Origin of the sequence: Novosphingobium aerophilum (assembly GCF_014230305.1) — a bacterium.
In the GTDB taxonomy this organism is placed as follows: Bacteria; Pseudomonadota; Alphaproteobacteria; order Sphingomonadales; family Sphingomonadaceae; genus Novosphingobium; species Novosphingobium aerophilum.
This window is the reverse complement of sequence record NZ_JACLAU010000001.1, coordinates 1-55,654: the sequence shown is the minus strand read 5'-3', so window position 1 is coordinate 55,654 and position 55,654 is coordinate 1. Positions and strand designations below refer to the sequence as shown.

53 protein-coding genes (1 of these 53 cut by a window edge) are annotated in these 55,654 nt (G+C 68.5%); 32 read left to right on the top strand and 21 right to left on the bottom strand.

Going from position 1 to position 55,654, the window contains the following annotated elements; translation table 11 throughout:
- Positions 1–1,210, bottom strand: partial view of a replication protein RepA gene (locus tag H7F49_RS00265; protein WP_185681559.1) — the 5' portion only. The gene continues 95 nt to the left of window position 1, outside the view; only the first 1,210 of its 1,305 coding nucleotides appear in the window; it begins with the start codon at positions 1,208–1,210; its stop codon lies beyond the left edge, outside the window.
- 539 nt (positions 1,211–1,749) lie between these two features.
- Here H7F49_RS00265 and H7F49_RS00260 point away from each other — a divergent pair.
- Complete coding sequence (locus H7F49_RS00260) at positions 1,750–2,955, top strand: AAA family ATPase (protein WP_185681558.1); 1,206 nt, start codon at positions 1,750–1,752, stop codon at positions 2,953–2,955.
- Positions 2,956–3,183: 228 nt separating this feature from the next.
- On the top strand, positions 3,184–4,167 hold the full coding sequence (locus H7F49_RS00255; protein ID WP_185681557.1) for a ParB/RepB/Spo0J family partition protein: 984 nt from the start codon (positions 3,184–3,186) through the stop codon (positions 4,165–4,167).
- 18 nt (positions 4,168–4,185) lie between these two features.
- Here H7F49_RS00255 and H7F49_RS00250 read toward each other — a convergent pair whose 3' ends face one another.
- The 6 genes from H7F49_RS00250 to H7F49_RS00225 form a co-directional block, all read right to left on the bottom strand.
- Positions 4,186–5,130, bottom strand: coding sequence for a hypothetical protein (locus H7F49_RS00250; RefSeq protein WP_185681556.1), 945 nt, complete (start codon positions 5,128–5,130; stop codon positions 4,186–4,188).
- A 106-nt stretch (positions 5,131–5,236) separates the two neighbouring features.
- Positions 5,237–5,749: an Lrp/AsnC family transcriptional regulator gene (locus H7F49_RS00245; RefSeq protein WP_185681555.1), complete on the bottom strand. Its 513-nt coding sequence runs from the start codon at positions 5,747–5,749 to the stop codon at positions 5,237–5,239.
- Positions 5,750–5,893: 144 nt separating this feature from the next.
- Positions 5,894–6,382, bottom strand: a complete 489-nt coding sequence (locus tag H7F49_RS00240) for an Lrp/AsnC family transcriptional regulator (protein WP_185681554.1) — start codon at positions 6,380–6,382, stop codon at positions 5,894–5,896.
- A gap of 4 nt (positions 6,383–6,386) precedes the next feature.
- On the bottom strand, positions 6,387–6,860 hold the full coding sequence (locus H7F49_RS00235) for an Lrp/AsnC family transcriptional regulator (RefSeq protein ID WP_185681553.1): 474 nt from the start codon (positions 6,858–6,860) through the stop codon (positions 6,387–6,389).
- Positions 6,861–7,001: 141 nt separating this feature from the next.
- Positions 7,002–8,138, bottom strand: coding sequence for a helix-turn-helix transcriptional regulator (locus H7F49_RS00230; RefSeq protein WP_185681552.1), 1,137 nt, complete (start codon positions 8,136–8,138; stop codon positions 7,002–7,004).
- Between the two features lie 36 nt (positions 8,139–8,174).
- A complete protein-coding gene (locus H7F49_RS00225) occupies positions 8,175–9,800 on the bottom strand; it encodes a flavin-containing monooxygenase (RefSeq protein ID WP_185681551.1) in 1,626 nt (541 codons plus the stop codon).
- Between the two features lie 279 nt (positions 9,801–10,079).
- Between H7F49_RS00225 and H7F49_RS00220 the strand changes: the two genes are divergently transcribed.
- Together H7F49_RS00220 and H7F49_RS00215 are read left to right on the top strand one after the other, a co-directional pair.
- A complete protein-coding gene (locus tag H7F49_RS00220; RefSeq protein ID WP_185681550.1) occupies positions 10,080–10,850 on the top strand; it encodes an SDR family NAD(P)-dependent oxidoreductase in 771 nt (256 codons plus the stop codon).
- Positions 10,851–10,854: 4 nt separating this feature from the next.
- Positions 10,855–11,424 (top strand): nuclear transport factor 2 family protein, encoded by a 570-nt coding sequence (locus H7F49_RS00215; protein ID WP_235981484.1) that lies wholly within the window; start codon positions 10,855–10,857, stop codon positions 11,422–11,424.
- Positions 11,425–11,431: 7 nt separating this feature from the next.
- Here H7F49_RS00215 and H7F49_RS00210 read toward each other — a convergent pair whose 3' ends face one another.
- Positions 11,432–12,739: an MFS transporter gene (locus H7F49_RS00210; RefSeq protein ID WP_185681549.1), complete on the bottom strand. Its 1,308-nt coding sequence runs from the start codon at positions 12,737–12,739 to the stop codon at positions 11,432–11,434.
- Between the two features lie 5 nt (positions 12,740–12,744).
- Positions 12,745–13,503 carry an SDR family NAD(P)-dependent oxidoreductase gene (locus H7F49_RS00205; RefSeq protein WP_185681548.1) on the bottom strand — a complete coding sequence of 253 codons (759 nt, stop codon included), beginning with the start codon at positions 13,501–13,503 and terminating at the stop codon, positions 12,745–12,747.
- 403 nt (positions 13,504–13,906) lie between these two features.
- Between H7F49_RS00205 and H7F49_RS00200 the strand changes: the two genes are divergently transcribed.
- From H7F49_RS00200 to H7F49_RS00140, 13 genes are all read left to right on the top strand, one after another.
- On the top strand, positions 13,907–14,140 hold the full coding sequence (locus H7F49_RS00200) for a hypothetical protein (protein WP_185681547.1): 234 nt from the start codon (positions 13,907–13,909) through the stop codon (positions 14,138–14,140).
- Positions 14,137–15,198: an alcohol dehydrogenase gene (locus H7F49_RS00195; protein ID WP_185681546.1), complete on the top strand. Its 1,062-nt coding sequence runs from the start codon at positions 14,137–14,139 to the stop codon at positions 15,196–15,198. Before H7F49_RS00200 ends, H7F49_RS00195 begins: the two co-directional genes overlap by 4 nt.
- 26 nt (positions 15,199–15,224) lie before the next feature.
- Positions 15,225–15,710 carry a MaoC family dehydratase gene (locus H7F49_RS00190; RefSeq protein ID WP_185681545.1) on the top strand — a complete coding sequence of 162 codons (486 nt, stop codon included), beginning with the start codon at positions 15,225–15,227 and terminating at the stop codon, positions 15,708–15,710.
- A gap of 95 nt (positions 15,711–15,805) precedes the next feature.
- The gene (locus tag H7F49_RS00185) at positions 15,806–17,260 is read left to right on the top strand and encodes an aldehyde dehydrogenase family protein (protein ID WP_185681544.1); all 1,455 of its coding nucleotides are present in this window, start codon (positions 15,806–15,808) and stop codon (positions 17,258–17,260) included.
- Positions 17,261–17,473: 213 nt separating this feature from the next.
- Positions 17,474–18,106, top strand: coding sequence for a nuclear transport factor 2 family protein (locus H7F49_RS00180; protein ID WP_185681543.1), 633 nt, complete (start codon positions 17,474–17,476; stop codon positions 18,104–18,106).
- A gap of 5 nt (positions 18,107–18,111) precedes the next feature.
- Positions 18,112–19,182: an alkene reductase gene (locus H7F49_RS00175; protein ID WP_185681542.1), complete on the top strand. Its 1,071-nt coding sequence runs from the start codon at positions 18,112–18,114 to the stop codon at positions 19,180–19,182.
- Between the two features lie 43 nt (positions 19,183–19,225).
- On the top strand, positions 19,226–20,017 hold the full coding sequence (locus H7F49_RS00170; protein ID WP_185681541.1) for an SDR family NAD(P)-dependent oxidoreductase: 792 nt from the start codon (positions 19,226–19,228) through the stop codon (positions 20,015–20,017).
- 4 nt (positions 20,018–20,021) lie between these two features.
- A complete protein-coding gene (locus tag H7F49_RS00165; RefSeq protein ID WP_185681540.1) occupies positions 20,022–20,864 on the top strand; it encodes an SDR family NAD(P)-dependent oxidoreductase in 843 nt (280 codons plus the stop codon).
- A 162-nt stretch (positions 20,865–21,026) separates the two neighbouring features.
- Positions 21,027–23,651, top strand: a complete 2,625-nt coding sequence (locus tag H7F49_RS00160; protein WP_185681539.1) for a TonB-dependent receptor — start codon at positions 21,027–21,029, stop codon at positions 23,649–23,651.
- A 69-nt stretch (positions 23,652–23,720) separates the two neighbouring features.
- Positions 23,721–24,224 carry a nuclear transport factor 2 family protein gene (locus H7F49_RS00155; protein WP_185681538.1) on the top strand — a complete coding sequence of 168 codons (504 nt, stop codon included), beginning with the start codon at positions 23,721–23,723 and terminating at the stop codon, positions 24,222–24,224.
- 40 nt (positions 24,225–24,264) lie between these two features.
- Positions 24,265–25,020: an SDR family NAD(P)-dependent oxidoreductase gene (locus H7F49_RS00150; RefSeq protein WP_185681537.1), complete on the top strand. Its 756-nt coding sequence runs from the start codon at positions 24,265–24,267 to the stop codon at positions 25,018–25,020.
- 10 nt (positions 25,021–25,030) lie between these two features.
- Positions 25,031–25,324 (top strand): 4a-hydroxytetrahydrobiopterin dehydratase, encoded by a 294-nt coding sequence (locus H7F49_RS00145; protein ID WP_185681536.1) that lies wholly within the window; start codon positions 25,031–25,033, stop codon positions 25,322–25,324.
- Between the two features lie 54 nt (positions 25,325–25,378).
- On the top strand, positions 25,379–26,173 hold the full coding sequence (locus tag H7F49_RS00140; protein WP_235981481.1) for a helix-turn-helix domain-containing protein: 795 nt from the start codon (positions 25,379–25,381) through the stop codon (positions 26,171–26,173).
- A 55-nt stretch (positions 26,174–26,228) separates the two neighbouring features.
- On the opposite strand, the gene H7F49_RS00135 is transcribed toward H7F49_RS00140, so the two are convergent.
- Positions 26,229–27,119: a LysR family transcriptional regulator gene (locus H7F49_RS00135; RefSeq protein ID WP_185681535.1), complete on the bottom strand. Its 891-nt coding sequence runs from the start codon at positions 27,117–27,119 to the stop codon at positions 26,229–26,231.
- A 133-nt stretch (positions 27,120–27,252) separates the two neighbouring features.
- Between H7F49_RS00135 and H7F49_RS00130 the strand changes: the two genes are divergently transcribed.
- The 4 genes from H7F49_RS00130 to H7F49_RS00115 all read left to right on the top strand — a co-directional run bounded on the left by H7F49_RS00130 (position 27,253) and on the right by H7F49_RS00115 (position 31,045).
- Entirely contained in the window at positions 27,253–28,332 is a 1,080-nt protein-coding gene (locus H7F49_RS00130) for a Rieske 2Fe-2S domain-containing protein (protein ID WP_185681534.1), read from the top strand.
- Between the two features lie 167 nt (positions 28,333–28,499).
- Positions 28,500–29,066 (top strand): carboxymuconolactone decarboxylase family protein, encoded by a 567-nt coding sequence (locus H7F49_RS00125; RefSeq protein WP_185681533.1) that lies wholly within the window; start codon positions 28,500–28,502, stop codon positions 29,064–29,066.
- A gap of 19 nt (positions 29,067–29,085) precedes the next feature.
- A complete protein-coding gene (locus tag H7F49_RS00120; protein WP_185681532.1) occupies positions 29,086–29,592 on the top strand; it encodes a MaoC family dehydratase in 507 nt (168 codons plus the stop codon).
- Between the two features lie 28 nt (positions 29,593–29,620).
- On the top strand, positions 29,621–31,045 hold the full coding sequence (locus tag H7F49_RS00115; RefSeq protein WP_185681531.1) for an amidase: 1,425 nt from the start codon (positions 29,621–29,623) through the stop codon (positions 31,043–31,045).
- Between the two features lie 30 nt (positions 31,046–31,075).
- Here H7F49_RS00115 and H7F49_RS00110 read toward each other — a convergent pair whose 3' ends face one another.
- Genes H7F49_RS00110 through H7F49_RS00095 form a run of 4 tightly spaced genes read right to left on the bottom strand, consistent with a single transcriptional unit; the run spans position 31,076 to position 34,268 of the window.
- The gene (locus tag H7F49_RS00110) at positions 31,076–33,019 is read right to left on the bottom strand and encodes an outer membrane protein assembly factor BamB family protein (protein ID WP_235981479.1); all 1,944 of its coding nucleotides are present in this window, start codon (positions 33,017–33,019) and stop codon (positions 31,076–31,078) included.
- Between the two features lie 16 nt (positions 33,020–33,035).
- On the bottom strand, positions 33,036–33,332 hold the full coding sequence (locus H7F49_RS00105; RefSeq protein WP_185681530.1) for a putative quinol monooxygenase: 297 nt from the start codon (positions 33,330–33,332) through the stop codon (positions 33,036–33,038).
- A gap of 12 nt (positions 33,333–33,344) precedes the next feature.
- On the bottom strand, positions 33,345–33,656 hold the full coding sequence (locus H7F49_RS00100) for a putative quinol monooxygenase (protein WP_185681529.1): 312 nt from the start codon (positions 33,654–33,656) through the stop codon (positions 33,345–33,347).
- Positions 33,657–33,683: 27 nt separating this feature from the next.
- Positions 33,684–34,268 carry a nuclear transport factor 2 family protein gene (locus H7F49_RS00095; RefSeq protein WP_185681528.1) on the bottom strand — a complete coding sequence of 195 codons (585 nt, stop codon included), beginning with the start codon at positions 34,266–34,268 and terminating at the stop codon, positions 33,684–33,686.
- A gap of 249 nt (positions 34,269–34,517) precedes the next feature.
- On the opposite strand from H7F49_RS00095, the gene H7F49_RS00090 reads away from it, so the two are divergent.
- Positions 34,518–37,010 (top strand): TonB-dependent receptor, encoded by a 2,493-nt coding sequence (locus H7F49_RS00090; RefSeq protein ID WP_235981472.1) that lies wholly within the window; start codon positions 34,518–34,520, stop codon positions 37,008–37,010.
- A gap of 76 nt (positions 37,011–37,086) precedes the next feature.
- On the top strand, positions 37,087–38,436 hold the full coding sequence (locus tag H7F49_RS00085) for an aromatic ring-hydroxylating oxygenase subunit alpha (protein WP_185681526.1): 1,350 nt from the start codon (positions 37,087–37,089) through the stop codon (positions 38,434–38,436).
- Positions 38,437–38,587: 151 nt separating this feature from the next.
- Here the strand turns inward: H7F49_RS00085 and H7F49_RS00080 are convergent, their stop codons facing one another.
- Entirely contained in the window at positions 38,588–39,355 is a 768-nt protein-coding gene (locus H7F49_RS00080) for an SDR family oxidoreductase (protein WP_185681525.1), read from the bottom strand.
- 47 nt (positions 39,356–39,402) lie between these two features.
- The gene (locus H7F49_RS00075) at positions 39,403–40,323 is read right to left on the bottom strand and encodes an SDR family oxidoreductase (RefSeq protein ID WP_235981466.1); all 921 of its coding nucleotides are present in this window, start codon (positions 40,321–40,323) and stop codon (positions 39,403–39,405) included.
- 158 nt (positions 40,324–40,481) lie between these two features.
- Here H7F49_RS00075 and H7F49_RS00070 point away from each other — a divergent pair, with 158 nt between their 5' ends.
- Positions 40,482–41,222 carry a ThuA domain-containing protein gene (locus tag H7F49_RS00070; RefSeq protein ID WP_185681524.1) on the top strand — a complete coding sequence of 247 codons (741 nt, stop codon included), beginning with the start codon at positions 40,482–40,484 and terminating at the stop codon, positions 41,220–41,222.
- Here H7F49_RS00070 and H7F49_RS00065 read toward each other — a convergent pair.
- Entirely contained in the window at positions 41,162–41,893 is a 732-nt protein-coding gene (locus H7F49_RS00065) for a TetR/AcrR family transcriptional regulator (protein WP_185681523.1), read from the bottom strand. The two genes, H7F49_RS00070 and H7F49_RS00065, sit on opposite strands and share 61 nt — an antisense overlap.
- 273 nt (positions 41,894–42,166) lie before the next feature.
- Here H7F49_RS00065 and H7F49_RS00060 point away from each other — a divergent pair, with 273 nt between their 5' ends.
- Complete coding sequence (locus tag H7F49_RS00060) at positions 42,167–43,768, top strand: class I adenylate-forming enzyme family protein (RefSeq protein WP_235981464.1); 1,602 nt, start codon at positions 42,167–42,169, stop codon at positions 43,766–43,768.
- A gap of 394 nt (positions 43,769–44,162) precedes the next feature.
- Here the strand turns inward: H7F49_RS00060 and H7F49_RS00055 are convergent, their stop codons facing one another.
- Genes H7F49_RS00055 through H7F49_RS00040 form a run of 4 tightly spaced genes read right to left on the bottom strand, consistent with a single transcriptional unit; the run spans position 44,163 to position 47,630 of the window.
- On the bottom strand, positions 44,163–45,314 hold the full coding sequence (locus H7F49_RS00055; protein WP_185681521.1) for a thiolase: 1,152 nt from the start codon (positions 45,312–45,314) through the stop codon (positions 44,163–44,165).
- Positions 45,314–45,691 carry a Zn-ribbon domain-containing OB-fold protein gene (locus tag H7F49_RS00050; protein WP_185681520.1) on the bottom strand — a complete coding sequence of 126 codons (378 nt, stop codon included), beginning with the start codon at positions 45,689–45,691 and terminating at the stop codon, positions 45,314–45,316. The genes H7F49_RS00055 and H7F49_RS00050 overlap by 1 nt, the downstream gene beginning before the upstream one ends.
- Positions 45,688–46,890: a CaiB/BaiF CoA transferase family protein gene (locus tag H7F49_RS00045; protein ID WP_185681519.1), complete on the bottom strand. Its 1,203-nt coding sequence runs from the start codon at positions 46,888–46,890 to the stop codon at positions 45,688–45,690. Before H7F49_RS00045 ends, H7F49_RS00050 begins: the two co-directional genes overlap by 4 nt.
- Positions 46,887–47,630: a TetR/AcrR family transcriptional regulator gene (locus H7F49_RS00040; protein WP_185681518.1), complete on the bottom strand. Its 744-nt coding sequence runs from the start codon at positions 47,628–47,630 to the stop codon at positions 46,887–46,889. Before H7F49_RS00040 ends, H7F49_RS00045 begins: the two co-directional genes overlap by 4 nt.
- Positions 47,631–47,918: 288 nt before the next feature.
- Here H7F49_RS00040 and H7F49_RS00035 point away from each other — a divergent pair, with 288 nt between their 5' ends.
- The 7 genes from H7F49_RS00035 to H7F49_RS00005 are packed head-to-tail and all read left to right on the top strand — an operon-like array spanning position 47,919 to position 55,252.
- Positions 47,919–48,680: an SDR family NAD(P)-dependent oxidoreductase gene (locus tag H7F49_RS00035; protein ID WP_185681517.1), complete on the top strand. Its 762-nt coding sequence runs from the start codon at positions 47,919–47,921 to the stop codon at positions 48,678–48,680.
- On the top strand, positions 48,680–50,029 hold the full coding sequence (locus H7F49_RS00030; protein WP_235981462.1) for an aromatic ring-hydroxylating oxygenase subunit alpha: 1,350 nt from the start codon (positions 48,680–48,682) through the stop codon (positions 50,027–50,029). Before H7F49_RS00035 ends, H7F49_RS00030 begins: the two co-directional genes overlap by 1 nt.
- Before the next feature lie 13 nt (positions 50,030–50,042).
- Positions 50,043–51,017 (top strand): thiamine pyrophosphate-dependent dehydrogenase E1 component subunit alpha, encoded by a 975-nt coding sequence (locus H7F49_RS00025; protein ID WP_185681896.1) that lies wholly within the window; start codon positions 50,043–50,045, stop codon positions 51,015–51,017.
- 12 nt (positions 51,018–51,029) lie between these two features.
- Positions 51,030–52,040, top strand: coding sequence for an alpha-ketoacid dehydrogenase subunit beta (locus H7F49_RS00020; protein WP_185681516.1), 1,011 nt, complete (start codon positions 51,030–51,032; stop codon positions 52,038–52,040).
- A gap of 14 nt (positions 52,041–52,054) precedes the next feature.
- On the top strand, positions 52,055–53,431 hold the full coding sequence (locus H7F49_RS19725; protein WP_185681515.1) for a dihydrolipoamide acetyltransferase family protein: 1,377 nt from the start codon (positions 52,055–52,057) through the stop codon (positions 53,429–53,431).
- Between the two features lie 26 nt (positions 53,432–53,457).
- A complete protein-coding gene (locus tag H7F49_RS00010) occupies positions 53,458–54,618 on the top strand; it encodes an acyl-CoA dehydrogenase family protein (protein ID WP_185681514.1) in 1,161 nt (386 codons plus the stop codon).
- Between the two features lie 13 nt (positions 54,619–54,631).
- The gene (locus H7F49_RS00005; RefSeq protein ID WP_185681513.1) at positions 54,632–55,252 is read left to right on the top strand and encodes an FMN-dependent NADH-azoreductase; all 621 of its coding nucleotides are present in this window, start codon (positions 54,632–54,634) and stop codon (positions 55,250–55,252) included.
- The last annotated feature ends 402 nt before the right edge of the window (positions 55,253–55,654 follow it).

Below are 55,654 nucleotides of genomic sequence, written 5' to 3'. Positions count from 1 at the left end.
TCCCGGGAAAGCCGGTGCGGAAGGCCGTGGCCATGGTGTCGACGCACCAGGGCTGGCCCTTGTCGAGACCGATCGCCCGGAACTTGGCCTCCCGGGTGCCAAAGGCCAGGCTGCCGGTGGGAAACGGCACCAGGGGCTCGCCCGGATCGGCCGTTCGTCGCGGCGTGCGGGTGGTTCGGCTGACCGATGATCTCGGTGCGCTTTCCGCGGCCGGCGCGCCGACCAGGCGGAGATGCGGCCCGACCAGGCGGCGCTCCAGCGGTGCCGGTGATGGCCGCAGCACGACTGTCCGCCCGCTGAAATCGACATCGGCGTTGGGATAGACGGCCGAGACGAGCTGCATGGTCTCGCGCACGGTCTGGCGGAAGCGCTTGCTATCGGCATCGTTGCCGAGGTGCTTGGCCAACTGGTCCCATGAAATGACCTGCCCCCGATCGGCGGTGATCCGCGGCAAGCGGTAAGCGAGGTAGGTATAGAGGTCGAGCGCTGTGGGAGTGCCCTTGAGCTCGCGGATCGCCACTTCATTGAGTGGCACGGCGTGGTCGACCAGATGGCTGTAGAACGCCTCGGACATGCGGATTTCGCGGGCGAAGGCCCCGTTGCGCTCCAGCGATCCGGCGTATTCGTTCGAAATCTTCACGTCGCGCACGGCAAAGGCGTTGTCGCCGCTGTCCTGCCCTTCCCACCGGATCTGCCATTCGCAGGCCAGCAGCCGGTCCACCTGCTCGCGCATCAGGTTGGCCGTGCCGCGCGGTCCATAGGACACGGTTTGATACCCGAGCCGCCGCATCCATTCGGTGAAGTTGCGCCCAAGGTAGACGTCCCGCGACCGCTTGGTGACCGCCTGCGACAGCAGATAGATCAGCGCGACCCGGGGATAGGCGCCATACGGCACACCCAGGCTGCGCATCACCGGCTTGCCGTCGACCGTCTGGAGCACGGGACGCGGATTGATCGCCAAGGCGTACTTGCCGTCCTCGCGGACGATCGGCAGGGTATCGTCCTTGGGCCGCTTGGTCGGCAGCGACATGGCGCATAGTGCCGAGTGGAGGAAGGCCGGTACCGGCTCCTCGTCCTGGACCCGGAGGAACGCGTCCAGGGTAAGCTGGGTCCCGGTGGCTTCGGCCACGGTTCGCACCCGGGCCTCGCCGCCGCCGATCATGGCCAGGGCATACTGGTGTCCGATCGGACGGTGGGTATTGCCGCTCATTGAACCGTTCCTTCCCGACTCACCCGAGCCTTCCGGTGCCGGTTAGACAACAGGTTCAAGGCCCAAAGGCAAGGGGCTTGGCAGTTTTGGCGATTTTCCGGGCTCCAAACCTCCAAGATCACCGATGATCTCGGTGCCGCGTGCCGGGCGCGACCTCATCCGAAACCATCAATCGAACCACGATGCGCGAATCGGATGGGTCTAGGAGATTCCTTTAGTAGGTTTGCGCTCCGAGATCATCGCTCGCCAGGACACCGAGATCATCGCTGTTCGGCACGGAAATCATCGGTTTGCACCGAGTTCATCGGTTGGGCTGGGGGTGGCGAATCGTCAGGCGCCGGCCTCGTCGCGAAAGGGCCGTATCCGGGGCCTTGTGGACCCGAGATCATCGGTCGCGTGATCGCGCAGGGATCATTGCTCGGCTGCGGGCAGCGAATCGGCACGGAGATCATCGGTCCGTTTGCAAGTTTGGTGGCCGATCATTGCCCGAAACTGCCAAGGATGCTAGATCGGCCGCGCAACTTCACAACACGGTGACCATGGCAAGCGGACCACGTATCGATGCGGCGGCGGACGAGCTTCTCGAGGATGGCCTCGGGACGCTCCATCGCAAGGCGCTGACCATTCTCAAGCGCATTCGGGACGGGGCGCTGGACCCGGAAACCGGCCAAAAGGTCGGGCCGTCGTTCGCCATTTCCAAGGCGGCCAGCCTGGTCGGGCGGACGGCCTCGGCCATTCGCGAGGCCGAGCGTGATGGCCGCCTGCCCCAACGCGACCGCACCGCGTCGGGGCACCGCGTGCAGTACACCCTCGAAGAGCTGGACCGGATGCGGGGCGTCTTCGGCACGCGGCCGTGGCGGGCGCCCAGCGACACGCCGGCGGTCATCTCGGTGTCGAACTTCAAGGGCGGCGTGGGCAAGTCCACCCTCGCCCTCCACCTCGCCCAGCACTTCGCGATCCACGGCTATCGCGTGCTGTTCATCGATTGCGACAGCCAGGCCAGCTCGACCATGATGTTCGGCTACCGGCCCGACGTCGACCTCACCGAGGATGACACGCTCTACGGCTACTTCCACGATCCCGAGCTGCTGGGCGTCAGGTCGATCATCCGCAAGACCCATTTCTTCGGGCTCGACCTGATCCCGGCCAACCTCAAGCTCTACAACCTGGAGTATGAGATCGCGGGCTACCTGGCGCAGAACCAGAGCTTCGACATCATCGACATGATCGCCAAGGCCATCGACACCGTGATCGACGATTACGACATCGTCGTGATGGACCCGCCGCCGGCGCTGGGCATGGTGTCGATGGCGGTGCTGCAGGCGGCCAATGCGATGGTCATCCCGGTGCCGCCCAGCGTCATCGATTTCGCCTCGACCGTGTCGTTCATCGACATGGCCCGGACGACCATGAAGCAGCTCGAGCAGATCGCTGGTCGGATCAAGCCCGCCTACAATTTCATCCGGCTGGTCGGCAGCCGGGTGGATGACAGCAAGTCAATGCACCGGGAGATCCTCTCGATGATGCGGCAGGTGTTCGGGGGATCGATGGCGACCTCGATCCTCAAGACCAGCGCCGAGATCGACAACTCCAGCTCGCGGATGAAGACGGTGTTCGAACTCGATCGACCAGTGACCTCGCACGAAGTGCACAACCGCTGCGTCAAGCATCTCAACGACGTCTGCCGGGAGATCGAAGTGGACGTGCTGCGCACGTGGGAAAGCCGGGCGGCCGACGCCGTCTGAGCCCGGTTGCCACGTGGCAACATCGATGTAAGCGTATGAATTTAAGCAGTTTCATTGCGGGACGGGTGGGGGCATTGTGGCCGCAGCCGGATCAGATGAAGGAACAGGCGGGTCTGAGTTGCCACGTGGCAACAGGACCTCGGGCAGTCAGGCGAGGGCGGTGAGGGGAGGCTGTTGCCACGTGGCAACAGCCTCCCCATCAGCCCGGTGCAGATAGGGGAATAGCAGGTGGCCAAGGGAAACAAGGGCTTCGGCAGCAGCCTGATGGAAGGGCTCGACGAGGATATCGATCCCGCCCAGGCGGCACCCGCCGAAAGCATCATGGCGAGCCGCAGCCAGAGCCTGGCGCGGATCGCTGCCGGCAAGGTGGTGACCGACCGGACCGAGTGGGTCGATCCGGCGCGCTGTCGGCCCTGGCGGCTCCACAATCGTGACCTCGACCACCTGACCGAGGACAGTTGCCGCGATCTGATCGACGCTTTCCTCTCGGCCAAGAAGCAGCGCATCCCGGCGATTGTCCGGAGGCTGAAGGACGATCCCGATCACGACTTCGAGATCATCGCCGGCGTGCGCCGGTGGTGGACCGTGCAATGGCTGCGCAATCACCACCATCCCGAATTCGAATACCTGGTCACCATCCAGGCGGTGTCGGACGAAGAGGCGTTCCGGGTCTCGGATATCGAGAACCGCTCGCGCAAGGACATCTCCGACTGGGAGCGCGCGCACGAGTATGCGCGCGCCCTCGAGGAGTTCTATGGCTCGAACCAGAGCGAGATGGCCGAGCATCTCAAGATCTCCCGTTCGTGGCTCAGCCGCTTGCTCGATGTCGCGCGCCTGCCGTCGGAGATCGTCGCTGCCTTTGCCGACACTCACGACATCACCGTGCGGATCGCGCGCGACATCAAGCCGCTGACCTCCGACCCGAGGGCGCTGGCGCTCATGGTCGCGGCGGCCGGGGCGATCGCGGCGGAACGGGCCGATCTCGGTCTGGTCATCAGCGGACCGGAAGTGGCCAAGCGGCTGATCCGCGCGACCGTCGAACCGGTCAAAGGCGGGTCAGCGGAGGTGACGGTGAAGGGGAAGGGGGGGAAGGTGATCCTGCGTTACACCCATTCCGCCCGCAGCGGCTTCACGTTCAAGGTTCCGCCGCGGACGGGAGCACCTGCGGCCGAAGTGCTGAAGGCGATCGAGGCCGCCCTGGCCAAAGGTTGAACGGCCCGCGCGAAGCAATCAGCGGTTCGGTACCAGGCTGCCGTCGATCGGCACCAGCGCATGGTCGCCGGACCGCAGCCGGCACAGCCCGCTCTCTTGCAGCACCGTTGCCGCCTGTGAGGCGGTCCGGGCCGTGACGCCCAGCGCGCGGCCGAGCTCGGCGCGGGTGAGGGGCCCCAGCGCCACGATCAGGCGCCAACTGGCCGGGGCCTGCGACGAGGCATAAAGCCCGGCGAGCGCGCGGTCGGCAGTCCGCAGGGCCTGGTGGAGGCGGGTCAAGTCGCGTGCGGACTGGTCCAGGGCACGGGTCAGGCTCTGTTCGATCAGGCTGTCCAGCGGCATGTCCAGTTCGCTGCGGAACAGGACACGTGGCGCCAGTCCGGCAAGGACGAAAGGAGCCTGGCCGAGGCCGAGCAACTGCGGGCGAACCGCTGCGGCCAGCGATGCCGCCCAGGCGCCGCCGCGGGGGGCGAACCGGCTGAACGCGCGCCCGCCAAACGTGACGAGTTCGCTCCCGCCTTCGAGGAACGCGCTGTCCTCCTCACGCAGCGCGGTGATCCAGGTCCGCAGGGTGGCCACCGGATCGTGCGACGGCAGCAGGGTGTCGAGCCGCGCCAGCGCGCGATCGGCCGTGGTCCAGGCGCCGTCACCGCCGCGCCGCGCGCCCTTGGCGGCCAGGGCCCGTGATGCGCCACGGGCCAGGACGGGCGGGCCGGCGCGGGCCAGCCACGAGAGCATCGCGTTCCGCTCCTGGGTGTGCCACGAGCGGGTCAGCTCAATCGAGTCCGCCCCTGCATCATGCTCCAAGCCAATGTTTTCAAAGGGATAAGTCTGGACGTGTGCGTGCCAAAGGCGGCGAAGCGACGCCAGGGCCAGGCACTCGGCCAGGGTTTCGGGCAGGAACGGCAGAGCCCCTTCCAGCCGCGCGAGCGACACCTGCCAGGGCGGAGGAGCCAGTGCCATGCCCGTTTACTATACTTTTTGGCATTAAAGTACAGTCTGCTTGTAGGGCTGCTTTCAGGCTCTGAAAACGCCGTCGCGACAAAGGCCTGAACACCGCTGGCGGCGCTCAGGCGCCGAGCGGACCCACCGCCGGAACGTAGCGATACACGGTGTTGAGCAGTTCGACGTCCACGTCGTCGACCCCGGCAATCCCGGCCGAGACATCGCGCGCGGCCTCGATCATCTCGCGGGCGTTGTGGAAGGCATAGATGCACGACACCGGGTAACGTCCCGAGGTGAGATGCACCGACAGGACATGTTCCCGCGTCGCCAGGGCCTGAGCCACTTCCATGGGCGGCCGCCCGCTCACCTTCAGCCGGATGCGGGCCAGCATGCGGTAGCCGTGCACCCGGAAATCGGCGACGGCCACGACCCGCATCACCCCGGCGGCGTCCATGGCCCGGATCCGGTTGGCGACTAGGTTGCCGGACAGGCCCAGCTCCTCGCCGATCGCGGTGCTCTGGGCGCGGCCGTCCCGGGCCAGCACGGCGATGATCCGGCGATCGATGTCGTCGAGCGTGGTGCTGCGCGGGCGCCGGGCGGTGCGCTCTTCCTTGCCGCTGTGGGGGTGTTCCGTCATGCCTGCCGGCTCCTTCGCGCCGAGACGCCGTTGAGGCGCAGACAACACCATCGCGCGCTTCCGGGCAAGCAGGATGGGGGAGGGCAGGGCAGGGGAGGCCGGGCTGTTCCCCCGGCCGGTCCGGGCCACCTCTGTCAGCCCGGGTCAATCGTCGTCGTCGATGACCTCGGGGCGGGTGATCTTGGCCATGCGGGCATTGTACTTGACCGTCTTCACCGCGATGGACGTTTCCACGTGATGAACCCCGTCGATCGCCAGAATCTGGTCCGAGGCCAGCTCGACCAGGCGGTCCAGCTCGTCGATCAGGCACATGGCGGTGATGTTGAACTGGCCCATCGCGATCAGCACCGCGTTGATCCCGGGAATCTCGGCGATGATCCGCGCGACCTCACGGACGCGATCGACATCGGCCTGGATGTTGATGAAGGCCAGGCGGGTCCGGGTGCCCATCTCGAACCCGGTGATCGCGGTGAAGGCGATCAGTCCGTCCTGCTGCAGCCGCTTGATCCGGCCGCGCACCGTGCCTTCGGTCACGCCCAGTTCGGCCGCGATCTTGCGGTTGGAGACCCGGGCATCGCGCGCCAGCAGGTCGATCAGCTGGTGGTCCAGCGCATCAAGGTTAGGGGTCGCCATGGCCTCAGTCCCGCCCCTCGATCGGAGCCACATCGAACTTGTACTTGATGATGTCGACCACGATTGCCGGGGTCATCGAGCGGATGCCCCGGACGGTCGACAGCTTTTCGAACAGGAATTCCGACAGATCGTCGAAGTCGTGCAGGGCCACCAGCATGTCGATGTCATAGCGGCCGGTCACCAGGTGTGCGGCGACCACTTCGGGCAGGTCGGCCAGTTCGTGCGCGACTTCCGAAGCGGGGCGACCGTCAACCTCGACCCAGAAGCGCTGAAGCACGTTGAAGCCGTGCGCCGTGAAATCGGACACGGCGACCACGCGGAGCTGGTTGGCGTCCTCCATCCGCTTGATCCGGGTCGACACCGTCGTCGCGGTGAGGCCAAGCCGTTCGGCAACTTGCTGGTTATTGGCCCGGCCATTGCGCCGCAACTGTTCGACGATGTTCAGATCGGTCGCATCGAAGGTAAAAGTCTGCGTCATTGCTGCCGGCCGTTCGCCCCTGGTAACAACCCTCCGTTTGCGCACCGGTGCGGCTCGCGTCAACCGGATTGTCGCGTTTCCAACCGCGGAAATACGTGATCTGCGCAGGCGCGGTCCGGGCCAGGATCGCCGCGACGATGCTCAGCCGTTCAACGATGCGAGCAGGGCCACCAACTGGGCCTGGCGCCTGACCCCGGTCTTGGCGAAGATCGCCCGCAACTGGACCTTCGCGGTGTTGTGGGCAATCCCCAGGGCGGCGGCGGCGCTGACCAGATTGTGGCCGCCGCCCAGCGCAACGGCCAGCCGCGCCTCGGCCGCCGTCAGGCCCAGCAGGGTGCGGATCGCCTCCTGGTCGGCGCTGGCGGCGGGCTCCGGGCGCGACAGGAACAGGGCCAGGGCGCCCGTGCCGGCGTGAATGGCGCGCAGATCGAGCGGTCGCGGGGTGACGACAAGATCGCCGTGGACGGGTCGCTCGACGCGGAACCGGGGCAGGGGGGTAGGGGGCACGGCCCCGGCCAGCATCCCGTTCACCACGCGCTGGTGTTCGGGTTCGTCGAAGCGGATTCCCTCGGCGCTGCGATGCAGGCTCTCGTCCTCGGCGAGGATCTGTTCCGCCAGGGCGTTGCAACTGACGATCCGGCGATTGCGGTCCAGCACGACCAGGGCGATGCCCAGACCCTGCGCCGCCGAATGGAACAGGCCATGCTGGGCCCCGGCGAACTGGAGCCGTTCGTACAGCCCGACGGCGATCCGCAGGTGCGGCACCAGCAGCGCCAACTGTGCCCGGTCGCCGGCACTGAAATCGGGCTGGCGGCGGTGCCGGCTGACCCGCAGGCGGGCTTCGTAGCGGCCATCGTCGGCGCGGACCCGCAGCCCGGATCCGCCGAAGTGCAGATCCACCCCCAGGACCACGTCAAACCCCACCTCGGCCATGGCGCGGCGATAGTCGGGATAGGACCCGGACGGGAGACCGGCCATGAACTCCGCATAGGACACCACCGCGCCATCGGGCAGGCCGCGGAACGGGTCGTCGGCAAACAACTGCTCGGCGTAGGCGGCGCTGAACGCCGGGTTCGCCCCCGGGGTGACGAAAGTGGCGGGCCGGTGCCGGCCGGGCGCCGTGATGATCAGCGTGGCATAGGCCGCGCCCATCCACCGGGCGAGATCGGCCAGGAAATCCTGCCAGGGCGGATCCTCGCCAATCCCGCGATAGAGGCGGGCGAGCAGCGCGGACAGGTCATGGCCCGGGGGCAGGGGAGGGCTGGGCGGCGGTGCCATTCCCGCCTCAGCCCAGCCCCGCACCGCACCCGCGGCTCACGCCGGGGCTGTGGCCGGTTCGGGCGTCAGCACGAAGCCGCGATAGCCCCCGGCGACCGCTTCGGTGCAGGCCCGGGTGTATTCGGGGAAGCCACCGATATAGATCATGAAGCCGCCCTTCTTCCCCTCGATGTTCTTGGCGTTGTACCAGGAATCGGCGAGGTTATGCACGGTCATCGCGGCCGCCGCGTCGACCTGCTGGGCCCACCATTGCTCAGCCTCCGGGGTGGTGTCGATGCGGGCTACGCCCCGGCTTTCCAGGTCCTCGATGATGTCCGCGGTCCAGTTGATCTGCCATTCCCCGGCCGTGATCATCTGGGCCTGGGCCGCCGGCGTGAGCGGACCGTGGATCATGAACAGGTTGGGCATCCCGGCGATCATCGCGCCGAGATAGGTGGTCGGCCCGTCGCGCCACCGCTCGGCCACGGTCTGGCCATCGACCCCCTCGATCGCGATCCGGCTCATCGCGCCCGTCACCGCGTCGAACCCGGTGGCGAGGATGATCACGTCGAATTCGTACTCCGCCTCGGTGGTGCGCAGCCCCTTGGCGGTGAAAGCGACGATCGGCGCCGACTTGGCATCGACCAGGGTGACGTTGTCGCGGTTGAAGGCCTCGTAGTATCCCTTGTCGTTGCCCAGCCGCTTGGCCCCGATCGGATAGGTCGGGCAGAGCAGCTCGGCGGTCTTGGGATCCTTGACGATGCCGCGGATCTTGTTGCGGGCGAATTCGGCCACGACGTTGTTCGCCGCCGGATTGACCATGACGTCCGAGAAGGCGGTCAGCAACTGGAAGGCGTTCTTCGATCGCCACGCCTTTTCCAGGATCTCGTTCTGCTGCTCGGGGGTGCAGTCCAGCGCCGAATAGGTGGGGTAGTCGATCAGCGAGACGCCCCAGGTTTGCAGCATCTGCTGGCGGCGTTCGGCGTAGTTGGCTTTCCAGTCCGCCTCGAATTCGGGGTCGAGCGGCCGGTTGCCCGATGGCATCGAATAGGCCGGGGTGCGCTGGAACAGGTGCAGATGCGCGGCCTGCTCGGCGATGATCGGGGTGGCCTGGACCCCGGTCGAACCGGTGCCGATCAGCGCGACACGCTTGCCGGTCAGGTCCATGCCCTCGCGCGGCCACTGCGTGGTGTGCAGCACCTGGCCCTGGAACAGCTCGCGGCCAGGCCAGGCTGGCTCGTTCGGCGCATGGAGCGCCCCGGTCGCGGCGATGACCCAGCGCGCCTCGACATGATCGCCATTGGCGGTGTGGACGTGCCAGCGGTTGGTCTTGCCGTCGAACCGCATGCGGGTGACCGGGTTGGAGAACCGGATGTGCTTGCGCAGGTCGAACCGGTCGGCCACGTGGTTGGCATATTCCTCGAGCGCCGGCTGGGCCGAGAAGTATTCCGGCCAGCGCCACTCCTGCTGCAGCGCCTCATCGAAACCGTACGAGTATTCGACGCTGATGATGTCGACCCGGGCGCCGGGATAGCGATTCCAGTACCAGGTGCCGCCGACGCCGTCGCCGGTCTCGAAGCAGACGACACTGTGCTGCTGGCGCAGCCGATGGATCGCGTAGAGCCCCGAAAAGCCCGCACCGATCACCACCACGTCGAACTGTTCGGGTCCATCCTGTGCCATCGTATTCCTCTCCGCAGCCAGCCGCCCCGCCTTCCTTGGCGGGTCCGGTCCGGCGATCATCGCCCAGCCCGCCCGTGATGACATACCCCGATCGGGTTATAAAGATGATTCGAACGAAATGACGCCCTTGTCCTGCGCGTTGAGTATGGGATCGGCCCTGGCGGTGAAAATTTGCGTAGATCAGGACCCGGCTTCGCCTTACACTCCGGCCAACCCTCAGACCCTGCCGCCACCCCCCGCCCGGGGTGACGGACCGGGGCCGACAAAGTGGAGAGAACCATGGCAGCAGACTTTCCCGCTGGCGCGACCATCGTGTTCGGGGGCAGCGGCGGCATCGGCCGGGGCGTTGCGCTTGAGTTCGCCGAAGCGGGCAGCGATCTCGCCGTGGTCTATCGCAGCAAGCAGGCCGTGGCCGAAGAGGTGGCTGCGGCCGCGCGGGCCCTGGGGCGCCAGGCGACGGTGCACCGCGCCGACGTGCGTGAACGGGCCGAGGTCTTCGCTGCCGTGGCCGAAGCGGCAGCGGCGCATGGGCGGCTACACACCGTGGTGTGGGGTGCCGGGCCGGTGGTTCCGCAAGTGCCGATCGCGGACTGGACCGAAGAGCAGTTCCGCCAGTCGATGGAAATCGAGGCCTTCGGGTTCAACCATGCGGTCCAAGCAACCCTGCCGCACCTGCGGGCTGCGGGTGGGGGCAGTTACGTCCATCTCGGGTCGGCCGGACATGACTGGTGGCCCCGGCTCGACGGCCTGTCGGTCGCGCCCAAGGCTTGCAACGAGGCGCTGATCAAGGGCATCGCCAAGGAAGAGGGGCGGCACGAGATCCGGGCCAACTCGATCCTCGTCGGGGTGATCGATGCCGGCCAGTTCCAGATCGGCAAGGCGGCCGGAACCTTCACTCCGGAATGGGAGGCGGCGGTCAAGGCCATGCTGCCGCTGGCGCGCTGGGGCAGCCCGCGCGACATCGGCCAGGCGGCGGTGTTCCTCGCCTCGGCGCGGGCCAATTACGTCACCGGCCAGACGATCTCGGTCGCCGGGGGATTCGGTGTCTGACGGGATGGCTCGCGAGGGGATGGGGGCGGCCGCGGCGGCGGCCACACGGCCGCTCGCGCCGCGTCCTCTCTCGCCGGGGGACCTCGCCGATCATGAGGCGCTGCGTCATCTGGTCACCCTGTACGGCCATGCCATCGACCGGCGCGACTACGCGCTGCTCCGGGCCCTCTACCATGACGATGCGGTGGACGATCACACGCCCTACTATTGCGGGTCGGCGGCGGGCTATGTCGACTGGCTGCCAGGGATGATGGCGCAGTGGCGCGCGACCCAGCACGTCATGCTCTCGCAACTGTTCGTGCTCGACGGCAATCGGGCCGAGGGCGAGATTGCCGCCCGCGCCTGGCACCTGACGGCCGATGGCACCCGCCAGTTCGTGGCCTGGGGGCGCTATGCCGATCACTATCACCGGCGGGACGGCGTGTGGCGCTTCGCCCGGCGCGCCTTCATCCTCGATTTCGCCGAGGATCTCGCGGTGGGCGCGGGCAGCGATTTCGGCAGTGCGGGGGTTGCGGTTGGTGCGGCAGGCGTGGCCGATCCGATCCACCGGCTGCTGGCGGGCTTCGCCCGCTAGGCGGCCCTCATCCGTTCGCGAGCGCGCGGCGGTCGGGCTCGAGGGTGCGGGTCGCACGGAGCGCCGCCCAGACCCCGACGTAGGCGGTGGGGAGGGCCACGGTCAGCCCGATGCGCAAGCCAGTGGCGCCGCTCCCGGCCACCCAGTCGCTGAACTGCCCGGCGATCACCGGCCCGAGCACGGTGGCGAACAGGCCGGTGATCAGCAGGACCAGCGCGGTCCCGGTCGCGCGGTGAGCGGGGGGGAGCAGGTACTGCAGCCCGGCCAGGACCGCCACCGACCAGCCCCCGCCGAGGATGCCCCCGGGGATCGCGAGCAGTCGGGCGACCCAAAGCTGGTCGATCCACACCACGGCCAGGATCAGCGTGGTGGTGCCGCCCAGCGCGATGGCCGAGAGCCGCAATTGCACGGTCGGATCGTTCCGGCCCAGCCGGTCGGCCAGAAAGCCGAAGCCGACCATGCCCGCAAGGCCCGGCAGGCCGAAGGTCAGGGCGAAGGTGGCCCCGGCCGCCTTGGTGCTGAGGCCGTAGGCCCGTTCGAACAGGGCCGGGCCCCACATGCCGAAGGTGATGCCCGACAGCGTGCCGAGCGCGAGCAGGGTGGCCAGGTACCGGACCGTGGGCGTCCCGATCAGCAGGCGCATGACCTGGCCGAGCGGCTGGCGTTCGGCGATGGCCGTCACGTCCGCCACGGGGCGGGCGGGCTCGCGTACCACGAGGAAGGTCGCGATGGCGACCACCAGCCCGGCCACGCCCAGCGCGTGGAAGGCGCTTTGCCAGCCCCAGGTCGCGCCGATGGCCGGGCCGCCGGCAAAGCCGATCATCTGCCCGAAATAGATCGCCGTGCCGAGCAGCGCAAAGGCGCGGCCACGCTCGGCCGGGGGGAAGTAGGCGGCGATCAGGGCCGCGGCGGGGGCCTGGTAGGCCGCCTCGCCGATCCCGACCCCGACGCGCGCGACGGCCAGCAGTCCGGCGCTGGTGGCCAGGCCCGACAGCAGGGTGAAGAAGCTCCACACCGCACAGCCCGCCGCGACGATCGCCACGCGTGAGCGGCGGTCCGCCAGCCGGGCGATGGGCAGCGCGAAAACGGTGTAGAGCAGCGCGAAGGCCGGCCCCATCAGGGCGCCCATCATCGCATCGCCGATGCCGAAGTGCTGCTTGATCGGCTGGGCCAGGCCCGACATCAGGAAGCGGTCGGCGTAATTGAGGATCGCCACCAGCACCAGCAGGCTCAGCGCCAGCCAGCGATTGGTCAGCGGGCCGCCGGTGGCGGTGGTCGTGGCGGCGGCCTCGGCGGCCGAGAGCGGGGCGGCCATGGCGTTCAGTCCCGCATCTGCGCGCCGCCGTTGACATGCCAGACCTGGCCATTGACCCAGGCGCCGTCGTCGGAGGCAAGGAAGGTGACCGCCGCGGCGATGTCGTCGGGCTGGCCGAGCCGGGTGTGCGGAACGGCGCCCAGCGCGCGTTCGACGTACTCGTCGGTCAGGTGCTGCTTGACCGCCTCGGTCAGGACCACGCCGGGGCAGATCACGTTGGCGCGCACCCCCTGTTTGCCGAACTTGCTGGCGACATGACGGGCGAGCGCATGGATCGCGTTCTTTGTCATCGGGTAGGCGACCTGCCAGGCCGCACCCCCTGAGGCGGCCCCGCTCGACGTGTAGATCATCGCTCCGCCGCCCCGCTCCAGCATCCGCGGAAGGGCGGCCTGGCTGGCCAGGAAATGGCTCTTGGTGTTGATCGCGAAGCTGGTGTCGAGCACCTCGACCGGACAGTTGAGGATGTCGATATCGCCGCCGGTGCCACCGGCCAGGTTCGAATGATAGATGTCGAGTCCGCCGAAGGTCTCGACCGCGGCCGCGACGATCGCGGCCTGGCTGTCGGCGCTGGTGCCGTCGAGCATCATGCCGATGGCCGATCCGCCGCCGCTGCGGATGCTCTCCGCCACCTCGCCAGCCCAGTCGCCCTGGAGATCCCCGATCACCACATGCGCGCCCTCGGCCGCCAGGCGGCGGGCCGTTGCCGCGCCGATCCCGCGCCCGCCACCGGCGACGATTCCCACCTTGCCCTTGAGGCCGCGCATGCCATTCTCCCGAAACTTTGGCTGTTGCGGAGTATGGCTCCGCGATGATTATGCAAATGCACGATAGGACTTGGTCAGAGGCAAGGCAATACGCCAAAAAACCCCAGATCAATTCCGCAAATGCGAAACAAACCCGCTATTCGGCTGCTGCGTGGACGGCCTCACTGTCGTGCGGGTCGGTCCGGCCCGGTGCCGTGGCATCCACTGTCCTCGCGATTCGGACGGGGTCATGGGCCTTTTCCCGAAAGCGTAGATGAACTGGCTTGTTTACTCGAAAAATCCGCCATAGCTCTGGGTGAAATGCACGAGGGCGGAGAATCGACCGCTCAACAATACGCGATCGTGGCATGCGATCGTGCTGGTCCGGTGCCGGGGAGAGCGTAACAATGGGGAAGCGCCGGGGATGACCTGTCTGTCACCGGGCATCGGTGTGAGGGATCGGCCTCCCATCGCCGATCCGGACCGGCGCGCTCACGGCGCACCACGGACGATCGCCCATCCCGGGCTCGCGGCGATCGTCCTGCCCCCTTCACCAAGGCGTCGCGCGGGCCGCCCGCACCGTCCGCTGATGTCGAGCCAACCGCTGGGCGCGGACACCGTGGTGGTGCTGCGCGACGAACTGGGAGAACAGCCATGAAGGCATGGGCCGTTGTCGAACCGGGCGCACCGCTCGAGCTGCTGGACCTGCCGACCCCGGTGCCACAGGGCAGCGAGGTCCTGGTCGAGGTGACCCACTGCGGGGTGTGCCATTCGGACCTCCACTTCTGGAAGGGCGGCTACGATCTCGGCGGCGGCAAGACGCTGCGGCTCGCCGATCGTGGCGTGGAATTGCCCCGGGCGCCCGGCCACGAGGTCGCAGGCCGGGTGGTGGCGGTCGGTCCCGAGGCGGCCGGTGTCGCGGTGGGCGGGGTCGCGGTGGGCGATGTCCGCGTGGTCTATCCGTGGATCGGTTGCGGCACCTGTCCGGCCTGCCTGCGCGAGGAGGACAACCTGTGCCCCGCGCAGCAGTCGATCGGGATCGTCCGCCATGGCGGTTTCGCCAGCCACGTGGTCGTGCCGCATCCGCGCTACCTGGTCGATCCGGGCGATCTCGATCTGGCGCTGGCCTGCACGTATGCCTGCTCCGGGCTGACCACCCATGCCGCGGTGACCAAGATCATGCCGCTCGCCCCCGACCAGCCGGTTGTGCTGATCGGGGCCGGCGGCGTGGGCCTGGCGGGGATTGCCATGCTCCGCGCCTTCGGTCATCGCGCGATCTATTCGGTGGACATCAGCCCGCAGAAGCGTGCCCTGGCCGAAGCGGCAGGCGCGATCGCGGTCGAGGGCGGGGAGGGCGCGGCCCAGCGCATCCTGGCCGCGACGGGCGGGCCGGTCCCGGCGGTGATCGACTTCGTCAACGGGCCGGCGACCGCGCAGACCGCGCTCGACGTGCTGGCCAAGGGCGGGCGGCTGGTGCCGATCGGGATCGCGGGCGGTTGCCTCGAGATCTCGCTCGCCGCGTTCATCTTCCGCGCCATCAGCATCGTCGGCTCGAACACCGGCAGCCTGCACGATCTGCGCGCGGTGATCCGCCTGGCCCAGGAGGGCAAGCTGGCGCCGACCCCGGTGCACACCTGCGCCAAGGACCAGGCCTGGCCGGCACTGATGGCGCTCAAGGCCGGGCAGGTCGAGGGCCGGACCGTGCTGGTCGGCTGAGCGGACCCAGAGGAAAGGACCAGACCATGGCCGGCCTGTGGTTCGAGCAGTTCACGGTGGGGCAGGTGTTCCGCCACGAAATCCGCAAGACCGTTCTCGAATTCGAGAACATGCTGTTCTCGCAGATGACCTACAACCCGGCGCAGTTGCATATCGACCACGCCTATGCCGCGACGACCGAGTTCGGCCGGCCGCTGGTCAATTCGCTCTACACGCTGGGGCTGGTGATCGGGCTGACGGTGCAGGACACCACCCTGGGGACGACGGTGGCCAACCTGGGCATGCACGATACGGTGTTCCCCAAGCCGGTCTTTGCCGGGGACACGATCCGCGCCGAGACCGAAGTGCTGGACCTGCGCCCCAGCCGCTCGCGCCCCGGCCAGGGCATCGTGCGGTTCCGCCACACCGGCCTCAACCAGCGGGACGAGGTGGTCTGCCGGACCGAACGCAGCGCCCTGATGCATCGGCGGCCGGGCGAGGTGGCTGGTCCTGCCCGAGGAGAGCAGGCGTGATGACCGGCCGATCGCCATGACGCCGGGCATCCCGCACCCGACCGTCGCGACGGTGCCCGACCTGCCCCAGTTTTCCCAATCCGGAGATGCCTAACATGATCCAGTCGGCCTACGAGCGGGGCGCCCAGCTCGGCCAGTTCATCGGCGGCGCGATCCGCGACGGTCGCGGGGTGCCCTATGACGTGATCGACCCGGCGACCGAGGCGGTGCTGGCCACCGTGCGCGGGGCGAGCGAGGCCGACGTGGCCGAAGCCCTGGCCGGGGCCGAGGCGGGGATGCGCGAATGGCGCGCGCTGAGCCCGCAGCAGCGCTACCGCGTGCTGCTGCGCAGTGCCGAGGAATTGCGCGCGCGCTCGGCCGAGATCGCGCGCACCCTGTCGATGGAGCAGGGCAAGACCCTGGCCGAAGCCCTGGCCGAGGTCGAGGGATCGGCCGAGACCTTCGAGTTCTTCGCGGCCGAGGTGCTGCGGATCAATGGTAGCATCCTGCCCGCCCGCACCGCCGGCGCCTGGCAGACCGTGACGATGCGGCCGATCGGCGTGGCGGCCTGCTTCACCCCCTGGAATTTCCCGCTGTTGCTCAGCGCACGCAAGGTCGCCCCGGCCCTGGCGGCGGGTTGCGCCTGCGTGCTCAAGCCCGCCGAGGAAACGATCGGCGCGCCGCTGGCCATGGCCGAATGCCTGGCCGCGGCCGGCGTCCCGGCCGGAGCGATCAGCGTGCTGCATGGCGATGCGCCGCGCATTTCGGCCGAGATGATCGCCGCCCGTGCGGTTGGCGTGGTGACCTTCACCGGCTCGACCGGGATCGGCCGCATCGTCGCCCGGACCGCAGCCGAGGCGCTCAAGCCCTGCGTGCTCGAACTGGGCGGGCACGCCCCGGTGGTGGTGCTCGACGATGTCGATGTCGAGGCGGCCGCAACCGCCGCGGTCCTCGGCAAGACCCGCAATGCCGGCCAGGTCTGCACCTCGCCGACCCGCTTCTTCGTGGCCCGGCCGGTCTACAACGATTTCGTCGAGGCCTTCGGCGCGAAGCTCGGCGCGGTCCGGATCGGGCGCGGCATCGCCGAGGGTTCGCAGATGGGCGCGCTCGCCAACGCACGGCGCCTGGCTGCGGCCGAGAGCCTGGTCGAGGATGCCACGGCCCGCGGTGCGCGGCTGGTGACCGGCGGCACCCGCGAAGGCAACCAGGGCTTCCTGTTCCGTCCGACCCTGCTGGCCGACGTGCCGGCCGATGCGCGGGTGCTGCAGGAGGAGCCCTTTTGCCCCATCGCGCTGGCCATGCCCTACGACAGCGTCGACGAGGCGGTGGCGCGGGCCAATGCGGTCGATGTCGGGCTGGCCGGCTATGTCATGGGGCGCGACTTTGCCCGTGCCCAGGCCGTGGCGCAGCGGCTGGAGGTGGGGCAGGTGGCGATCAACAACTTCGCGGTCAGCCATGTCGAGGCGCCGTTCGGCGGGCTGAAGGAAAGCGGCTATGGCTTCGAGTGCAGTTCGGAGGCGGTGCGCACCTTCATGAGCCGGCAGTACATCCATCACGTCGCCGCGAACTGATCGTGGCGTTCCCTGGGGATGACCATCCGCGTTCGCGGCGCCGCGATGGACGCTGGTGCCCGGCGCAATGTGCGAAGCTGGTGCATGGCCAGGATGAACGGTTCGAAGATTTCGGAACGTAACGCTATCGACTTTTTATATGCGTAGAAATAGATCTATCATTCAGCGCAAACAGGTGAAGGCTTGGCCCCCACCACCCAGGAGAGGACAAGGATGACCGTGGACGACGCCCTGCTGGCCCGGATCGACCGGCTCGAATCACTCGACGCGATCCGCCAGTTGCCCGCCAAGTACTCACTGGCGCTCGACATGCGCGACGGCGATGCCTGGGTGAACCTGTTCCCGGAGGATGTCCGGGTCGGCGGCGGCAAGCAGGGGCGCAAGGCCCTGCGCGACTGGTTCGACGAGACCCATTCGATGCAGTTCGATGGCACCAGCCATCACATCGGCGGGCACATCATCGATTTCGACGATCCCGATCACGCCCAGGGCGTGGTCTATTCCAAGAACGAGCACGAGGCCGGGACCGAGTGGGTCATCATGCAGATGATGTACTTCGACCAGTACGAGCGGATCGACGGACGCTGGTACTTCCGCCGTCGCCTGCCGCTCTACTGGTACGCGACCGATCTCAACAAGCCGCCGATCGGCCAGCGCAAGATGCGCTGGCCCGGGGTGCCGCCCTATGAGGGCAGCTTCCACGACCTGTTCCCGAGCTGGCAGACCTACTGGGCCCGCCAGGGCAAGCCGCATGACGGCCCGGTCGATCCGCCCGCCCCGCTCGAGAAGTTCATCGAGACCATGCGGCGCGGCGCTCCGCTGCCCAAACCCCGCGTGCGGAGCTGAGCGCAATGGCGGATATCTTTGCGCCGGTGCGGCTGGGCGAGCTCGAGCTGGCCAACCGCGTGGTCATGGCGCCGATGACCCGCGACCGGGCCGGCCCCGAGGACGAACCGACCGACCTGATGGTCGAATACTATCGCCAGCGGGCCTCGGCCGGCCTGATCGTGACCGAGGGCACCCAGCCCTCGCCAGCGGGCAAGGGCTATTGGCGCACGCCGGGAATCCATTCGCAGCAGCAGGTGGCCGGCTGGGCCCGGGTGGCCGACGCCGTGCACCAGGCGGGCGGGCGGATCGTGATGCAGCTGATGCATGTCGGTCGCGCCGCCGTGCGGGCCAACAAGGCCCCCGATGCCGAGACTGTGGCGCCCAGCGCGATTCCCTGCCCCGATCCGATTCCCGGGCCCGACGGCGTTCCGGTCCCCACCGAGATGCCCCGCGCGCTTGACACCGCGGAGATCCCCGGGGTGATCGCCGAATATGTCGCGGCGGCACGCAACAGCCGGGCTGCCGGACTGGACGGGGTCGAGCTGCACTGCGCCAGCGGCTATCTGCCGATGCAGTTCCTGTCGTCCAACACCAACCTGCGCACCGACCGGTACGGCGGTTCGGCCGAGAACCGGGTGCGCTTCGTGGCCGAGACGCTGGCGGCGCTGGCCGATGCGATCGGTCCCGGGCGGGTCGGCTTCCGCATCTGCCCCGGCGTGCCGTTCAACGGCATGGCCGATGCCGATCCGGCCGAGACCTATGCCACGCTGCTGCGGGCGGTCGACGGGCTGGGGCTGGCTTACTGCCATCTGATCCATATCCCCAACCAGGGCTTCGACGCGCTCGAGCTGGTCCGCGCCAACTGGTCGGGGCCGGTGATCGAGAACTGCGGGTTGACGCTGGAGAAGGCCCAGGCGCTGCTGGCGGAGGGCAAGGCCGAGGCGGTGTCGTTCGGCTATGCCTACATCGCCAATCCCGATCTGGTCGAACGCTTCCAGCACGGCACGCCGCTGGCCAAGGCGGACCGGACCACCTTCTACACCGGCCATGGCGACGATGCCCGCGGCTACACCGACTACCCGCGCGCGGACTGACGCACGCGACGGCACAACAGCGACAGGAAGAGGGAGCAAGGCCATGGCAAGGCAATTGGAAGGCCGCACCGCACTGGTGACCGGCGGCGGAATGGGCGTCGGCCAGGGCATCGCCCGGGCGCTTGCCGCGGAAGGCGCCGCGGTGATGATCGCCCAGCGCGGGCTCGAGGGGGCCGAGGTCGAGGCGGCCCACTTGCGCGAAACCTATGGCGTGCGCGCCGTGGCGCGCCGGGTGGACGTGACCGTGCGCGAGGAGGTCGACGCCATGGTCGCAGCCGCGCTGGCCGAGTTCGGGCGGCTCGACGTGTTGGTCAACAATGCCGGGGCAAGCTTTCCCAAGCGGCTGGAGAAGCACAGCGACGAGGACATGCAGTCGGCCATGCTGGTCAACTACTGGTCCGCGTTCTGGGCCATGCGCGCGGCGTTTCCGGCCATGCGCGACCAGGGGTTCGGCCGGGTCATCAATCTCGGCTCGCTCAACGGGGTGAACGCCCACATGTTCACGGTGGGCTATAACGTCTCCAAGGAAGCGCTCCGCGCCCTGACCCGCACCGCCGCGGTCGAATGGGGCGGCTATGGCATCACCGCCAATGTGATCTGCCCTTCGGCGCTGAGCCCGGCGGCCAAGGCCTATTTCGATGCCAGCCCGGACATGGCCAATGCCATCCTGGCCCAGGTCCCGGTCGGCCGCTTCGGCGAGGCGACCCGCGACATCGGGCCGGTGGCGGCGTTCCTGGCCAGCGAGGCGAGCGCCTACATGACCGGGAACACGCTGTTCGTCGATGGCGGCGGCCATATTAACGGCGTGCCGTGGCGCCCCGAGGTGGAGGACTGAGCCGATGACCGACCTGGTGGCGGACCCGATCGCCGGACGGCTGGCCGGCAAGCGCGCGGTGGTGACCGGCGGCGCGCAGGGGATCGGCGCGGCGATCGCCCGGCGGCTGGCGGCGGAAGGAGCGCGGGTCGCCGTGCTGGATCTGGATGCGGCGCGCGCGGCGGCGGTGCTCCCGGTACCGCACCTGGGCCTGGCCTGCGACGTGACCGACACCGCCTCGGTCGACGCGGCTTTCGCCGCCGTGGCTCAGGCCTTCGGCGGCATCGACGTGCTGGTCAACAACGCCGGGATCGGCAGTGCACCGGGCGACGGCATGGCCGAATTCTATGCCGGGCAGGCCGCCCGGGCGGCGGGCCAACCCGACGCCCACGCCGACCAGACCATCCACTGCAGCGATGCGGGCTGGTCGGCGGTCCTGGCGGTGACGCTGGACGGGGTGTTCCGCTGCAGCCGGGCCGCAGTGCGGATCATGGCTGGCCAGGATCGGGATGTGCCGGGTGCGGGCGGGGCGATCGTCAACATCGGCTCGACCGCGGCGCTCGCCGGCAATGGGCCGGTCCCCTATGTCACCGCCAAGGCCGCGGTGCTCGGCCTGACCCGGGCCATGGCCCGCGAACTGGCGCCGCGCGGGATCCGCGTCAATGCGGTCAATCCGGGGGCGACGGAGACTCCCATCTACGCCCCCTTGCCCCAGGCAGTGAAGGATGCGGTCGCGGCTGACAGTCTGCTCAAGCGGCTGGCCCATCCCGATGAAGTGGCTGGCGCCGTGGCCTTTCTCGCCAGCGCCGATGCAAGCTTCGCCACCGGCAGCACCGTCACGGTCAACGGCGGCGCGTGGTTCAGTTGAGCGGCGTGGTGAGTGACTACGCATTTGCGCTTTTAGCAGGTGCAGCATTTCCGGCAACGTTGGCGATATCGCCCCATGACCCACGGATGCGTATTGCAGCTTGAAAATCATTACGCATTGGCTATCAAGCGTGCAGACAACAATGCCTTTTGGGGAGTCGACATGAAGGGTGCCTTTCAAACCCGCCCGTTTGCCCGTCTGCTGATCGGGACCAGCCTGCTTTGCCTGGCCGCTCCGGCCCTTGCCGCCGAAGCCGCGGCCGAAGCCGCCGCTGACCAGGCTGCCGACGCGAACGCCGGCAAGCTCGACGAGATCGTCGTGACCGCGCAGAAGCGCGAACAGAACCTGCAGGTCGTGCCGATCGCAATCAGCGCGATCGGTGCCGAAAAGGTCGCGACCCTCGGGATCAAGGACGCCAAGGACCTCTCCGGCCTGGCCCCCAACGTGACCATCGTGCAGGGCACGATCAACGCCAACGCCGCGGTGATCTCGATCCGCGGCATCAACACCTCGGCCCAGGAAACCTTCGGGATCGACACGGCCAACGCGCTTTATGTCGACGGCATCTACATCGCCCGCTCGGGCGGCTCGGCGCTCGACGTGATGGATATCGAGCGCGTCGAGGTGCTGCGCGGTCCGCAGGGCACGCTGTTCGGGCGCAACACCACCGGTGGCGCGATCGCGTTCATCTCGCGTGCGCCGTCCGAAACCTTCAAGCTGCGCGCCGAGGCGACCTACGGCAACTTCAACACGGCCAATGCCCGCATCACCCTGGATCCGGGCAGCATCGCCGGGATCCGGACCAGCTTCACCTACAACCACCAGCAGCGCGACGGCGTGGTCGACAACATCCTCGAGCCGAACAAGAGCCGCGATCCGGGCTCGCGCAAGAGCGACTCATTCCGCTTTGCGGCGAAGACCGACATCGGCGGCACCGGCACGGTCCAATACATCTTCGACTGGAGCCGGACGCGCAGCTCGCCGATGAACTTCCAGCTGACCAATGTCGCCGACGGCACGCCCCGTGCCCCGATCGTGGTCAATGGGATCCCGGTCGTCGCCACCCAGCAGGCGCCGGTGCAGCAGTACCTCGCCGGGGCCACCTTCCTCAATCCGGCCTGCGCCGCCCTCGCGGCGCCGACCCGGACCTGGCGCCCCACCGTCTGCAACGACATCTCGAGCACGTCGCTGGACACGGCCTGGGGTCACAACCTGCAGATCGAGAACGACTTCGGCCCGTTCAAGATCAAGTCGATCACCGGCTATCGCCGCTGGGACAACGATTACACCACCGATCTTGACGGCATCGGCGCCTTCCGCGGGCCGCAGTTCACCAATGCCACGCTGTTCAACGGCTTCCCGGCGCCGCTGCTGCAGAGCCTCGGTTTCCCGGCCGGAACCTCGGCTTTCCTGGCCGGCGCCGCGGTGCCGACGGTGCAGCAGAACCTGTTCGACACCAACAACCAGCGGCGCCACAAGCAGCTCAGCGAGGAGCTGGAAGTGTCCGGCCAGTCCGATACGCTCGACTGGGTGGTCGGCGGCTTCTACTTCTGGGAGAAGGGGTCGGAGGACAATCCCCAGAACAGCGGCTTCGTGCTTGACACCAACAGCCAAGTGTTCAGCGATGCAGCCTTCGTCGGCGTGTTGCGCGGCGTCGGCTTCCCTGCCGCCGCCGCGGCACAGTTCGCCCCGCTGCTCGCCCCGTCATTCCGGGCCGCCAATCCCGCCCGCTACCGCATGGTCCAGACGCTGGGCCGCCTGACCTACACCGCCTCGGCCGAAAGCGCCGCGGTCTATACCCAGGCGACCTATTACCCCGGCGGTCGGGACAGCGGCCTGCGGCTGACCTTGGGTGGCCGCTACACCTGGGACCAGAAGACCATGATCCGCCTGCAGAACGGCGCAGCCGCCCCCGCGGTGCCGGACCAGGGCCGGACCTCGTTCAGCAAGTTCACCTGGAACGCCATGCTGGGCTATGATCTCAACCGTGATGTCAACGTCTATGCCCGCATCGCCACCGGCTACCGCGCCGGCGGCTTCAACGCCCAGGATCCGGCCAGCGGCGGCACCCTGCCCTCGTTCAAGCCCGAGACGCTGACCTCGTACGAGGTGGGCCTGAAGTCCGAACTGTTCGATCGCCGCCTGCGCTTCAACCTGTCGGGCTACTACAACGAGTACAAGGACCTGGCGATCGCGGTGCCGCTGACCAACGCGCCTCCGGGGACCTTCGCCACGGCCGTGACCAACGCCGGCAAGGTGACCTACACCGGCGTCGAGGCCGAGCTGATGGCCGTGCTCAACGAGAACTTCACGATCGAGGGCAATGCCGGCTACGTCGACATCAAGTACAAGGAGTTCAACGCGGGCCTGCCGGTCACGGCCGGCCAGCCGCTGGTCAACATCGCGTCCATAGCGACCCCGGCCTACACCTCGCCGTTCACCGCCAATGCCGCGCTCAACATGCAGTTCCCGCTCACCTCGAGCGGCCTGCGTCTGACCGGCCGGGTGAGCTATACCTACGAAGACCCCAAGTACAGCGTGTCGAACAACATCTCCACTCCGTTCAACGACCTGCTGAGGAACGATGCGATCAAGCGGGTCGATGCGCAGATCGCGATCGACCGGATCCCGCTCGGCGGGGGTGAGGCGCTGATCCGGCTGTGGGGCCGCAACCTGACCAACCAGAACGCCTTCGTTCGCGGCATCGACTTCGGCTCGCTGGGCTATGCCGGGGGCTACTTCGTCGACCCACGCACCTTCGGCGTGAGCATCGGCGTCAAGTACTGAGGTGAGCCGCCGCGGTCCGCCTTCGGGTCGGACCGCGGCCTCCGCCTTGCCGGACCAAGGAGCAGAAGGATGACGGTTTCGCTGGACGATCTGGCCGCCCGCCTGGCGGCGCTGGAGGACAAGGAAGCGATCCGCGCATTGAAGGCGCGCTATCTGCGGGCCTGCGACCTCAAGCAGGTCGATGTGGTGCGCGACAGCTTTGCTCCGGGTCCGATCCGCATCGCGTACCAGGGCTTTCCCGAATTCACCGAGCGTGACGCCTTTGTCGCGGTCTATGAGAGCATGGCCTGCCAGGGCGGGGTCTATGACATTCACCATGCCACCAACTGGGCGATCGACCTGACCGGTCCCGACAGCGCGCGGGGATTGTGGTCGCTCAACTTCCGCACCATCCTGACCGGCCCCCGCCAGGTCGTAAGGCTCGCGGTGGAGTACGAGGATGTCTACCGCCGCGAGGCTGGCCGGTGGTGGATCGTCGATTCGGTCAGCCGGGTGACCTCGCAGATCGTCGAGCAGATCGGCGAGGACGGCAGCGTGACCGTCCTGGCCCTGGCCGAGGCCCCCGCCGCCTGAAACACTCTCGCATGAGAGCCCAAGCAAGAGGATGTCCGCGATGATCGACTACGGCCTGCAAGGCAAGGTGGCGCTGGTGACCGGTGCCGGCGGCGGGATCGGCCGCGCCGCGGCGCTGGTTTTCGCCCGTTCCGGCGCCAGCGTGCTGGTCAGCGACGTCAATGCCGAGGGCGGGGCCGAAACCGTCGCCATGGTCGAGGCGGCCGGTGGCCGGGCCGCGTTTGTCCGGTGCGACGTGGCGCGCGCGGACGAGGTCAAGGCCATGGTCGCGGCCGCGGTGGAGATCTTCGGCGGGCTCGACTGCGCCTTCAACAATGCCGGGATCAACCGGCTCGGCGATGACGAGTACGATGATGCCATCTGGGAACGGAACATGGGCATCAACCTGTCCGGGGTGATGCGCTGCATGCGCGAGGAGGCCGCGGTCATGCTCCCGCGCGGCGGGGGCGCGATCGTCAACACCGCATCGATCAATGGCCTGGTCGGCAATGGCGCGCAGCCGGCCTATACCGCGGCCAAGCACGGGGTGATCGGCCTCGCCCGCCATGGCGCGCTGCGCTGGGCCAAGCAGGGCATCCGCGTCAACGCGGTCTGCCCCGGGGTGATCGAGACGCCGATGACCGCGCCGCTCGTGGCCAACCCCGAAATGAAGGCGATGATCGACGGGATGACCCCGCTGGGGCGGTTCGGCACCGCGATGGAGATCGCCGAGGCGGTGGTCTGGCTGTGCAGCCCTGCGGCCAGCTTCGTCACCGGGCATGCAATGGTGGTTGACGGCGGCGCCACGGCGTTCTGAAACGGCGGCCATGACCACTGTTCCCCGACTGACCGATGCCGAACGCGATGCCGCCCTGTCCAGCCTGCCGGGTTGGGTCCTGCGCGCGGATGGCCTGGCGATCTGCAAGACCTTCCGCTTCGGCGACTTCGCCGAGGCGTTCGGCTTCATGACGCGGATCGCGATCCAGGCCGAAAAGGCCGATCACCATCCCGAATGGTTCAACGTCTACAACCGGGTGGAGATCACGCTCACCACGCATGACGCCGGCGGCCTCAGCACCCGTGACGTGGCCCTGGCGCGCGCGATCGAACAGGCCGCCTGATCCGGCGCCCGCAGGCGCTTGCCAACCGGATCACGCTGGCGTGAGATGCGGATCATGACACGATCCGAATCGAATGGCCCGGCCATGCTCTCTGTGCTGCGCCGTCAACTGCGCCAGGCGGGCTGGACCGCGCCGCGGCTGGCGGCGGAGCTGGGCGCCGGGGAGGCCACCGTCAAGCGCTGGCTGGCCGGCAAGGGCCTGACGATCGACCGGCTGGAGCGGCTGGCCGGACTGGTCAGCCTGACCTTGGGGGACCTTGCCCGCGAGGCGGAGGAGATGGGGGCCGAACTGGCGCCCGAACTGACCCTGGCCCAGGAACGGGCGCTGTCGCGCAACATCTTCCTGTCATTCCTGTTTCTGGCGATCCTCAACGGCGTGCCGGTCGACGAGATCGCCGCCGACTTCGAGGTGCCGGCCGGGACCATGGAGGCGGCGCTGGCCCGGCTCGAGCGGCTGGCCCTGATCGATCGGCTGCGCAGCGGCCGGGTGCGGCCACTGGTCGATCGGGCGCTGGTGTTCCGCAAGCTGCCGCTGCGCAGCCTGTTCGAGCAGCACATGAAGCCCGCCTTCTTTGAGCTCGACTATGCTGCGCCGGACACGCTCTACACCTCGGAGGTGCTCAAGCTCTCGCCGCGCGGCGTCGCCCAACTGGCCGAAGTGATGGAGCGCCAACGCGCCGAAATGCTCGAACTGGCCGACCGCGACCGGCAGGCCGGCCTGCCCGGGCGCGACTGGTACGGGATCCTCAGCGTGGCCCGCGCGCTCGACATGGAGGCCCTGCGGGCCAACGGCATTCCCGCGTTGGGCGAGGCGATCGGCGTGGCCGAGGCCAAGGGCGCCGGACGCTAAAGCGTTTTCGCAGCGGGGGGAATCATCTGCCGAACAGGACAACGCGGCCAAACATCTAGGACGCGGCACCAGTGCCGCCGATCCGTTCCCCGATCGCCTCACCCAGGAAGGCGATCAGCGTCTGGAGCGCCGGGCCGGGCGGGGCCTTCGCGCGATGGACCAGCCAGAGGGTGGCCTCGTGCCGCGGATCGGGCGCCGAAAGCCGGACGAGGTCGGGTTCGGCATCCGCGGCAAAGCACCACAGGCTGGCCGAACCGATTCCCGCCCGTACAGCCTGTTTCAGCTCGAGCCAGGTGTTGACCATGGTCAGGCCCGCCAGCCGTGCGGCTTCTCCCGCCGGATTGGCCGCGCGCCAGGCCCCGCCGGGCAAGCTCGCCTCGAAGCCATAGCCCCATCCGAGCGGGGGCAGGGCCGCGGTCCCGCGGCGCGCATAGGGGGCCTGCTGCAAGGTCCCGATCGCCACCCCGGTCAGGTGGAGCGGCGGCGACCGCACCAGCGCCAGACCCAGATCGGCCCGGCGGTGAGTCACCGCGTCGAGCGGATCGAGCTCACCCAGCAGCTCGACCGGGATGTCGGGGTGAGCCTGGCGGAAGGCCGCGAGCTCGGGCAGGAACTCGGCGCCGATGCCCCCGGTGCCGGCGACGCGGATCGAGGCGGTCGGCCGGCCCGCCGCGCCGATCTCGGCCAGCATCGCCGCCACCTCGCGTTCGATCGCCTCGGCCGCAGCGAGCAGCCGCGCGCCAGCCGGGGTGGAGGCATAGCCCAGCGGGGTCTGTTCGAACAGGGCCACCCCAAGGCTGCGTTCCAGGGCGTCCACCCGGCGGCCGATCGTGGTCCGGTTGACCCCCAGTTGCCGCCCGGCCGCCGTGTAGGACCCGGTGCGCACCGCAGCGAGGTAGACCTCCAGATCGCTCCATTCCATCGCCGTGCCCTTTCTGTCGTGCATTTTTGCACAAGCACCGTGCAAGGCAAGGGGCTTCGCAAACCGGGGCTCTCGGCGGTATGATTTCGCCTATTGCGTCGTCACAGCCGTCACGGAACGGCGAAGGCAGGCGCGGACGGGAACAAGGAGCGATGCAATGGCGACCTCGCGCGACTACGGCCTGGGCGAATTCGATTTTCCGCGCGGCTGGTTCATGATCGGAGCGGCGAGCGAGGCAACCCGCATTCCCGCCGCAATCCGCTACTTCGGCAAGGACCTGGTGCTCTATCGCGGCGAAAGCGGCACGCCCTATGTGGTCGATGCCTATTGCCCGCACATGGGCGCGCACCTGGCGCGCAACAGCACCTCGTACATCGTGCGCGACGGTGAGCATGTCGAAGGCGAATCGATCCGCTGTCCGTTCCATGGCTGGCGCTTCGGCACCGATGGCGCCTGCAACCACATCCCCTATTCGGACTTCATCCCCAAAGCCGCCAAGCTGCAGACCTACCCGGTGGTCGAGCGCGCCGGCATCCTGTGGCTGTGGCACGATCCCGAAGGGCTGGCCCCCGACGTCGATCTGGCGAACTTCGGCGGCCACTATGGCGAGCCGGGCTGGGTCGAATGGAAGATCGACTACATGGGCGATCTCAACAGCCACGGGATCGAGATCGTCGACAACATGGCCGACTTCGGCCACTTCGTGCCGATCCACGGCGCGACCGACTGGCAGTACTTCGCCAACGACTTCAAGGAGGGCCACCTCCACCAGTACTACAGCGCCGGGCACCGCACGCTGACCGCCAATCCCGAGGACATGCTGGTGCTGGACACCTGGTACGAGGGGCCGGGCTTTCTCCAGTCCGAGATGGCCGGGACATTCGACAGCTTCATCATGATCGCCAACACCCCGGTCGAGGACGGGGTCACCCGGAGCTGGCATGCGCTGATGGTCAAGGTCCACGACGGCAGCCGCGAGACCACGGCCGAGGATCGGGCCCTGGCCCTGGCCTATCAGGAGGGCAGCCGGCTCGCCTTCGCCCAGGACGTGGAGATCTGGGCGAACAAGCGCGCCTGCCTCAACCCGCTGGCGATCCCCGCGGATGGCCCCTACGGCAAGGTCCGCACCTGGTATCGCCAGTTCTACAACCCGCGCGACAAGGCGCCCGAGTTCCAGGCGCGGGTCAACGGTCTGCACGTCACGCTCGACAAGCGGCCCGGGCACAAGGCGGCCTGACGGCTGCCGCTGCCGCTGCCGCTGCCTCTGGCTTTGCCGCTGCTGGGGCGGCAGGTCGGACGGCGGAGATCGGGGTTGACGGGGCCACCTGCGCAACCCCTAATGCCCGGGGTAGCCGGCAGCCCCGAACGAGGCGACAGAACCGGGCCGGCAGAGGAGAGTGAGCCATGACGATCACCCCGTCGGACGAAGGCACCGGCTGGAAGCCCAGCCCCCATGCTCCGGAAATCGTGAGCGCCGGCAGCAGCTTTGCCGAAGCCGTCTATACCCATTCGTGCCTGTCCCTGCGCGAATTCGAAGCCGCGCGGATGCGCACCGCGCAGCTCAACGGCTGCATGATCTGCCAGGATTTCCGGGCCGCGCGCGATGCGCTGGCGCTCTATTCGGTCCCGGGCGAGACGCCGACCCGCTCCGTCACATACAACGGCCCCGCGCCGGACGAGGCCTTCTTTGCCGCGATCGTCGACTGGACCAACTCGCCGCTGTTCTCGGTGCGGGAGCGCCTGGCGATCGAGTTCGCCGAACGCTTCGCCCTTGAACCGAAGGTGCTCAGCGCCGACGAGGCCTTCTGGGCGCGGATGAACGCCCAGTACTCCGAGGCCGAGGTGGTCGATCTGGCGCACTGCGTGGCCGCCTGGATGGGGCTGGGCCGGGTGGCGCACGTGCTCGGCTGGGATCGCGTCTGTGCGGCCCCGCCGATGCGCGGCGAACCCTTGCCTGCCGCCGCCGAATAAGGGCCGGTCGTCCCGCGCCATGACCAGACGCTATGCCAGCCCGCGAGACCTGCTCGGGCAGGAAGGGACCCGGCTGGGCCCCAGCGGCTGGCTGGAGATCGGGCAGGGCCGGGTCGATGCCTTTGCCGATTGCACCGGGGACCACCAGTGGATCCATGTCGATGTCGAACGGGCGCGGCAGGGCCCGTTCGGCGGGACTATCGCCCATGGTTTCCTGACGGTGAGCCTGGTGCCGCTGTTCATGCCCGATCTGATCGAGATCCGCGGCTTCACTCACGCCATCAATGTCGGGATCGATCGCCTGCGGTTCCTCGCTCCGGTCCGGGTCGGCAGCCGCATCCGGGCCGGGGGCGAGATCGTTGCGGTCGAGGAACGCCAGGGTGCGATCCAGCTCGTCGTGCGCGTGACGGTGGAGGTGGAGGACCAGGATGCGCCCGGCCAGCCCGCCGCCAAGCCAGCCTGCGTGCTCGATTCCCTCAGCCGCTTCTATCCCGCGCCAGAGTCGACCGGCGGCCCGGGGGACTAGCGGATACACGGCAGGAAGGTCGCACGACATGGAAGAGGTACTCGACAGTCACGACGCGCTGGGCCTGGCCGCGCTGGTTCGCGCCGGCGAGGTGGCGCCCGCCGAGCTGCTCGAGGCGGCGATCACCCGCGCCGAGCGGCTCGATCCGCGGTTCAACTTCCTGGCGCACCGGCTCTATGATCTGGGGCGCGAGGCCGTGGCTGCGGGGCTGCCGGACGGACCGTTCCGGGGTGTGCCGTGGCTGCTCAAGGATCTCAACACCCACATCGCCGGCGAGCTGACCGAAAGCGGCAGCCGCCTGCACCGGGGCCATCGCCCCGCGGTCACCTCCGAACTGGTGACCCGCATCCGGCGGGCGGGTTTCGCCATCTTCGGCAAGACCACCACCCCGGAATTCGGGCTGACCGGCACGACCGAAAGCACCCTGACCGGCGCCACGCGCAACCCGTGGAACCCGGCCCATGTCGCCGGCGGATCGTCGGGCGGGGCGGCGGTCGCGGTCGCGGCAGGGGTGCTGCCCGCGGCCCATGCCACGGATGGCGGCGGCTCGATCCGCATTCCGGCATCGTGCTGCGGCTTGTTCGGCCTCAAGCCGTCACGCGGGCGGGTGCCGATGGGCCCGTCGCGGACCGAGGGCTGGGGCGGCATGTCGGTGCACCACGCGGTGACCCGCTCGGTGCGGGATTCGGCCGCGATCCTCGACGCCACCCACGGGGCGGAGCCCGGATCGCGTTATGTGGCACCGCCGCCGCAGCGCCCCTATCTGGACGAGGTCGGGCGCGATCCCGGTGCGCTGCGGGTGGCGCTGATGCTGTCCCCCTTTTCCGGGGCCCCGGTCGATGCCGAGGTGATCGCGGCCACCCGCGCGGCGGCAGACCTGCTCGCCGGGCTGGGGCACGTGGTGGAGGAGGCGGCTCCGGAGATCGATTTCGCCGCGATCGCGGAAAGCAGCTTCGCCCTGATGGCATCCTCGGTCGCCGCCGAATGCGAGGACCGGGCCCGCGCGCTGGGCGTGACGCTGGGGCCCGAATGGCTCGAGCCGACCACGCTGGAGATCGTCGGCTACGGCACCATGACCACCGGGCGCGACTTCGTCCGCGGCAACAATGCCTACCAGGCCGCGGCCGTGGCGATCGCCCGGTTCATGACGCGGTTCGACGTGATCCTCTCGCCCACGCTCACCACCCTCCCGCCGCCACTCGGCCGGATCGGGCTGTCCACCGGGTTGCCGCTGCAGGACTGGGGCCAACTGGTCGGCGGATTCACCGCTTTCACCGGGATCTTCAATGGCACCGGCCAGCCCAGCATGTCGCTGCCGCTCGGCACCTCGGCGCAGGGCCTGCCGATCGGGATCATGGTGACCGGCCGCTATGGCGAGGAGGACCTGCTGTTCCGCCTGGCCGGGCAGGTCGAGGCGGCGGCCCCTTGGGCCGGTCGACGCCCACCGCTGTAGCGGCGAAGGTCGACCGGAGCCCGGGCCGGGTCAGCGCGTCGGTTCAAACACCATCAACGCATTCCCGGCCATGTGGCTGTACATCCCATAGCCCGAGTTCATCACCACCTTGCCACGCCAGACTGCTGCGCCAGGGCCGCTGATACTGCCGCCCTTGGTGGTCTTGCCGTCGATCGTCGGCATCGGCTGGCGGGTGTCGAAGGCCCACAGCACCCGCCCCGTGCGGCTGTCATAGGCGCGGAACATCCCGTCGAGGTGCCCGGCAAAGACCACGCCGGGGATCGCCGTCACCGCGGCCGAGATGCCAGGATCGCAGAACTTGGCGCCGCGGCACGTATCGGGCGCCCGGGTGAACCAGCGGACCTTTCCCGTCGCGGCGTCGATCGCATGGAGCCCCGATCCGCGCAGCTTCGCGTCATAGACCCGCGCGTCATACGTGTCGGCCATGTCGTTGATCGGGACGAACACCGTGCCCCCCTCGGCGGCCATGCCGAAGTGCACCCCGCCCTGCGTTCCGCCATGGCCCAGCCGGGTGCGCCAGGCGATCTTGCCGGTGGCGGGATCAAGCCCCCAGGCCTCGCCCGACTTCTGACCGACCACCAGCATCGGGCGGCCATTGTCGGCCGTGACGAGCAGCGGGCTGGCCGCGACGTCGTGATCCGGACCGTTTTCGGTCGGGCAGGAATCGTTGCCGACCATGCAGCCCACGTTCCACGCATCGCGCGCGGTGAGCTGGGTACGCCAGATCTGTCGGCCGGTGCGCGCCTCGACCGCGAAGACCGCGTCCGAATTGCTGTCGGCCGGGGTCGAATAGTTCTCGCCGCTGCCGAAGAAGACCCGGTCGGTGACAGGATCATAGGTCGGGCTGTTCCACACCGGCGCTCCGGACGGACCGAGGATCGGGGCCCCGGCCGCGGTCTTGCCCTGGGGCTTGGGTTCGCCCGCGGTCCAGGCACGCCAGACCTCGCGGCCGGTGGCGGGATCGAGCGCCACGACCGAGCCACGGAAGGTGCAGCAGGCATAGGCCGGGTTGCCCGCCTGGACCACCTCCAGCGACGAGACCGGGACATAAAGCAGCCCGCCGCCGAGCGTCGGGGTGCCGGTGATGGTCGCATCGGGATGATCGCTCATCCGTTCCGCCCACAGCTCCTTGCCGGTCATCGCATCGAGAGCATGGACCTTGCCGAGCAGGTCACCGAAGTAGAGGCGCCTGGTGTCGGGATCGGCAACGATCGCAGTCCGTGCCTCAGCGCTCAGCCGGGTGGTCCAGCGGGTGCAGCCGCTGTCCGGATCGAAGGCGAAGATCGTGCCGTCCTGGCTGCCGACGAACATCGTCCCCCAGGCCAGGGTCGGCTGGGACCGGGCCCGGTTCGCGGCGGGATAGGCAAAGGCCCACTTGAGCTTCAGCTTGGGCACGGCCGCGGCAGGGAGTTGGGCGACCGCGGCCGGGATGAAGCGCCGGTTGTCCCGCCCCCAGCCGATCGGACCGGGCACGTCGGTCAGGTCGAATTCGGCGGCCCGGCCGGTGCACTGCTTGGGCGGAGCCGGTCGCTGGTACGAGGCGAAGGGCACGCGGGTGATGTACTCGGCAACCTGCACCTTCTGCTCGGCGCTGAGCATCGCGCCCTGGCTGCGCATGACTCCGTCGGTCAGGGCGGCGACGATCGAGTCCGGTGCGACCATGGCGAGGAAGGCGGGCGAGGCGGCCTTGGCCACGCCGCCCATGTGGCACATCGCGCAATGCTGTTCGAACAGGGGGCGGCCGGGTGCCGTCGCCGGATCGATCCGCGGGGTATCGTAGACCTGGAGATCATCGGTCGAACTGATGCGCTTGGCGGGCGGGGCACCCTCCAGGGCCCCGGTGGCCAGGCCGCCCGCGGCGAGCGCCGGCAAGGCGAGCAAGGTTATGCTGCGCAGCATGCGGAAGCGGGGCAGCAGTCCGAGGCGCGGCAGGGAAGGGGGTACAGTGGTCATCGATGGGGTTCCCGGATCAGTCCAGCGAGCGGTAGAAGGCAATGCTCATGTCCTCGGCGAGGCATTCGAGGATCGGCGGCACCAGCCGGTCGTGGAAGTCGATGCTCATGTGCTTGTCGAAGGCGGCCTCGTCCCGGAAGGTCGCGACGCATTCGAACAGGTCAGGGTCGGTCTCGCTCTGGAACAGCTCGTAGACCAGGGCATCGGGCTCGTGCTCGAAGACCAGCGCTTTCAGCTCGGTCTGGAGGGCGATCAGGCGATCGCGGGAGTCCGGGCGGGTGCGCAGCCGGGCGATGAAGCTTTTCTTGCTCATGGTCGGTTCCGTTCAGGTCTGGGGATCGGAGGCGGGGTGGGGCAGGTCGTAGAGCAGCTCGCGCACGTAGCTGCCGTCCATGCACGCGATCATCTCCTGGATCAGCGGCTGATTGTGCGGATAGGCCATGTGCGCCTGGTCGGCCGCCTCGTCGACGAAGCTCTCGTAGACCGCGAACATGCCCGGTTCGGCGAGCCGGTAGAACTTGTAGCCCAGGGTGCCCGGCTCATTGGCGGCCAGCGCCTCCATCTGGTGGGCGAGGGCGACGAAGTGGTCCTCCTTGCCGGCGGCGATGCGGAAGCGGGACAGGAAACTGAACGCCATGACGGTGCTTTCTCCAGGTGGCGGGGCTCAAGCCCCGGTCGGCTCGGCGGCCTGCGCGCGATGGTAGGCGATCCATTCGGGCAGGGGTTCGGGGTAGTCGGCCGGGAGCGGCCGGGCATAGGCCCGGTTGCGGTCGGTCCGGCCCAGGATGCCGGGATAGGCTTCGACGGGCACGTAGTAGAGGAAGCCGATCACCCGCTCCGCGAATCTCCAGCCCGTTTGGGTCAGGGCATAGCGATCGGCGTAGCGCAGCGCGGCCACCATCATCGTGCCGTTGCGCCACAGTTCGGCATGCCCGCTGATCCGCCCACGGGCGGCTGTGGGGCCATCGAATTCGATCAACACGTCGTGCATGACATGGTGCCCGGCGCCGAGCGCGGAGAACCGGCCGTCAAACTGCGTCATGATCGCGTCGACGCCGCGGGCCTCCATCACGCCATCGGCGGAGCGCAGCACCGCATCGGGGGCGAACAGGTCGCGCAGGGCTTCGACGCGCCGGTCGTCGACGTCAAAGGCGTAACGCGCGATCAGGCGCCGGATGTCGGCCTCCGCCTCAAGCCGCGCCAAGCGCGCGCCCCAGCCGTCACACTCTGCTGACCGGTCATCGGCCATGACTTCGCTTCTCCCGCCAGGGTCTCTGCCGGCCCCGTGCCGCGGATGATACGCGGCGCCGCTACAAAAACAATCATGAATGTATGGGCAAGGCCTCAATCCGCCCGGACCGGCCTACCCCAAAGGTCAGGCGCGAAATGGCTTGTGCTGGCGTGATGAAAAAACATACATGTCTGCTTGCAAAATGCCCGCGCGAGGCTAATCTGAAGACAACTCGCAAGCATGGCGGGGTAGGAGGAGAGACGGATGATGAGCAGTTATCTGCGGCGGTCGACCGCTGCTTGCGCCCTGGTGGCATCGGCCCTGGCCCCCGCGTTCCTGCCAACCGCCGCCCTTGCTGCCGAAGCCGATCCGGCTGCGGCGCCGCAGTCCGCCCAGACCGGCAACGATGAAGACCGACTCAACGACATCGTCGTCACCGCCACGCGGCGCGACTCCAACCTGCAAAGCACCCCGATCGCGGTTTCGGCCGTCGACAGCCGCCTGATCCGTCAGGCCAGCCCGCGCGACCTGGGCGATCTCGCCGCCTTCGTGCCGAACTTCTCGGCCAACACGATCACCAACTTCAACGCGGCGTCCTTCGCGATGCGCGGCGTCGGCCAGACCTCGATCATCGTCTACTTCGAGCCGCCGGTGGCCGTGCTGGTCGATGATTTCGTCGTCCCTTCGGTCCAGACCCAGTTGCTGGACGTGTTCGACGTGTCCCAGGTGGAAGTCCTGCGCGGCCCGCAAGGCACGCTGTTCGGCAAGAACACCACCGGCGGCGCGGTCACCGTGCGGACCAAGCGGCCCGAGCTCGGGACGATCGGGGTCGATGCCCGGGCCGAGGTGGGCAGCTTCGCCACGAAGCGCTTCCAGACCGCGCTGAACGTGCCGATCGGCGACACCCTGGCGCTGCGTTTTGTCGGCGGAGCGGAGAAGTCGGACGGGTTCTACCGGAACGGTGCGTGCTACGGCCCCGTCACCGCCTTCGTCGCCAGCAAGTTCGCCGGCCGGTCGGGCTGCCTTGATGGCCGCACGGCGGGCGGCAAGGACGTGGTCAACTTCCGCGCCAAGATGCTGTGGGAACCCAACAGCCGGGTCCAGCTGCTCGCCCAGTACGAATTCCTGCGCGACCGCTCCGAGACGGTGCCCTCGGTCAACGAGAACTATCTCTACACCGGCACTACGCCGTTCCTGACCAACCTGCTGGGCACCATTCGCCGGAACCCGGCCAGCAGTGACCCGCTGCACAATGCCGCGGTGACCTACAAGCAGGACGGCCTGATCAAGATGGCCGACGGCCAGCGCATCTCGGTCGACGGCATCTACCTGAATGGCGACGTTGATTTCGACTTCGGCAGGCTGACCTCGGTCACCGGCTGGCGTTATCAGCGCTCGCGCATTCCAAACTCCTATGCCGGTGCCGCCCCCATTGCAGCCGACGGCCAGCCGCTGTCGTTCTTCGACGCGACCCGTGACGACAACCGCAAAACCTTCCAGCAGGAACTGCGCTTCGCCACCAAGCTCAACGGTCCGTTCGACGCGGTCTTCGGTGCATTCTACCAGCGCGAGACGGTCGACTTCTGCGTCGCGCAGATCCTCGGCTTCCTGGACCTGACCTCGGGCCCGCTGCCGTTCGGCAACTGGAACGACACGCCCTACATCCTCTGCAACGCGCAGAAGTCGCGCTCGCGCGCGGCCTTCGCCGAGGGCACCTACAAGATCACCCCCGAACTGACCCTGACTCTGGGTGCCCGCTACACCTGGGAGAACAAGTCCTGGTTCGGCCGCCAGCAGGTGTTCATCCCTGCGCTGAAGGGTGGCTTCGACCCCTCGATCCGGATCAGCAACGCGCTCGACGCCAGCGTGTTCAACTATCCGGCCGGCGTGGTCCAGGTCGATGACAGCGCCCGCCGTGCCACCTGGCGCGCCAGCCTGGGGTATCAGGTCACCCCCGACGTCTTCGCCTACGCGACCTACTCGCGCGGGTTCAAGAGCGGGGGCTTCAATGACCAGATCGGCGGCTTCGCGCCGTTCGGGAATGACCTCAACGCCTTCCGCACCGCCGCCCGGGCGACCCGTCCCGAAACGGCCGACAGCTTCGAGGCCGGCGTCAAGACCGAGCTGTTCGATCGGCGTCTGCGCTTCAACCTCACCGGCTTCTACGTGAAGTACAAGGACCTCCAGAAGCAGCTCAACGTGCCGCTGGTGGTCAACGGCCAGCCCAACCAGGTGACGATCTTCGTCAACGCGGCGAGCGCGACGGTGAAGGGGATCGAGGCCGAGGCCACGGCGCGGCTGTTCCGCGGCTTCTCGCTGCGCGGCGTGCTGGGCTTCCAGGACTCCGGCTACGACACCTACACCGCGCCGACCGCCGGCTATAACCTGGCCTCGGCTCCGCTCGATCGTGCACCGCGCTGGCAGTGGACGATCGACGGCACTTACGAAACGGCGCTGTCGTCGAACTTCAAGTTTGTCGCCAATGCCTCGGCGGCGCACACCAGTCGGAACCTCAACACCCAGGCGATCGACGATCCGCTGGGCAACACCTTCCTCAACGCCCGGACCCTGGTCAACGCCTCGCTGACCATCGCCCAGGCCGAGGACCAGTACTATGTCCGCGTGCTGGGCCGGAACCTGACCGACCAGCGCTACCGGATCGCCTCGCAGAACGTGGCGGGACTGTGGCTCAACTCCAACTTCGGCGCCCCGCGCTACTTCGGGGTCGAGCTGGGGCTGCGGTTCCGCGGCGCGAACTGATCGTCGATCGGGGGGGATCCGTCCAACATGGCGGCCGCGTCTCCGGACGCGGCCGTTGCCGATAGCGAGACAAGTGATGAAGACCGAATTCGATCTGTGGGAGATTCACACCGGCGCCCGCCATCCGTTCAACGACCGGGCGCCGCGTATCGACAACGGCACCGGACGGCCGGGTCCGGAGCGCTACACCGATCCGGGCTTCGCGCGAGAGGAGTGGGACAAGGTCTTCGCCCGCTCATGGCTGCTGGCCGGGCCGCTGTCGGACATCCCCGAGCCGGGCGACTTCATGAAGTTCGATATCGGCCCGGAAAGCTTCATCATCGTGCGCGGCGAGGATGATGCGATCCACGCCCACTACAATGTCTGCCCGCACCGCGGCAGCCAACTGGTCACGACCGATTTCGGCTCGCTAGACCGTTTTACCTGCCCGTTCCATTCGTGGAAGTTCGGGCTGGACGGTCGCAACCAGGCGGTCACCGATGCCGAGACCTTCCGGCCCGAGGTGCTGTGTCATGGCACCGACCTGAGCTCGGTCCGCTGCGAGGTCGCCGCCGGGCTGGTGTTCGTGGCGATGGACCCCGACATCAAGCCGCTGCGCGAGTTCCTGGCGCCCATTTTGCCCCAGCTCGAACTCTACGAGATCGACCAGATGTACGTGGTCCAGCACCGCCGGTCGGACTGGGGCGCCAACTGGAAGGGCGGGGTCGACGCCTTTGCCGAGATCTACCACCTCCACGCGGTTCACCCGCAGACCCAGTGCCTGATGGACGATCGCACCCAGATCGACCTCTGGCCCGGCGGGCTCAGCCGGCAGTTCGTGCCCTTCGCCCAGCCCAGCCCGCGCTTCCCCGACCAGGAGTCGGTCAATCCGGGCATCCAGTTCATGCTGCGGGACGCCGGGATCGATCCCGAGACCTTCACCGGCACCGCGCGTGAGACGCGGGCCGCCGTGCAGCAGGCCAAGCGTCGGCGTTCCGAGGAACTGGGGCTGCGCTACGAACGATTCAGCGACAGCCAGTTGTCGGACTCGGTGGTCTATTCGATCTTCCCCAACGTCCAGATCGGCTGCCATCCCGAAGCGACCTTCCTGCATCGCTTCCTTCCGCACCCGACCGACCCGAACCAGTTCACTTACGACACCTGCATCCTTTACCGGCACGTCGATGCGCCGGGCTATTCGGCCCCCGCCTGGATGGGCCTGGCCGAGGACACCGACTTGTCCGGCCGCACCCGGCCCGATGTGATCCACACCGCCCTGGGCGAACCGCCATGCCTTGGCGAGGTGCTCGATCAGGACAGCGAACTGCTGCCGGTGGTGCAGAAGGGCGCGCACTCGCGCGGTTTCAAGGGGCCGCTCTGGAGCGAACAGGAAGGGCGTCTACGCCACTTCCATGCGGAACTGGACCGGATGATGGCCCGCGGCTGACCGCAGGACGGAAACAGGCTGAGCGAAAGGTCAAGGGGAGGAGAACCGTGATGGTTCTCCTCCCCTTTCCTCGTTCTGGCGGTTCGTGGGGGCGACCCGAAGCGGCTCAGAACAAATCGATCGGACCGGTAAGCGCTGCGGCCCGGGCGGATCAGAACGGACGGATGGTCACCCCGTTGTCGATCACCAGCTCCGCTCCGGTGATGAAGCGCGATTCGTCCGAGGCGAGGAACACCACCAGGGCGGCCACGTCGTCGGGATGGCCCGGGGTGCCATAGGGCAGAACCCCCGCCGGGATCTCCTTGGGCTGGCCGATGCGGCCCTCGGCCTCCTGGACCATCGGCGTCTCGATCGCGCCGGGATGGACCGAGTTGCACCGGATCTTGTAGCCCTTGACCTGGGCCATCACCGCCACCGACTTGGTCATCGACCGGACCGCGCCCTTGGCGGCGGAATAGGCGAAGAAGATCGGATAGCCGAGCAGGGCACCGACCGAGGACATGTTGATGATCGATCCGCCGTCACCCTTGTTCATCAGGGGCACCGCGTATTTCATCCCCAGGAACACGCCATCGATCATGATGCCGTTGACCCAGCGGAACTTGTCGAGCGTGGTGTCCTCGACATCGGCACTGAGCACGACCCCGGCATTGTTGACCAGCACGTCGAGCCGACCGAACTGCCGCTCGATTGCGGCCATGACCGCCACCCATTGTGCTTCGCTGGACACGTCATGGGCAAGGGCCATGGCCGAGCCCCCGCTCGCCTTGATCTGGTCGGCCACGGCCTCGGCCGCGGCGAGGTTGACGTCGGTAACCACCACCGCGGCGCCTTCGCGCGCCAGGGCCATGCAGTCGGCCGCGCCCAGCCCCGATCCGCCGCCTGTCACCAGCGCCACCTTGCCCGCTACCCGGCCCATATCCGTCTCCCGTCTGGTCTTTGATTGCTCGTCCCGGCGGCCGCGGTTCAGCCCGTGCCATCCTCGGAAAAGTAGTCCGGCATTCCCGCCGGCCACACCACGCCCCACTGGGCCTGTCCCCCGTCGATGATCATCAGGTCGCCATTGATGAACCGCGCCGCCGGAGAGGCGAGGTAGGCGATCGCCTCGGCCACGTCCCAGGCGTTGCCGCGCTGCTTCATCGGGTTGGCCTGGTGGAACCGGGCGAGCGCCTCTTCCGGATACATCCGGAACCCCTCCGTCTCGATCACGCCGGGGCCGATGCAGTTGACCCGGATGTTGAAGGGCGCCCACTCGGTCGCCACGGTCTTCGACAGATAGATCACCCCGGCCCGGGCGGCGCAGGTGTGCGCGGCCTGGGGCATGCCGCGCTCGACATTGGCGACGATGTTGATGATGTGCCCGGCCCGACCGTCCTCGCGCCAGCGTCGGGCGGCTTCCTGCATCATCCACCAGGTGCCGTTGAGGTTGGTGTCGATCACCGCCAGCCAGCCCTTGCGGGTGAAGTCGATCGCGTCCTGGGGGAACTGGCCCCCGGCATTGTTGACCAAGGTGTCGAGCCCGCCAAAGTGGTCGCTGACCCTGCCAATCAGCGCCTCGACCGCGTCGGCGTCGCGGATGTTGGTGGACTGGCAGAACACCGTCCGGCCCGTGTGCTGCTGGATCAGCGTTGCCGTGCTGTCGAGCTTGGCGCTGTCCCGGCCGCAAATGGCGACATTGGCGCCCAGCCGCGCGGCGAGGAACGCCGCCGCCTTGCCCATGCCGCTGCCCCCTCCCGAAATCAGGATGGTGTGCCCTTCCAGCAGGTCTTCGCGGAAAACGCTGCGCTGCTCGGCCAGGGCTTCATCGCTGAGGCCGCGGGCCGGGCGGCCGGGATCACCGGGCTCGGGACGGAAGATCCGCGGTGCATTCATCTTGGACGCGCTCAAAGGCTCTCCCCTAGTGGTCCGATCGGACTGCCGGTCCCGTCGAAACCAGTTGCCTTACAGGTTAGCGCGATGCAATAAAAAAGACAAACAGGTTTGATTGTGTTTTGCGCTGGCGCGCGGACTCGGGCGGCAGGGCGATCATTGACGGAGCACGAACCATGCGGGCCCATTTGGTCGCCTCGGGCAAGTATCACGATATCGACTTCGCACGGCTCGAACTGCTCAAGCTGCTGGCCGAGGATGCCCGCATCCGCACCACGGTGTCCACCGATTATGCCGATCTGGCCGCCCTTGCCGGGGCCGAACTGTTGATCACCTACACCTGTGACGTGGTGCCGGATCCGTCACAGACCGCCGCGCTGGAGGCCTTCCTCCGACGGGGTGGGCGCTGGTTCGCCCTGCATGGGACCAATTCGCTGCTGCGATTCGGCGCGGACGGGATCTGCGACACGCCCGACGAGGCGCCTGCCTTCATGGACCTGGTTGGCACGCAGTTCGCCGCCCACCCCCCGATCGCGCCGTTCAAGGTGGAGATCACCCGGCCGGATCACCCGCTAACCACGGGGCTGCGCGGGTTCCGGATCGAGGACGAGCTTTATCTGACCCGGCGGCGTGGCGACATCGACGTGCTGCTCCACACGGTCTTTACCGGCTCCTGCCCCGAGTTCCGCGATGCCGAGTGGGACGAGCCGGAAGTGCCGGTGCTCTACGAGCGGCGGATCGGGGAGGGGGCGATCCTGTACCTGACGCTGGGGCACTGCCGGGGTCACTATGACCTCCAGCCTGTCGCCCCGTTCTGGCCGCATCCGCAGCGCTGCGGCTGGAACTACCCGGTGTTCTACGAGCTCTTGCGCCGCGGCATCCGCTGGGGCTTCACCGCCTCCGGCTCGGACGCCTGAGCGCCAGCGTCTCCGCCCTCGGCCGCAGGAACCAGCGCGGCGATCTGCCGCTCGAGGTGGCGCAGCATCGGTTCGACCTTCTCGGCCACCATGGCGCCGGTCTGCAGGCTGATGGCCATGCCTTCCAGGATGGTCTGCGACAGCGTCATCGCCAGGGCGAAATTGTCCGGGGACGAGGCCCACTCCGGGAAAAGCTGCTCGGCCTGGGCGTTGAACTTCTCCGAAAACTCATCCTGCAGCGGCTTGAGGATGCTGGCCAGCTCGCTGTCGGTGCGGGCCGCGACGGCCAGCTCGTGGAAAGCGATAAAGGCCGGCTTCTGCAGTTGGCGCCAGTAGGTCTCGACCAGGTCGGTCACTTCGTGCACCGGCTTGTCGGCGGCGCGGCGGAAGGCGCGCAGGCGCTTCTCGTGCAGCTCGGCGATGGTCGACTTGATCAGCGATGTGCCGTTCTCGAAGTGGTGCATCATCGCCCCGCGAGACAGCCCGGCCTCGTCCGCCACCTTGGGGGTGGTGGTGTTGGCATAGCCGTACTTGACCAGGCAGCGCACCGTCGCATCGATCAGGCGCGCGCGCGTCTGGGCGGCCTTGGCTGCCTGCAGTTGCGGGCCCTTGTCACCGGCCGGACGGGGCGGACGGACAGGGCGAGCGATCCGGGTGCGGGAAAGGGCCATGGGTGTTTGCCTGGTCGACTGGTCTAGCGGAGGTTCCATCAGCGGAACCGGCGTGCAATCCGGTGCCATAGCGCGGAGGTGGCCGTTTCCGCAAGAACACCCCGCGCCACGCGGCCGTCCCGCACAAAAAGACAGATATGATTGTCTTTTTTACCCGCCTCGCCTAGACTCCTCGAAACAACCAGGGCGCCGGCTGCGGCCAGGCGGACCGGAACGGCCCGACGGGCAAGGGGATGAATGGAACAGCCGGCACAGATCCACACAATCGGTGCGATGATTCGGGCTTCGGCGCAGCGGCATGCCGATCGCGAGGCGATCGTCTTTCCCGATCGTCGCGTCACTTATGCCGCGCTTGACCAGGCGGCCCGCCGCTGGGCCCGCGCGCTGATCGCGCTGGGTGTCGAGCCTGGCCAGCATGTCGGTCTGCTGATGCCGACCTGCGTCGAGTTCATCGAGGCCTTCTGCGGGATCGCCATGGCCGGTGCGGTGGCTGTCCCGATCAACGCCCGTTACCAGGCGCATGAACTGGCCTACGTCGCCCGTGATGCCGATCTGGTTGCCCTCATCACGGCCGGTCGGATGACCGATTCGCTGGATTACGGCGAACGGGTCTGCGCCGCTCTGCCGTCATTGGCAGGGGCATCGGCCGGAGCCGTGCTGCAGTTGGCCGAGGCGCCCATGCTGCGCAGCATTGTCTCGCTGGACGAAGCCTGCCACCCCGCGATGCTGACCAGTTCGGCCGCGCTGGCGCTGGCCGACCGGGTGAGCGAGGCCGCGCTCGATGCCCGCATTGCGGGGGTTGATCCCCAGGACACGGCGATGATCCTCTACACCTCGGGGACAACCTCGAACCCCAAGGGCGCGCTGATCTCGCACCGCGGACAGGTCGGCAACAGCCGCAATCTGGGCATCCGCTATGAATGCACCAGCGCGGACAAGGTGTGGTCGCCGCTGCCGATCTTCCACATCGCGGGCATCCTGCCGATGCTGATGATCCTTGATCTGGGCGGGGCCTACCTGACCGTGCCGCACTTCGAACCCGGCGTCGCGCTGCAGATGCTCGGACGCGAGGGCGCGACCGTGGCCTATCCCAGCTTCGTCACCATCATGCAGGACCTGATCAATCACCCCAGCTTCCGCGAGACCGACCTGTCGAAGCTGCGCGTGATGAACTCCAACTTCGCGGTCCAGCCCGAATGGATCAAGCATGCGGTGGCTGCGGCCATGCCGCACACGATCCAGGTCAGCACCTACGGCATGACCGAGGCCGCGGGCACCGTTTCGACCAGCCGCCTCAGCGACAGCTACGAGACCCGCACCGAGCGCTGCGGCTATCCCCTGGACGATTGGGAGGTGCGGATCGTCCACCCCGAGACCGGGGAGGACCTTGCCACGGGCGAACGCGGGGAGATCCTGCTGCGCGGGCCCAACATGCTCAAGGGCTATTACAATGCGCCCGAGAAGACCGCCGAGGCGCTGCGCGACGGCTGGTTCCACACCGGCGACATCGGCTCGATCGACGCCGGCGGGAACATCATGTTCCACGGCCGGACCAAGGACATGCTCAAGGTCGGCGGCGAGAACGTCGCCGCAGCCGAGATCGAGGCCATGCTGCAGACCCATCCGGCCGTGAAGCTCGCCCAGGTGGTCGGCGTGCCCGACCCCCGCTATGTCGAGGTGCCCGCCGCCTTCGTCGAGCTGGCCGAGGGCGCGACGGCGAGCGAGGCGGAGCTGATCGCGCACTGCAAGGGCAAGCTCGCCAGCTTCAAGGTCCCGCGCCATGTCCGCACGGTCACGGAGTGGCCGATGTCGACCTCGAAGATCCAGAAGTTCCGCCTGCGCGACAGCCTGATCGCCGAGCTGGAGGGGGTGTGAACGCGGCGAACTTCGCCAAGTTCACCCGTGCCACGACCGCACAGAAGTTCGCGGCGCCCCGAAAATAGTCACGATGCAAAAGAGCCGGGCGGAGCATGACAGCCCGGCGCGGAGTAGGAAAGGGCGGGGCTGCCTCAGGCGGACCTGTGCTCTCCCCTGGAGGGGAGAGGGCGCTGTCGCTCTCCGGCAGGAAAGTGCGTCATTCCATCCCTCCTTTATCGTCGCCCCGGCCTTGAGCCGGGGCAGGGCTTGCGTGACTACGGCTGATGCGGAACAGCCCTGTCCCGGGTCAAGCCCGGGACGACGATGATCTTTCTCGAGTCGGCACCGGCTTGGCTGGCCCCGTCCCCGTGCGCCCACCGTCCGCTCCCCTCCGGTTCCGGCCATCCCGTCCCTAAACCGTCGCCGCGCTGCCGAAGATGACCGTCGCCTGGGCCGACAGCGTGCCGCCGTTGCCGTGCGCCAGGGCCAGTTCGGCGCCGGCGATCGGGTTGGCCGCCTCGCCGCGCAACTGGCGGACCGCCTCGACCATGGCGAACAGGCCGTACATGCCCGGGTGGCAGCAGGACAGGCCGCCGCCGTTGGTGTTCACCGCCAGCCGCCCGCCCGGGGCGATCCCGCCGCCGCTGACGAAGGCGCCGCCTTCGCCCTTGGCGCAGAAGCCCAGGTCCTCGAGGAACAGGACCGTGTTGATCGTGAAGGCATCGTAGAGCTGGACCACATCGATCTCGGCCGGGGTCACGCCCGCCATGGCCATGGCGCGCGGGCCGCTTTCGGCAGCGGCGGTGACGGTGAGGTCCGCCGACTGGCTGATCGCGTTGTGCCAGGTGGCCGCCGCCGCGCCGAGCACGGGGACCGGCGGGCGGCGCAGGTCGCGGGCGCGGTCGGTGCGCGTCAGCACCAGCGCGGCGGCGCCATCGGTGACGAGGCAGCAGTCGCGCGCGCCGATCGGGGTCGAGATCATCCGCGCGGACAGGACATCGTCGATCGTCAATGGCCCCTTGGCGAAGGCCTCCGGATTGGTGTCGGCCCAGCGCCGCGCCGCCACGGCCACTTCGGCCAGCTGTTCGCGGGTGGTGCCGTACTGGTGCATGTGCCGTGCCGCCGCGAGAGCATAGGAGGACAGCGGGTACAGCGGGGCATAGGGCGCTTCCCAGCGGTCTGACCGGGCAGGGGTCGACAACCGGCCCCCGCTCGACCGCTGGTTCGAGCCATAGGCGATCACCGCGCAGTCGAGATAGCCGGCGTCGAGCATCATCACCGCGGTGACGACATGGCTCATGAACGAGGCCCCGCCCGAGCGGTTGTTGTCGGTGAAGCGGGGATGGACCCCCAGATACTGCGCCAGCGACAGGCCGGCGAAGAGATCGTCGGGCAGGGCGATGAACAGGCCGTCGACCTCGGGCAGGGCGATCCCGGCGTCGGCCAGCGCGCCCTGCACCGCGCGGGCGGCCAGCTCGATGGTGGAGAAGCCGGGCGCCTCGCCCAGGCCGAAGGTGGCCGCGCCGGCCACGGCGGTGCGCCCGCGGGGGAAACGGTCGCCCATCAGCGCGTGCCCTCCGGCAGGGGATCGAACACCACCAGCGGGGCGCCGTCCGGGCCCGCCGCCACGATCCGGGCGGTGACCGCCATGCCGATCTGCAGGCCGTCCTCGCCGACCCCCTCGACCCGGCCCATCATCCGCACCCCTTCGGCGAGGTCGACCAGCACGACATTGTAGGGCGCCTCGGGCGGGCGGCGCTGGACCCAGGTGACGCTGTAGACCGTGCCACGGCCCGACGGCTCGAACCATTCGAGCGCCGCGCCGCTGCCGGGGGCGAACTCGCGCGGGGGGAACACCGCCGCCCCGCCGCCCACCGGGCGCTGCAGCAGCAGCCGGCCTGCGGCCAGGGCCTCATCCCAATGCTGCGCCGCGCCGCTCATCCCAGCACCGCCCCGCTGGCGGTCAGCGCGGCGATCTCGTCGGCGCCGAACCCGGCCTCGGCCAGCACCGCCGCATTGTCGGCGCCGTGGCGCGGGCCGGGATCGCCGATCGCACCCGGCGTGTCGGAAAAGCGGGTGGGGATGCCGGGGAAGCGCACCGTGCCCAGCTCCGTCTCGCGCTCCTCCCAGAACCCGGTCTGCTCGAGGTGCGGATCGTGCAGCAGTTGCTCCAGCGAGGCGATCGGGGTCGCGGGAATCTCGGCGCGGCGGAACAGATCCATCCACGCGGCCGTGCTGCGGGTCTCGAGCACCTGCGCCACGCGCGCCAGCACCGCCGTGATGTTCTCGGTCCGGCTGCGCAGGCTGGCGAACATCGGATCGCGCGACCAGTCCGGATCGCCCAGTTCCCGGAAGAAGGCCTGCCACTGCTTGTCGTTGTAGATCATCACCCCGATGTGCCCATCGGCGGTGCGGTAAGGCCGCCGCGAGGGCGAGGTGGCGCGCGGGTATTCGGGCGGGCCAAGCGGAGGGGAGAACAGCGATCCGCACAGGTGCTCGACCGCGGCGAACGACACCATCGTCTCGAACATCGGCACTTCCACCTCCTGCCCCATCCCGGTCCGTTCGCGCGCGAACAGCGCGGCGATCACCGCATAGGCGCCGGTCAGCCCGCTGACCTTGTCGGCGATGACATTGGCGACATAGGTCGGTTCGCCGCCGGACAGGCGGGCCTGCAGATCGACCACGCCCGAGGCGGCCTGGACGATATCGTCATAGGCCGGATAGTCACGATAGGGTCCCTCGCGTCCGTAGCCATAGAGGTTGGCGTAGACGATCCGCGGATTGGCCGCGCTGAGCGCGGCATAGTCCAGGCCGAGCCGGGCGATCGCCTGGGCGCGCATCGAATGGATGAACACGTCGGCCTGCCCGGCCAGGCGCAGCACCACCTCGCGCGCCTCGGGCCGCTTGAGGTCGAGCGCCAGGCTGCGCTTGCCGCGGTTGACGTTGAGGAACATCGCCCCGCGGGTGGGGTCCGGGCCAGGCGGGATCGCGCGGGTGGTGTCGCCCCCCGGTCCCTCGATCTTGATCACGTCCGCGCCCAGGTCGGCGAAGATCTGGGTGGCATAGGGGCCCATCAGCACGCTCGTCAGGTCGAGCACCCTGACGCCCGCCAGGGGACCCTGGCCCTTTCCGCTCATGTCCTGGCTCCCGCAAGGTCCGCCGCGGGCGCCTGGGGCCGCAGGGCCGTGACACTCGCTTCCAGAAAGTCCAGCAAGGGTTCGATCTGGACGGGATCGACCGCCCCGGTCAGGTCCGCGATGCGGATGCCCTCCATCAGGGTCTGCGACAGGGCCATGGCCAGGGCCAGCCGGTCGGGCTCCCGGGTCCAGTCGGGATAGAGCTGACCGGCGAGCGCCTTGAACCGCGCGGTGAACTCGGCCTGCAGCGGCAGCAGGATCGCGGCGAGGCCGGCATCGGTGCGCGCCGCCATGGCCAGCTCCTGGAAGGCAATGAAGCCCGGTTTCTGCAACTGCTGCCAATAGCCGCGCACCATGCCCCTGACGTCCCCGGGATGGGCCTGCGAGGCACGCCGGAAGGCGTTCAGCCGCCGATCGTGGAGTTCGGCGATGGTGGCGCGGATCAGCGCGTCGCCATTGGCGAAATGGTGCAGCATCGCCCCGCGCGACAGCCCGGCCTCGGCGGCGACCAGCGGGGTGACGGTCTGGGCATAGCCGTACTTGACCAGGCAGGCGATGGTCGCATCGATCAGCCGGGCGCGGGTGGCGGCGCTCTTGCGGGTCTGCCGGCCGGCCTCGTTGGCCGGATCGGGGTTCGCTGCAATCGGGTTTGCCGCATCGGGCTTGGGCGTTTCCGACCCCCCGCGGGCCACGATGGCCGGGGCGGCAGCAGTGCCGGTCCGCCTGGTGGTAAGCGCCATGCCTGTCCTGTCGGCCGGATCCGGCCTCTCCCCTGCGGCCGTGCTGGCCTTACCCCAGGGCCATCCCGGGGCATCGGCGCGCGATCCGTCAGGGCGCAGCATGCGCGACCAAAAAAAAGCATGCAAGCATGTTTTTTGTTTGCAACGCCCGGGCCGTTCAATAGACTGCGCGGCCAGGGAGAAAGGACAAGGTCTGGGGCGCGATCCGGAGCGGTCGACCAGATCGTGCGGCGAACTGCGCGGCCTTGCCTTTGTCCTACCGAACGGGCGCAGAGGAAAGGGCGTGGCATGGATCTCGGGCTGCAGGGAAAGAAGGCGATCGTCGTCGGCGGGGCGCGCGGGATCGGCTACGCCGTGGCCGAGGTGCTGGCCCGCGAAGGCTGCGACGTGGCGCTGAGCGCGCGGGGCGAGGATTCGGTCAAGGACGCGGTGGCCGCGCTGTCGCGCTATGGCACGCGGGTGGTCGGCAAGCCGGTCAACGTGAAGCGCGCCGATGACTACAAGGCCTGGCTCGACTGGGCGATCGAGGCGCTGGAAGGGGTCGACGTGCTGATCCCGCTGAGCTCGGCCAGCGGCGGCATCGGCAGCGAGAAGTACTGGTACAACGCCTTCGAAACCGACGTGATGGGCCCGGTCCGCGCGATCGAGGCGGTGATCCCGACCATGACCGAGCAGCAGCGCGGGGCGATCGTGCTGGTCTCCACCACCTCGGCGCTGGAGGCCATGGGCGGACCGCAGGCCTACAACGCGATGAAGGCCTCGCTGATCACCTACGGCAAGCAGCTGGCGCTGGCTCACGGCAAGGACGGGATCCGGGTTAACGTGGTCTCGCCCGGGCCGGTCGAGTTCGAGGGCGGCAACTGGGACATGATCAAGGGCACGATGGAGAAGTTCTACCAGTCCCAGTTGCGCCAGCAGCCGATGGGCCGGCTGGGCCGGCCCGAGGAGATCGCCCGCGCCATCGTGTTCCTGGCCAGCGATGCGGCGAGCTGGTGCAACGGGTCGCACCTGGTGGTTGACGGGGGCTTCACCAACCGGACGCACTTCTGATGTGGGACACCGCGCGGATGGATGTGAAGCGCGTCGTCGACGTGATCCGCGTCGATCCCGCGCGGCCCGGCGGTCGCACCCCGGTGGAGAAGGCGCCCGATCCCGAACTGGGCACGGCGGTGATCCCGGCCGAGCGGTACTACTCCGAAGAGTTCATGAAGCTGGAGTGGGAGCGGGTCTGGACCAAGGTCTGGCTGCTGGGCGGGCGCGCCGACGACATCCCCGAGCCGGGCGACTACATCTGCACCGAGATCGGCAAGGAATCGGTGCTGATCGTGCGCCAGGCCGATGGTTCGCTGCGCTGCTTTCCCAATGTCTGCCTGCACCGCGGCAACCGCCTGCGCCCCGAAGGGATCGGCAAGGCGACCGAGTTCCGCTGCATGTACCATCATTGGACCTATGGCCTGGACGGCAGGATCGAGCGGCTGCCCGACCTGTGCACCTTCCCCCAGGGCGGCCCTCCCGGCATGACCCTGCGCAGCCTGCCCTGCACCGAGTGGAACAGCTTCGTCTGGTTCTCGCTCAACCCCGAGGTCGAGCCGTTCGATGACTACATCGCGCCGCTGAAGGATCACCTCGAGCCCTACCACCCCGAGCGGATGGCGTGGAAGCGCGATGTCACGGTGGAATGGGACTGCAACTGGAAGGCCTCGGTCGATGCCTTCAACGAAACCTACCATGTCCAGGGGATCCACCCCCAGCTGCTGTGGTACCTCGACGACGTCAACGTCCAGATCGACTGCTACGAACGGCACAACCGCTACCTGATCCCCTTCGCGACGATCTCGCCGCGGGTTGCCATGCCCAGCACGATTCCCCCGGCGATCGACGAGATCATGCGCAATGCCGGGATGGACCCGGCCGACTACGAAGGGCGGGTGGGCGACATCCGGCGCGATGTGCAGCGCTTCAAGCGCGAACATGGTCCGGCCCAGGGGAAGGACTATTCGGCGCTGAACGACGATCAGCTGACCGACGATTATCACTACATGATCTTCCCCAACGTGGCGCTGAACGTCCACGCCGACGACATCCTGATGTTCCGCCAGCGGCCTCACGCCACCGACCCCAACAAGATGCTCTACGACGTCTGGGTGTTCGAACTGGTGCCCGAGGGCGAGCCCTGGCCCGAGCGCGTCAAGCATCGCCGCTTCAAGCACGGCGACCGCAGCATCGGCCAGGTGCTCGATCAGGACGCCCACAACCTGCCCACCGTCCAGCTGGGGATGCAGTCCGACAGCTTCCCCGGGCTGTGGATCGGCGAGCAGGAGCTGCGCATCCGGCACTTCCACAAGGTGCTGGACGATTACATCTACGGTCCCGGCGGCAAGGGCCCGGACGACATCTGAGAGGAACCCGATGCTGCAACTGGGGCACGACCAGCTGCTTGGCGCCTACCGGCGCATGGCGACGATCCGCGCGTTCGAGGAACGCCTGCACGAGGAGATCAAGACCGGCGAGATCGCCGGCTTCACCCACCTCTATGCCGGGCAGGAAGCCGTCGCGGTCGGGATCTGCGACCAGTTGACGATCGAGGACAAGATCGTCTCGACCCATCGCGGCCATGGCCACTGCATCGCCAAGGGCTGCGACGTGAAGGGCATGATGCTGGAGATCTATGGCCGCGCTGGCGGGCTGTGCAAGGGGCGGGGCGGTTCGATGCATATCGCCGACCTCGACGTGGGCATGCTCGGCGCCAACGGCATCGTCGGTGGCGGGGCGCCGCAGGCGGTGGGCGCGGCGCTCGCCGCCAAGGTCGACGGCAAGGGCCGGGTGGGGGTCGCCTTCTCGGGCGACGGGGCCTGCAACCAGGGCACCACCTTCGAGGCGATGAACCTGGCCGTGGTCACCAGGGCCCCGGCGATCTTCGTCTTCGAGAACAACCACTATTCCGAACACACCGGCGATGCCTATGCCGTGGGCACCGCGCGCGACATCGCCAGCCGGGCCGAAGCCTTCGGGATGAAGGTGTGGCGCGCCAACGGGTGCGATTTCTTCGACACCTACGAAGCGTTCCGCGACCTGCTGGAGCACGTTCGCGGCGGCGGCGGGCCGGCCGCGATCGAGCTCGATACCGAACGCTTCTATGGCCACTTCGAAGGCGATCCCCAGCGCTATCGCGGCCCGGGCGAGATCGACCGGATCCGTGCCGAGCGCGATTGCCTGAAGGGCTTCCGCGCCCGGGTGACCGGGGCCGGGCTGCTGGCCGGGGCCGAGCTCGACGCGGTCGACGCCGAGGTGGCCGCCCTGATCGACGCGGCCGTGGCCGAGGCCCGTGCCGCCGCCGATCCCGATCCGGCGACCGTCGCCGACGATGTCTATGCCGAATACCACTGAGGACGAACGACCATGGCGGTGATGAACATTCGCGAGGCGATCCTCAGCACGCTCCACGCCGAGATGGAGCGCGACAGCGACATCATGTTGCTGGGGGAGGACGTGGTCGGCGGCAACGGCACGGCCGGCGGGCCCGAGGCGATCGGCGGGATCTGGGGGACCTCTGCCGGGCTGTGGGCCAAGTTCGGCCCCGACCGGGTGATCGACACACCGATTTCGGAAAGCGCGATCGTGGGCGCGGCGGCGGGTGCGGCGCTGGCCGGGAAGCGCCCGGTGGCCGAACTGATGTTCGCCGATTTCGTCGGGGTCAGCCTGGACCAGCTGTGGAACCAGATGGCCAAGTTCCGGTACATGTTCGGCGGCAAGACCCGCTGCCCGGCGGTGGTCCGGATGGTCTATGGCGCGGGGATGCAGACCGCGGCGCAGCACAGCCAGTCGGTCTATGCCCTGCTGACCGCGATGCCCGGGCTGAAGGTGGTCCTGCCGACCACCCCGGCCGATGCCAAGGGCCTGCTGACCGAGGCGCTGCGCGGTGACGATCCGGTGATGTTCTTCGAGCACAAGGCGCTCTACGGCGTGAAGGGCGAGGTGCCCGAGGGCGAGTACCGCATTCCCTTCGGCCAGGCGCGGATGGTGCGCGAGGGCGGCGACGTGACCGTGGTGGCCTGCGGCCGCATGGTCAACTTCGCCGAAAAGGCGGCGGACAAGCTGGCCGCGGACGGGATCGGGGTGGACCTGATCGACCTCAGGACGACCAGCCCGATGGACGAGGACGCGGTGCTCGATTCGGTCGAGCAGACCGGGCGGCTGGTGGTGGTGGACGAGAGCCCGCCACGCTGCAGCCTGGCCGCCGACATCGCCGCGCTGGTCGCGGCGCGGGCCTTCACCAGCCTGAAGGCGCCCCCGGCGCTGGTCACCGGACCGCACGCGCCGATCCCGTTCTCGCGCGTGCTCGAGCGGGCCTGGCTGCCTTCCCCCCAGACGGTCGAGGATGCGGTCCGTCGCACCCTCGCGTTCCGTTGAGCGGGGCCCGGACCATGGCCAAGCTCAAGCCGTTCACCATGCCCAAGTGGGGCATCGAGATGGCCGAAGGCACGATCGCCGACTGGATGGTGGCGGAAAACGCCCCCTTCACCCGCGGCACCGTGCTGACCCTGATCGAGACCGACAAGATCACCAACGAGGTCGAGGCCGAGGCCGACGGGCGCTTCGTGCGGATCCTGGCGAAGCCGGGCGAGACCTATCCGGTCGGCGCCCTGCTGGCCGTGCTGTCGGACGGCGGTGAGGCGAGCGCGGCCGAGATCGACGCGCTGATCGCCGGGTTCCGGCCGTCGGACACCCGCTTCGATCCCGATGCCGCTGACACCGCCCCCGCCGCGGCCCCTGCCGCACCGCCTGCCCCGCCGCCGGTCCCCGCCGGGCTGGCGATCAGCCCGGCGGCGCTGGCCGAGGCCCAGGCGCTGGGGCTGGACCTGAGCCAGGTCCAGGGATCGGGCCGTCATGGCCGGATTTCGGTGCAGGACGTTCACCAGGCGGCCCGCGCCCCGGTGGCCCCGGCGCTGGTCGGCCCGTTGCCGCTCCTGCCCGAAGGCCCGGTCCGGGCCACTCCGGTCGCCCGGCGGCTCGCCGCGCTGCACGAGCTGGACCTGGCCAAGGTGGCCGGCACCGGCCCGCGCGGCAAGGTTCGCCGCGCCGACGTGCTCGCCGCCGTGGCCAATGCCCGGCCGGCCACCGCCGCCGCCGCGGGCGTTCCCCAGGTCATGCCGATGTCATCGATGCGGCGCACGATCGCGCGCCGGCTGACCCAGGCCAAGCAGGAGATTCCGCACTTCTATGTCCGCCGCAGGGTCCGCGCCGACCGCCTGTTGGCCCACCGCGCCGCTGCCAAGGGCGATCGCCCCAGCGTCAATGACTATCTGATCCGCGCCTGTGCCCTGGCCCTGGGCGAAGTCCCGGCGATCAATGTCCAGGTGCACGGCCAGGACATCCATCAGTTCGCCCAAGCCGATGTGGCCGTGGCCGTGGCGACGGAGCGCGGGCTTGTCACCCCGATCGTCTTCGCCGCCGAGACGCAGAGCCTGGCCGCGATTGCCGCCACGATGAAGGCGCTGGCGGCACGGGCCCGGACCGGCCAGCTTCGGCCAGAGGAGTTCTCCGGCGGCAGCTTCTCGCTCTCCAACCTCGGCAGTTTCGGGGTCGAACAGTTCGATGCGATCATCAACCCGCCGCAGGGCGCGATCCTGGCGGTCGGTTCGGCCCGTCCCGAACCGATCGCCGATGATGGCGCATTGCGGATCGTCCCGGTGCTCCACCTCTCGCTGAGCTGCGACCATCGCGCGATCGACGGGGCCGACGCCGGCCGCTTCATGGCCGCCCTGGCCCGCCTGATCGAGCAGCCCGAGCTGCTTGCCTGAACCCCAACCCCCTGAAAGCCAGATCGATGAATTTCTCCCTCTCCGACGAACAGCGCCAGTTGCAGGACGCCGCCCGCGAATTCGCCCGGGCCGAGCTTCCCGCCATCGCCGCCGAGTGCGAGCGCGACAACAAGCCGCCCAGCCATGCCCTGGTGAAGCGCTATGCCGAGATGGGCTTTCTGGGGATCAACGTCTCGTCCGCGCTGGGCGGGCTGGGGCTGGGCAACATCGAGGCGCTGGTCGTGCTCGAGGAATTCGCCAAGATCTCCTCGGCCGTGGCCTTCCCGATCTTCGAATCCTCGGTCGGCCCGGTCCGCGCGATCGAACATTTCGGCTCGGACGAACTGAAGCGGCGGGTCGTCCCGGCGGTCTGCGCGGGCGACATGGTGGTGGCCGTGTCGATGTCCGAACCCGACGCCGGCAGCGCCCTGACCGACCTCAAGACCCGCGCCGAGGTGCGCGGCGATACCGTGGTGATCAACGGCACCAAGCGCTGGTGTTCGGGCGGGGGGCATGCCGATGCCTATGTGGTCTATTGCCGCCTCTCAGACGATCCGGGCGCCAAGGGCATCGGCGCGGTGCTGGTCGAAAAGGATGCGCCGGGGCTGACCTTCGGTCCCAACGAACAGCTCATGGGCTTCCGCGGCGTGCCCTCGTCGGATCTCAACTTCGACGATTGCGAGGTGCCGGCCGCCAACATCATCGTCCCGGCGGGCGGGTTCAAGCAGTTGATGGAAGCCTTCGATCTGGAGCGCTGCGGCAATGCCACCATGGCGCTGGGCCAGGCCTCGGGCGCGCTGGAGGACGTTTCCGCCTATGTCCAGGAGCGCAAGCAGTTCGGCAAGCCGATCGTCGAGTTCCAGGCGGTGCAGCTCAAGCTGGCCGAGATGCACATGAAGGTCGAGGCCGCCCGCCTGCTGATCTGGCGCGCCGCCGCCGTGGCGCAGGAAGGGCTGCCCTCGGTCCTGCACAGCTCGACCGGCAAGTGCTTTGCCAACACCATCGCCCGCGAGGTGACCGGCGACGCGCTGCAACTGATGGGCGCCTATGGCTATTCCAAGGACTTCCCGATGGAACGGCGGCTGCGCGATTCATGGGGCTGGGGCATCGCCGGCGGCGCGATCGACATCCAGAAGACCAACATCGCCGGGGCCCTGCTGGGCCGCCGGTTCGACCAGCGACGCTGAGGGGGCCGCGGGAATGACACGGCTGCTGCATATCTCGGCGAGCCCGCGCGGCGACCGCTCGCGCTCGGACAAGGTCGCCCGGCGCCTGATCGCCGGGCTCGGCGCGGCCGAGGTCGAGACGCTCGACCTCGCCGCGGCCACGCTTCCGGCCTTCGACGGCGCCGCGATCGAGGGGCGCTATGACCTGATCGAGGGGCGCGCGGTCGACCCGGCGGTGATCGCCGCATGGGAGGGCATCCGCGCCACGGTCGCCCACTTCCTGTCGTTCGACACCCACGTGTTCAGCGTGCCGATGTGGAACTTCGGCGTGCCCTGGCGCCTTAAGCAGTACATCGACGTGCTGACCCAGCCGGGCCTCGCGTTCACCGTCTCGGCCGAGGGCGTCACCGGTCTTGCCGCGGGCCGCCGCGCGGTGCTGGTCTGCTCGGGCGCGCTCGACATCCGCCCCGGCCAGCCCGGCGCCGAGCTGGATTTCCAGACCGCCTACATGCGCGCCTGGCTGGGCTTCATCGGGGTGACCGACGTGCACGAGCTGCAGGTGCGGCCGACCTATGGCAGCCCCGAAGAGGTCGAGGCGGCGATGGAGCGCGCCTATGCCGAGGCGGACGCCCTGGCGGGGTTGTTACGGGGGTAGGGCGAGGCCGCGTTCAGCGGCAGAAAGCGATCCGATTTTGTGGGGAGCTGCCAAACTCCTCCCGGTCGGAATGGTCTTCTTCCATTATCCCAACACCCGCTCAGGCTGAGCCTGTCGAAGCCCACGTGGTGACGGTTGGACTTGGTCCTTCCAACTTGCCCGGGATCGCAGCCGAGCCGGGATGTCGGGCTGAAGTCAGCGCGTGGCCTTCGACAGGCTCAGGCTGAGCGGGTGTGGGAAGGGCACACTGGGTGGAGAGCGGACGTTCCTGATCCTCCCCCTTGTATCTTGAAAGTGGTGCATGATGCGATTGCGGGAGGCTCCGCTAGCGGAGCCTCCCGCCCGTTCGCGAGCCCGCGTCCCCCTTGGTCGTAGCAGCCCGCTGGGGAGCTTGGGCCCGGA

What these genes read in the sequence shown, in the direction of transcription:
- H7F49_RS00260 (WP_185681558.1), top strand. Translation starts at nt 1,750, where the DNA reads ATGGCAAGCGGACCACGTATCGATGCGGCGGCGGACGAGCTTCTCGAG.
- H7F49_RS00250 (WP_185681556.1), bottom strand. Translation starts at nt 5,130, where the DNA reads ATGGCACTGGCTCCTCCGCCCTGGCAGGTGTCGCTCGCGCGGCTGGAA.
- H7F49_RS00245 (WP_185681555.1), bottom strand. Translation starts at nt 5,749, where the DNA reads ATGACGGAACACCCCCACAGCGGCAAGGAAGAGCGCACCGCCCGGCGC.
- H7F49_RS00240 (WP_185681554.1), bottom strand. Translation starts at nt 6,382, where the DNA reads ATGGCGACCCCTAACCTTGATGCGCTGGACCACCAGCTGATCGACCTG.
- H7F49_RS00235 (WP_185681553.1), bottom strand. Translation starts at nt 6,860, where the DNA reads ATGACGCAGACTTTTACCTTCGATGCGACCGATCTGAACATCGTCGAA.
- H7F49_RS00230 (WP_185681552.1), bottom strand. Translation starts at nt 8,138, where the DNA reads ATGGCACCGCCGCCCAGCCCTCCCCTGCCCCCGGGCCATGACCTGTCC.
- H7F49_RS00225 (WP_185681551.1), bottom strand. Translation starts at nt 9,800, where the DNA reads ATGGCACAGGATGGACCCGAACAGTTCGACGTGGTGGTGATCGGTGCG.
- H7F49_RS00220 (WP_185681550.1), top strand. Translation starts at nt 10,080, where the DNA reads ATGGCAGCAGACTTTCCCGCTGGCGCGACCATCGTGTTCGGGGGCAGC.
- H7F49_RS00215 (WP_235981484.1), top strand. Translation starts at nt 10,855, where the DNA reads ATGGCTCGCGAGGGGATGGGGGCGGCCGCGGCGGCGGCCACACGGCCG.
- H7F49_RS00210 (WP_185681549.1), bottom strand. Translation starts at nt 12,739, where the DNA reads ATGGCCGCCCCGCTCTCGGCCGCCGAGGCCGCCGCCACGACCACCGCC.
- H7F49_RS00205 (WP_185681548.1), bottom strand. Translation starts at nt 13,503, where the DNA reads ATGCGCGGCCTCAAGGGCAAGGTGGGAATCGTCGCCGGTGGCGGGCGC.
- H7F49_RS00200 (WP_185681547.1), top strand. Translation starts at nt 13,907, where the DNA reads ATGACCTGTCTGTCACCGGGCATCGGTGTGAGGGATCGGCCTCCCATC.
- H7F49_RS00195 (WP_185681546.1), top strand. Translation starts at nt 14,137, where the DNA reads ATGAAGGCATGGGCCGTTGTCGAACCGGGCGCACCGCTCGAGCTGCTG.
- H7F49_RS00190 (WP_185681545.1), top strand. Translation starts at nt 15,225, where the DNA reads ATGGCCGGCCTGTGGTTCGAGCAGTTCACGGTGGGGCAGGTGTTCCGC.
- H7F49_RS00185 (WP_185681544.1), top strand. Translation starts at nt 15,806, where the DNA reads ATGATCCAGTCGGCCTACGAGCGGGGCGCCCAGCTCGGCCAGTTCATC.
- H7F49_RS00180 (WP_185681543.1), top strand. Translation starts at nt 17,474, where the DNA reads ATGACCGTGGACGACGCCCTGCTGGCCCGGATCGACCGGCTCGAATCA.
- H7F49_RS00175 (WP_185681542.1), top strand. Translation starts at nt 18,112, where the DNA reads ATGGCGGATATCTTTGCGCCGGTGCGGCTGGGCGAGCTCGAGCTGGCC.
- H7F49_RS00170 (WP_185681541.1), top strand. Translation starts at nt 19,226, where the DNA reads ATGGCAAGGCAATTGGAAGGCCGCACCGCACTGGTGACCGGCGGCGGA.
- H7F49_RS00165 (WP_185681540.1), top strand. Translation starts at nt 20,022, where the DNA reads ATGACCGACCTGGTGGCGGACCCGATCGCCGGACGGCTGGCCGGCAAG.
- H7F49_RS00160 (WP_185681539.1), top strand. Translation starts at nt 21,027, where the DNA reads ATGAAGGGTGCCTTTCAAACCCGCCCGTTTGCCCGTCTGCTGATCGGG.
- H7F49_RS00155 (WP_185681538.1), top strand. Translation starts at nt 23,721, where the DNA reads ATGACGGTTTCGCTGGACGATCTGGCCGCCCGCCTGGCGGCGCTGGAG.
- H7F49_RS00150 (WP_185681537.1), top strand. Translation starts at nt 24,265, where the DNA reads ATGATCGACTACGGCCTGCAAGGCAAGGTGGCGCTGGTGACCGGTGCC.
- H7F49_RS00145 (WP_185681536.1), top strand. Translation starts at nt 25,031, where the DNA reads ATGACCACTGTTCCCCGACTGACCGATGCCGAACGCGATGCCGCCCTG.
- H7F49_RS00140 (WP_235981481.1), top strand. Translation starts at nt 25,379, where the DNA reads ATGACACGATCCGAATCGAATGGCCCGGCCATGCTCTCTGTGCTGCGC.
- H7F49_RS00135 (WP_185681535.1), bottom strand. Translation starts at nt 27,119, where the DNA reads ATGCACGACAGAAAGGGCACGGCGATGGAATGGAGCGATCTGGAGGTC.
- H7F49_RS00130 (WP_185681534.1), top strand. Translation starts at nt 27,253, where the DNA reads ATGGCGACCTCGCGCGACTACGGCCTGGGCGAATTCGATTTTCCGCGC.
- H7F49_RS00125 (WP_185681533.1), top strand. Translation starts at nt 28,500, where the DNA reads ATGACGATCACCCCGTCGGACGAAGGCACCGGCTGGAAGCCCAGCCCC.
- H7F49_RS00120 (WP_185681532.1), top strand. Translation starts at nt 29,086, where the DNA reads ATGACCAGACGCTATGCCAGCCCGCGAGACCTGCTCGGGCAGGAAGGG.
- H7F49_RS00115 (WP_185681531.1), top strand. Translation starts at nt 29,621, where the DNA reads ATGGAAGAGGTACTCGACAGTCACGACGCGCTGGGCCTGGCCGCGCTG.
- H7F49_RS00110 (WP_235981479.1), bottom strand. Translation starts at nt 33,019, where the DNA reads ATGACCACTGTACCCCCTTCCCTGCCGCGCCTCGGACTGCTGCCCCGC.
- H7F49_RS00105 (WP_185681530.1), bottom strand. Translation starts at nt 33,332, where the DNA reads ATGAGCAAGAAAAGCTTCATCGCCCGGCTGCGCACCCGCCCGGACTCC.
- H7F49_RS00100 (WP_185681529.1), bottom strand. Translation starts at nt 33,656, where the DNA reads ATGGCGTTCAGTTTCCTGTCCCGCTTCCGCATCGCCGCCGGCAAGGAG.
- H7F49_RS00095 (WP_185681528.1), bottom strand. Translation starts at nt 34,268, where the DNA reads ATGGCCGATGACCGGTCAGCAGAGTGTGACGGCTGGGGCGCGCGCTTG.
- H7F49_RS00090 (WP_235981472.1), top strand. Translation starts at nt 34,518, where the DNA reads ATGAGCAGTTATCTGCGGCGGTCGACCGCTGCTTGCGCCCTGGTGGCA.
- H7F49_RS00085 (WP_185681526.1), top strand. Translation starts at nt 37,087, where the DNA reads ATGAAGACCGAATTCGATCTGTGGGAGATTCACACCGGCGCCCGCCAT.
- H7F49_RS00080 (WP_185681525.1), bottom strand. Translation starts at nt 39,355, where the DNA reads ATGGGCCGGGTAGCGGGCAAGGTGGCGCTGGTGACAGGCGGCGGATCG.
- H7F49_RS00070 (WP_185681524.1), top strand. Translation starts at nt 40,482, where the DNA reads ATGCGGGCCCATTTGGTCGCCTCGGGCAAGTATCACGATATCGACTTC.
- H7F49_RS00065 (WP_185681523.1), bottom strand. Translation starts at nt 41,893, where the DNA reads ATGGCCCTTTCCCGCACCCGGATCGCTCGCCCTGTCCGTCCGCCCCGT.
- H7F49_RS00060 (WP_235981464.1), top strand. Translation starts at nt 42,167, where the DNA reads ATGATTCGGGCTTCGGCGCAGCGGCATGCCGATCGCGAGGCGATCGTC.
- H7F49_RS00055 (WP_185681521.1), bottom strand. Translation starts at nt 45,314, where the DNA reads ATGGGCGACCGTTTCCCCCGCGGGCGCACCGCCGTGGCCGGCGCGGCC.
- H7F49_RS00050 (WP_185681520.1), bottom strand. Translation starts at nt 45,691, where the DNA reads ATGAGCGGCGCGGCGCAGCATTGGGATGAGGCCCTGGCCGCAGGCCGG.
- H7F49_RS00045 (WP_185681519.1), bottom strand. Translation starts at nt 46,890, where the DNA reads ATGAGCGGAAAGGGCCAGGGTCCCCTGGCGGGCGTCAGGGTGCTCGAC.
- H7F49_RS00040 (WP_185681518.1), bottom strand. Translation starts at nt 47,630, where the DNA reads ATGGCGCTTACCACCAGGCGGACCGGCACTGCTGCCGCCCCGGCCATC.
- H7F49_RS00035 (WP_185681517.1), top strand. Translation starts at nt 47,919, where the DNA reads ATGGATCTCGGGCTGCAGGGAAAGAAGGCGATCGTCGTCGGCGGGGCG.
- H7F49_RS00030 (WP_235981462.1), top strand. Translation starts at nt 48,680, where the DNA reads ATGTGGGACACCGCGCGGATGGATGTGAAGCGCGTCGTCGACGTGATC.
- H7F49_RS00020 (WP_185681516.1), top strand. Translation starts at nt 51,030, where the DNA reads ATGGCGGTGATGAACATTCGCGAGGCGATCCTCAGCACGCTCCACGCC.
- H7F49_RS19725 (WP_185681515.1), top strand. Translation starts at nt 52,055, where the DNA reads ATGGCCAAGCTCAAGCCGTTCACCATGCCCAAGTGGGGCATCGAGATG.
- H7F49_RS00010 (WP_185681514.1), top strand. Translation starts at nt 53,458, where the DNA reads ATGAATTTCTCCCTCTCCGACGAACAGCGCCAGTTGCAGGACGCCGCC.
- H7F49_RS00005 (WP_185681513.1), top strand. Translation starts at nt 54,632, where the DNA reads ATGACACGGCTGCTGCATATCTCGGCGAGCCCGCGCGGCGACCGCTCG.